At 57.1% G+C, this 57,671-nt stretch carries 49 protein-coding genes, 3 rRNA genes, 1 other RNA gene and 4 pseudogenes (2 of these 57 cut by a window edge); 23 read left to right on the plus strand and 34 right to left on the minus strand.

All coding sequences use genetic code 11. The features are described from left to right. Both HWX44_RS11025 and HWX44_RS11030 read right to left on the minus strand, forming a co-directional pair. On the minus strand, window positions 1–889 hold the 5' portion of the coding sequence (locus HWX44_RS11025) for an NCS2 family permease (RefSeq protein WP_175974654.1). The gene continues 515 nt to the left of window position 1, outside the view; only the first 889 of its 1,404 coding nucleotides appear in the window; its start codon is at window positions 887–889; the stop codon falls past the left edge of the window. 126 nt (window positions 890–1,015) lie between these two features. Next, window positions 1,016–1,645 carry a DUF3027 domain-containing protein gene (locus tag HWX44_RS11030; protein ID WP_175974729.1) on the minus strand — a complete coding sequence of 210 codons (630 nt, stop codon included), beginning with the start codon at window positions 1,643–1,645 and terminating at the stop codon, window positions 1,016–1,018. A gap of 56 nt (window positions 1,646–1,701) precedes the next feature. Between HWX44_RS11030 and HWX44_RS11035 the strand changes: the two genes are divergently transcribed. Then, window positions 1,702–2,574, plus strand: a complete 873-nt coding sequence (locus tag HWX44_RS11035; RefSeq protein ID WP_175974657.1) for a glutaminyl-peptide cyclotransferase — start codon at window positions 1,702–1,704, stop codon at window positions 2,572–2,574. Between the two features lie 11 nt (window positions 2,575–2,585). Then, window positions 2,586–3,173, plus strand: a complete 588-nt coding sequence (locus tag HWX44_RS11040) for a DUF2771 domain-containing protein (protein ID WP_175974659.1) — start codon at window positions 2,586–2,588, stop codon at window positions 3,171–3,173. Window positions 3,174–3,299: 126 nt separating this feature from the next. On the opposite strand, the gene HWX44_RS11045 is transcribed toward HWX44_RS11040, so the two are convergent. After that, window positions 3,300–3,680, minus strand: a complete 381-nt coding sequence (locus HWX44_RS11045) for a cold-shock protein (protein ID WP_158382014.1) — start codon at window positions 3,678–3,680, stop codon at window positions 3,300–3,302. Between the two features lie 526 nt (window positions 3,681–4,206). Between HWX44_RS11045 and HWX44_RS11050 the strand changes: the two genes are divergently transcribed. Then, window positions 4,207–4,869, plus strand: coding sequence for a resuscitation-promoting factor Rpf1 domain-containing protein (locus HWX44_RS11050; RefSeq protein ID WP_175974661.1), 663 nt, complete (start codon window positions 4,207–4,209; stop codon window positions 4,867–4,869). Window positions 4,870–5,262: 393 nt separating this feature from the next. Here the strand turns inward: HWX44_RS11050 and HWX44_RS11055 are convergent, their stop codons facing one another. The 3 genes from HWX44_RS11055 to HWX44_RS11065 all read right to left on the minus strand — a co-directional run bounded on the left by HWX44_RS11055 (window position 5,263) and on the right by HWX44_RS11065 (window position 8,793). Further along, the gene (locus HWX44_RS11055) at window positions 5,263–6,213 is read right to left on the minus strand and encodes a LysR family transcriptional regulator (protein ID WP_175974663.1); all 951 of its coding nucleotides are present in this window, start codon (window positions 6,211–6,213) and stop codon (window positions 5,263–5,265) included. 72 nt (window positions 6,214–6,285) lie between these two features. Next, on the minus strand, window positions 6,286–7,641 hold the full coding sequence (locus HWX44_RS11060) for an MFS transporter (protein ID WP_175974665.1): 1,356 nt from the start codon (window positions 7,639–7,641) through the stop codon (window positions 6,286–6,288). Between the two features lie 333 nt (window positions 7,642–7,974). After that, window positions 7,975–8,793, minus strand: coding sequence for a LysR family transcriptional regulator (locus tag HWX44_RS11065; RefSeq protein WP_175974666.1), 819 nt, complete (start codon window positions 8,791–8,793; stop codon window positions 7,975–7,977). A gap of 230 nt (window positions 8,794–9,023) precedes the next feature. Here HWX44_RS11065 and HWX44_RS11070 point away from each other — a divergent pair, with 230 nt between their 5' ends. The 4 genes from HWX44_RS11070 (at window position 9,024) to HWX44_RS11085 (ending at window position 12,628) form a co-directional block, all read left to right on the plus strand. After that, window positions 9,024–10,277, plus strand: coding sequence for a flavin-containing monooxygenase (locus HWX44_RS11070; RefSeq protein ID WP_175974668.1), 1,254 nt, complete (start codon window positions 9,024–9,026; stop codon window positions 10,275–10,277). Between the two features lie 41 nt (window positions 10,278–10,318). Beyond that, window positions 10,319–10,732 (plus strand): RidA family protein, encoded by a 414-nt coding sequence (locus HWX44_RS11075; RefSeq protein ID WP_070679525.1) that lies wholly within the window; start codon window positions 10,319–10,321, stop codon window positions 10,730–10,732. A gap of 86 nt (window positions 10,733–10,818) precedes the next feature. Beyond that, on the plus strand, window positions 10,819–11,487 hold the full coding sequence (locus HWX44_RS11080; protein ID WP_175974670.1) for a DUF1028 domain-containing protein: 669 nt from the start codon (window positions 10,819–10,821) through the stop codon (window positions 11,485–11,487). Next, window positions 11,480–12,628, plus strand: a complete 1,149-nt coding sequence (locus HWX44_RS11085) for a M20 family metallopeptidase (RefSeq protein WP_175974672.1) — start codon at window positions 11,480–11,482, stop codon at window positions 12,626–12,628. Before HWX44_RS11080 ends, HWX44_RS11085 begins: the two co-directional genes overlap by 8 nt. A 60-nt stretch (window positions 12,629–12,688) precedes the next feature. On the opposite strand, the gene HWX44_RS13395 is transcribed toward HWX44_RS11085, so the two are convergent. The 4 genes from HWX44_RS13395 to HWX44_RS11095 form a co-directional block, all read right to left on the minus strand. Beyond that, window positions 12,689–12,979, minus strand: a complete 291-nt coding sequence (locus HWX44_RS13395) for a hypothetical protein (protein ID WP_254868188.1) — start codon at window positions 12,977–12,979, stop codon at window positions 12,689–12,691. Beyond that, window positions 12,958–13,278 (minus strand): hypothetical protein, encoded by a 321-nt coding sequence (locus HWX44_RS13400; protein ID WP_254868189.1) that lies wholly within the window; start codon window positions 13,276–13,278, stop codon window positions 12,958–12,960. The genes HWX44_RS13395 and HWX44_RS13400 overlap by 22 nt, the downstream gene beginning before the upstream one ends. 60 nt (window positions 13,279–13,338) lie before the next feature. Next, complete coding sequence (locus tag HWX44_RS13405; RefSeq protein ID WP_254868190.1) at window positions 13,339–13,605, minus strand: hypothetical protein; 267 nt, start codon at window positions 13,603–13,605, stop codon at window positions 13,339–13,341. Between the two features lie 105 nt (window positions 13,606–13,710). Then, window positions 13,711–13,896, minus strand: coding sequence for a hypothetical protein (locus HWX44_RS11095; protein WP_175974674.1), 186 nt, complete (start codon window positions 13,894–13,896; stop codon window positions 13,711–13,713). Between the two features lie 100 nt (window positions 13,897–13,996). Between HWX44_RS11095 and HWX44_RS11100 the strand changes: the two genes are divergently transcribed. The 5 genes and pseudogenes from HWX44_RS11100 to HWX44_RS13525 all read left to right on the plus strand — a co-directional run. Continuing rightward, complete coding sequence (locus HWX44_RS11100) at window positions 13,997–16,099, plus strand: helicase-associated domain-containing protein (protein ID WP_175974676.1); 2,103 nt, start codon at window positions 13,997–13,999, stop codon at window positions 16,097–16,099. A gap of 37 nt (window positions 16,100–16,136) precedes the next feature. Next, window positions 16,137–17,774, plus strand: coding sequence for a DNA repair helicase XPB (locus tag HWX44_RS11105; RefSeq protein ID WP_175974678.1), 1,638 nt, complete (start codon window positions 16,137–16,139; stop codon window positions 17,772–17,774). 4 nt (window positions 17,775–17,778) lie between these two features. Then, window positions 17,779–18,417, plus strand: coding sequence for a DUF3239 domain-containing protein (locus HWX44_RS11110; RefSeq protein ID WP_175974680.1), 639 nt, complete (start codon window positions 17,779–17,781; stop codon window positions 18,415–18,417). Beyond that, window positions 18,418–19,548 (plus strand): aminotransferase class I/II-fold pyridoxal phosphate-dependent enzyme, encoded by a 1,131-nt coding sequence (locus tag HWX44_RS11115; protein ID WP_175974682.1) that lies wholly within the window; start codon window positions 18,418–18,420, stop codon window positions 19,546–19,548. A 93-nt stretch (window positions 19,549–19,641) separates the two neighbouring features. Beyond that, window positions 19,642–19,965, plus strand: a pseudogene (locus HWX44_RS13525) (mycothiol transferase); the annotation flags it as partial. Between the two features lie 189 nt (window positions 19,966–20,154). On the opposite strand, the gene HWX44_RS11125 reads toward HWX44_RS13525, so the two are convergent. Further along, window positions 20,155–20,766, minus strand: a complete 612-nt coding sequence (locus HWX44_RS11125; protein ID WP_175974686.1) for a TetR/AcrR family transcriptional regulator — start codon at window positions 20,764–20,766, stop codon at window positions 20,155–20,157. 92 nt (window positions 20,767–20,858) lie between these two features. Here HWX44_RS11125 and HWX44_RS11130 point away from each other — a divergent pair, with 92 nt between their 5' ends. Next, a complete protein-coding gene (locus HWX44_RS11130; RefSeq protein WP_254868195.1) occupies window positions 20,859–21,659 on the plus strand; it encodes a GAP family protein in 801 nt (266 codons plus the stop codon). 106 nt (window positions 21,660–21,765) lie between these two features. Here HWX44_RS11130 and HWX44_RS11135 read toward each other — a convergent pair. Both HWX44_RS11135 and HWX44_RS11140 read right to left on the minus strand, forming a co-directional pair. Then, window positions 21,766–22,275: pseudogene (locus HWX44_RS11135) on the minus strand (SLC13 family permease); the annotation flags it as partial. Between the two features lie 1,096 nt (window positions 22,276–23,371). After that, window positions 23,372–23,926: pseudogene (locus HWX44_RS11140) on the minus strand (IS3 family transposase); the annotation flags it as partial. A gap of 75 nt (window positions 23,927–24,001) precedes the next feature. Here HWX44_RS11140 and HWX44_RS11145 point away from each other — a divergent pair. Then, window positions 24,002–25,194, plus strand: a protein-coding gene (locus HWX44_RS11145; RefSeq protein WP_175974688.1) for an IS3 family transposase whose coding sequence is annotated in 2 segments (ribosomal slippage) — window positions 24,002–24,284 and window positions 24,284–25,194 — 1,194 coding nt in all. Because the reading frame shifts where the segments join, the coding sequence is not laid out codon by codon here. Here the strand turns inward: HWX44_RS11145 and HWX44_RS11150 are convergent. From HWX44_RS11150 to HWX44_RS11210, 13 genes are all read right to left on the minus strand, one after another. Beyond that, window positions 25,182–25,577 carry an IS3 family transposase gene (locus HWX44_RS11150; protein WP_175974690.1) on the minus strand — a complete coding sequence of 132 codons (396 nt, stop codon included), beginning with the start codon at window positions 25,575–25,577 and terminating at the stop codon, window positions 25,182–25,184. The genes HWX44_RS11145 and HWX44_RS11150 overlap by 13 nt on opposite strands. Beyond that, complete coding sequence (locus tag HWX44_RS11155; protein WP_010188437.1) at window positions 25,577–25,885, minus strand: IS3 family transposase; 309 nt, start codon at window positions 25,883–25,885, stop codon at window positions 25,577–25,579. The genes HWX44_RS11150 and HWX44_RS11155 overlap by 1 nt, the downstream gene beginning before the upstream one ends. Window positions 25,886–25,988: 103 nt before the next feature. Continuing rightward, window positions 25,989–26,106 (minus strand): 5S ribosomal RNA (gene rrf / locus HWX44_RS11160). Between the two features lie 120 nt (window positions 26,107–26,226). Continuing rightward, window positions 26,227–29,298 (minus strand): 23S ribosomal RNA (locus HWX44_RS11165). Window positions 29,299–29,743: 445 nt separating this feature from the next. After that, window positions 29,744–31,261: ribosomal RNA gene (locus tag HWX44_RS11170) — 16S ribosomal RNA — on the minus strand. The 16S, 23S and 5S rRNA genes sit together here, the layout of an rRNA operon. Before the next feature lie 608 nt (window positions 31,262–31,869). Next, the gene (locus tag HWX44_RS11175) at window positions 31,870–32,625 is read right to left on the minus strand and encodes an iron ABC transporter ATP-binding protein (protein ID WP_046647511.1); all 756 of its coding nucleotides are present in this window, start codon (window positions 32,623–32,625) and stop codon (window positions 31,870–31,872) included. After that, window positions 32,622–33,641 carry an iron chelate uptake ABC transporter family permease subunit gene (locus tag HWX44_RS11180; protein WP_144014144.1) on the minus strand — a complete coding sequence of 340 codons (1,020 nt, stop codon included), beginning with the start codon at window positions 33,639–33,641 and terminating at the stop codon, window positions 32,622–32,624. Before HWX44_RS11180 ends, HWX44_RS11175 begins: the two co-directional genes overlap by 4 nt. A 35-nt stretch (window positions 33,642–33,676) precedes the next feature. Then, window positions 33,677–34,678 (minus strand): ABC transporter permease, encoded by a 1,002-nt coding sequence (locus tag HWX44_RS11185; protein ID WP_046647508.1) that lies wholly within the window; start codon window positions 34,676–34,678, stop codon window positions 33,677–33,679. Between the two features lie 33 nt (window positions 34,679–34,711). Next, window positions 34,712–35,743 (minus strand): siderophore ABC transporter substrate-binding protein, encoded by a 1,032-nt coding sequence (locus tag HWX44_RS11190; RefSeq protein WP_175974692.1) that lies wholly within the window; start codon window positions 35,741–35,743, stop codon window positions 34,712–34,714. 174 nt (window positions 35,744–35,917) lie between these two features. Then, window positions 35,918–37,273, minus strand: coding sequence for an amidohydrolase (locus HWX44_RS11195; protein ID WP_175974694.1), 1,356 nt, complete (start codon window positions 37,271–37,273; stop codon window positions 35,918–35,920). A gap of 4 nt (window positions 37,274–37,277) precedes the next feature. After that, the gene (locus HWX44_RS11200) at window positions 37,278–38,948 is read right to left on the minus strand and encodes an AbgT family transporter (protein WP_175974696.1); all 1,671 of its coding nucleotides are present in this window, start codon (window positions 38,946–38,948) and stop codon (window positions 37,278–37,280) included. A 164-nt stretch (window positions 38,949–39,112) separates the two neighbouring features. Further along, window positions 39,113–39,733, minus strand: a complete 621-nt coding sequence (locus HWX44_RS11205; protein ID WP_175974698.1) for a DJ-1/PfpI family protein — start codon at window positions 39,731–39,733, stop codon at window positions 39,113–39,115. An 847-nt stretch (window positions 39,734–40,580) separates the two neighbouring features. Next, a protein-coding gene (locus HWX44_RS11210) for an IS3 family transposase (RefSeq protein WP_175972892.1) occupies window positions 40,581–41,773 on the minus strand; the annotation gives its coding sequence in 2 pieces (ribosomal slippage) (window positions 40,581–41,491 and window positions 41,491–41,773; 1,194 coding nt in all). A 271-nt stretch (window positions 41,774–42,044) separates the two neighbouring features. Between HWX44_RS11210 and HWX44_RS11215 the strand changes: the two genes are divergently transcribed. The 4 genes and pseudogenes from HWX44_RS11215 (at window position 42,045) to HWX44_RS11230 (ending at window position 45,085) form a co-directional block, all read left to right on the plus strand. After that, window positions 42,045–42,203 carry a hypothetical protein gene (locus tag HWX44_RS11215; RefSeq protein WP_158010535.1) on the plus strand — a complete coding sequence of 53 codons (159 nt, stop codon included), beginning with the start codon at window positions 42,045–42,047 and terminating at the stop codon, window positions 42,201–42,203. Continuing rightward, a pseudogene (locus HWX44_RS11220) lies at window positions 42,194–42,823 on the plus strand (MFS transporter); the annotation flags it as partial. The gene HWX44_RS11215 and the pseudogene HWX44_RS11220, both read left to right, overlap by 10 nt. A gap of 30 nt (window positions 42,824–42,853) precedes the next feature. Further along, window positions 42,854–43,501, plus strand: coding sequence for a deoxyribose-phosphate aldolase (deoC, locus tag HWX44_RS11225; RefSeq protein WP_070512024.1), 648 nt, complete (start codon window positions 42,854–42,856; stop codon window positions 43,499–43,501). A gap of 3 nt (window positions 43,502–43,504) precedes the next feature. Then, window positions 43,505–45,085, plus strand: coding sequence for a phospho-sugar mutase (locus HWX44_RS11230; RefSeq protein WP_175974700.1), 1,581 nt, complete (start codon window positions 43,505–43,507; stop codon window positions 45,083–45,085). 171 nt (window positions 45,086–45,256) lie between these two features. On the opposite strand, the gene HWX44_RS11235 is transcribed toward HWX44_RS11230, so the two are convergent. After that, window positions 45,257–47,113: a siderophore-interacting protein gene (locus HWX44_RS11235; protein WP_175974702.1), complete on the minus strand. Its 1,857-nt coding sequence runs from the start codon at window positions 47,111–47,113 to the stop codon at window positions 45,257–45,259. 188 nt (window positions 47,114–47,301) lie between these two features. Continuing rightward, window positions 47,302–48,288, minus strand: coding sequence for an ABC transporter substrate-binding protein (locus tag HWX44_RS11240; RefSeq protein WP_071409417.1), 987 nt, complete (start codon window positions 48,286–48,288; stop codon window positions 47,302–47,304). A gap of 629 nt (window positions 48,289–48,917) precedes the next feature. Here HWX44_RS11240 and HWX44_RS11245 point away from each other — a divergent pair. Genes HWX44_RS11245 through HWX44_RS11260 form a run of 4 tightly spaced genes read left to right on the plus strand, consistent with a single transcriptional unit; the run spans window position 48,918 to window position 52,166 of the window. Beyond that, window positions 48,918–49,187, plus strand: a complete 270-nt coding sequence (locus HWX44_RS11245) for a hypothetical protein (protein ID WP_175974703.1) — start codon at window positions 48,918–48,920, stop codon at window positions 49,185–49,187. Beyond that, complete coding sequence (locus HWX44_RS11250; RefSeq protein WP_175974705.1) at window positions 49,184–50,209, plus strand: FecCD family ABC transporter permease; 1,026 nt, start codon at window positions 49,184–49,186, stop codon at window positions 50,207–50,209. Before HWX44_RS11245 ends, HWX44_RS11250 begins: the two co-directional genes overlap by 4 nt. A 47-nt stretch (window positions 50,210–50,256) precedes the next feature. Next, complete coding sequence (locus HWX44_RS11255) at window positions 50,257–51,315, plus strand: FecCD family ABC transporter permease (RefSeq protein ID WP_070512353.1); 1,059 nt, start codon at window positions 50,257–50,259, stop codon at window positions 51,313–51,315. Continuing rightward, complete coding sequence (locus tag HWX44_RS11260; protein WP_042406185.1) at window positions 51,312–52,166, plus strand: ABC transporter ATP-binding protein; 855 nt, start codon at window positions 51,312–51,314, stop codon at window positions 52,164–52,166. Before HWX44_RS11255 ends, HWX44_RS11260 begins: the two co-directional genes overlap by 4 nt. Before the next feature lie 356 nt (window positions 52,167–52,522). Here HWX44_RS11260 and ssrA read toward each other — a convergent pair. Then, window positions 52,523–52,902: a transfer-messenger RNA gene (gene ssrA / locus HWX44_RS11265) on the minus strand. Between the two features lie 211 nt (window positions 52,903–53,113). Between ssrA and HWX44_RS11270 the strand changes: the two genes are divergently transcribed. Further along, window positions 53,114–54,385 carry a septum formation initiator gene (locus HWX44_RS11270; protein WP_175974706.1) on the plus strand — a complete coding sequence of 424 codons (1,272 nt, stop codon included), beginning with the start codon at window positions 53,114–53,116 and terminating at the stop codon, window positions 54,383–54,385. On the opposite strand, the gene HWX44_RS11275 is transcribed toward HWX44_RS11270, so the two are convergent. The 5 genes in view from HWX44_RS11275 to prfB are tightly spaced (at most 54 nt apart) and all read right to left on the minus strand, a layout consistent with a single transcriptional unit that may run on beyond the window. Further along, on the minus strand, window positions 54,382–54,738 hold the full coding sequence (locus tag HWX44_RS11275; protein WP_175974708.1) for a DUF488 domain-containing protein: 357 nt from the start codon (window positions 54,736–54,738) through the stop codon (window positions 54,382–54,384). The genes HWX44_RS11270 and HWX44_RS11275 overlap by 4 nt on opposite strands. Before the next feature lie 10 nt (window positions 54,739–54,748). Continuing rightward, on the minus strand, window positions 54,749–55,252 hold the full coding sequence (smpB, locus tag HWX44_RS11280) for an SsrA-binding protein SmpB (protein WP_175974710.1): 504 nt from the start codon (window positions 55,250–55,252) through the stop codon (window positions 54,749–54,751). A gap of 54 nt (window positions 55,253–55,306) precedes the next feature. Next, window positions 55,307–56,209 (minus strand): permease-like cell division protein FtsX, encoded by a 903-nt coding sequence (ftsX, locus tag HWX44_RS11285; RefSeq protein ID WP_175974712.1) that lies wholly within the window; start codon window positions 56,207–56,209, stop codon window positions 55,307–55,309. Further along, the gene (ftsE, locus tag HWX44_RS11290) at window positions 56,210–56,899 is read right to left on the minus strand and encodes a cell division ATP-binding protein FtsE (RefSeq protein ID WP_175974714.1); all 690 of its coding nucleotides are present in this window, start codon (window positions 56,897–56,899) and stop codon (window positions 56,210–56,212) included. Between the two features lie 33 nt (window positions 56,900–56,932). Continuing rightward, window positions 56,933–57,671: the 3' portion of a peptide chain release factor 2 gene (gene prfB / locus HWX44_RS11295; protein WP_175974716.1), read on the minus strand. 368 nt of this gene lie beyond the right edge of the window; 739 of the gene's 1,107 nt are visible here — the last part of the coding sequence; its start codon lies beyond the right edge, outside the window; it ends in the stop codon at window positions 56,933–56,935.

Raw genomic sequence — 57,671 nt, forward strand, 5'->3', positions numbered from 1 at the left:
CCTGCTTGCCCAGGCCGTTCATGGTGCCCATGGCGTCGAAGAAGTTGGTGAGCAGCAGCGTGAAAATCAGCAGCACGGTGGAGACCACACCCAGCTTGGTGAAGGCGCTAATCGGATCCACCTGGCCCACAATCGACAGGTCCGGCAGACCGCCCAGGGAGCTAGGCACTTCCGGGGTGGCCATACCCCAATCCTCGGAGTCGGTAAAGGCCTGAATGATCATGGCGATGATGGTGGTGATGACGATGCCGATGAACAGGCCACCGCGAACCTGGCGGATGACGAAGAAGGCGGAGAGGATAAGCCCCACAACAAAGACGAAGGCCGGCCACGTAGCAATAGAGCCGTTCACACCCAGACTCACCGGGACGGTGGTCATCGCGGCATCCGGGACGCGGGTGACGAAGTGCCCGTCCACGAAACCAATGAGGGCAATGAACATACCGATACCCACGCCCATCGCGGCCTTCATGGAGGCGGGGATGGCGTCGAAGACGGCCTGGCGGAAACCGGAGATGGCCAGCAGGACGATGATGAAACCTTCAATGACAACCAGGCCCATGGCCTCGCGCCATTCCAGGCCGTTGAGGGAGACCATGGTCACGGCCACGAAGGTGTTCATGCCCAGGCCCGCGGCCATGGCGAACGGGTAGCGGGCGATCACGCCGAAGGCGATGGTCATGACACCGGCCACCAAGGCGGTTGCGGCGGCGACTTGTGGGATTCCGAGGGTGGTTCCGGCCGAGTCAGCGGAGGTACCCAGGATGAGAGGGTTGAGGAGAATGATGTAGGCCATCGCGAAGAACGAGACCACGCCGGCGCGGACTTCGGTTCCAATGGTGGATCCGCGTTCGGTGATTTTGAAATAGCGATCGATAGCTGCGTTCATCGTAAGAGAGCGCCCCTTCTATCTAGAGAAATGAAGTTTTACCTGCTAAGGGTGCTCCATTGGGGCACTAAAACGCAAAACCCGCACGCGGCATCGCTGCTGCGCGCGGGAAGAAAACCACACTCTTTAATAGATAGGCCTCTCATCGTCGAAGGGCCTTTCCTGCTCCGATCCCTCTTCACGGACGGTCGTGCCGGAATGCGCGCCGCACCCGTAGGTGGCGTGCACCACTTTTCCATCCGCCGAGTATTCATTGGCACAGACGCCGAAATTGGGCAGCAGTTCGAGGTAGAACGCACAGGTTTTGCACTGCAGTTGGGCCTGCGCCGCCATCTCCGTATTCGGCCCGTACTTCGTGCGCCAGCGCTCCTTGGCCTCCTTGAGGCCAGCCTCGGAGAGTTTCCCATCATCCAGCCTGTCATCGTCAGGCGCCGGCGGCATGAGGTCACCCGGACCCAAGTCCCCCGGGCGCAGGCGCTCGGAATAGGGCACCCACTCCGGGGCTTGGAGAGCTTGGCCGCCGGGGACGAGTGCAACCTCGTTCACGGTCGGCGTGCGCGATCCTTCGGCGCAGGCGACGACGGCATGCCACTCCCATCCCGGATATCCCGGAACGTGGGCCTCAAAACGGTGGGTGGCCACGTTGCGGCCCACACCGGCAACGCCGCGGTGCTTACCGACGTCCCCCTCACCTACCTCCTCCACGGCTCGGCGCGCCAGGTCGACAGCCGTCGAATCGAGAAGCGGGGAATGCATCTTTTTCTTGCGAGTCACCCTCCCATTATTAATCACACGCCCGAGTATCATGCACAATGACAGTCATGGCTTTCCCGCACTTCCCCCGCGCCTCCCGCGCGCTCGCCACAGCTTTATCCGCCGCCGTGCTGCTCGCACCGCTGGCCTCCTGTTCCTCCCAAGCTGCAGACGAGCACGCATCCTCATCTACGACGACAGCGGCGGGCAGCGATGGGACGTCGCCAAGCGCACGCTCCCCAGAGCGCCTCGGCGTCACCGTCCTGGACACCGCGCCCCTGCCACCGGACACCTTTACCCAAGGCCTCGAGGTCGACCGTGACGGTCACCTGCTCATCGGCACTGGGCTCAACGGCAAGTCCCGATTGATGCGCCTAACCCCGGGCGCAGCGACCCCGTCGGAGGAAGTCGCTCTCGAGGACTCCTTCTTCGGCGAGGGCATCACGCAGACCGATGTCGGTATCTGGCAGCTGACGTGGAAAGCCGGCACTGCCTTCCTGCGGGACTCCACCACCTTTAAAGAACTACAGCGCGCTCATTACGACGGCGAGGGCTGGGGCCTGTGCAACGCGGGTTCCGAACTCATCATGTCCGATGGCTCCGCGATGCTGCGACACCTGGACCCACAGACTTTTGAGGAGCGCGGCCCGCGCACCGAGGTCACCCTCGACGGCTCGCCGGTGGATAACCTCAACGAACTCGAGTGCGTCGATGGTGTGGTCTATGCCAATGTCTGGATGAGCGAGGATATCCTGCGCATCGACCCCGCGTCCGGCGTGGTCACCGCGGTGATTGACACCGCGAACCTCAATCATGTCCCTTCTGCGGATCCCAATGCCGTACTCAACGGAATCGCCCATATCCCGGGCACCGACGAGTTCTGGATCACCGGCAAGCTCTGGGATGAGCTGTACAGGGTGCGCTTCGAGTAGGATTTTCAGCCATGGCTACCGTGAAGCAAGCAAGGAAGAAATCACTGCTGCAGTTTCTGGCGCTCATTATCGCCGTGGCAGTCATCGTCGTTGCGGTGGTGATGTTTCAGAAGTGGTGGAATGATCGCCCGGGCCCCGACCCGCAGGACGTCACCATCACGGCTACGGTGGGCGGTGAAACGATTGAGGTCGCGCCCTATAGCGTCTGCGAGCCGGGCGCCGACTGCGAAGAGGGCGAGGTTCCCAACCTCACGGTGGGCCCCGATGACACCCTGAAGCTGGAGATCCCCGACGCCATCTATAACCACGAGTGGTCGGTGCTCTCCATTTACGATGACCCGGCCGCCAACGACAGCACTGCGCACGGCGCCAACGAAACCACCTCGCTGGAGATCCCCGGCTCTGTCCCGCCGATTGAGGCTTCCACCGGCGAGCGCCCACAGCTAATGGTGGTGGAAATCTCCACCCTCATGATTGGCCACGATGCCAATGGTGAGGAGACACCGATGCACACGGTGTGGTCGCTATCCACCATGACCGACGAAGAGCTCAAGGAATCCAAGGCCACGGGCGACGCCGAGGCCCCCGCGGACAAGTAGCCGCGCCCCCTGCCCCACGATCGCAAAAGTGCCCTAGCTGCCAAACTTACGGCTGATCATTGAAAAATCAGCCTAACTTTCGTCAGCTAGGGCACTTTCGAGCCATCGGCCTAAAAACTTTAGGCCCTAGCTATCCAAGTCCTTTGCAATAGCACGCAGAATCTCCGCCACCTGGCGGCCAGTCTTGCGCTCCGGGTAGCGGCCCTGGCTGAGCACCGGCTGCACTTGGGTTTCGAGGAGCGTCATGACGTCGGAAAGCATGCTCGATAGCTCCTCCGGCTTGCGGGCCGGGGTGCGGCGGCGCGGAGCATCAAGGACCTTCACGCGCAGCGCCTGTGGGCCACGGCGACCAGCGGCGAAATCGAACTCGATGCGCTGGCCTGGGTACAGCTCATCGACGCCCTTGGGCAGCACGTTTCGGCCAACATAGACGTCTTCATCGCCGGGGTTGCTGACAAAGCCGAAGCCCTTGTCCGCGTCATACCACTTCACTTTGCCGATAGGCATGGTTCTTCACTCACTTTCTTTCCGTCTCTCCTCTCCCAAAGCTTAGGCCGTATCACGTGCCTGCCGATAGGCTCCGGTCTTCTGGGGTAAGGAGGCGCGGCGAAGCGTGGTTGAGACTTAAGCTGCCGCGCGGAGGAACTATCCGTGGAACTTATAAAGAGATACATCTTAACCTCCACGCACCCCACCAAAGAAACCAGAAATAAGCATCGCCCCAACCACCACACCCGTTACAAGTGTGACATAGCTAACATTCACGTCGCGAACAGGGGAAACGTAGGGGAATCCCCGCTTCCGTTACCGTTTTGAGCCATTTAACGTGACTGATTCGTTATAAACCGCTACTCTTTCCCACAGGCACTTCGGCCGCCGGCCGTGGAAGTCTCGCCCCAGACACAGTCCGGGCTTCCACACGGCGGCCATACATGATGTGCATGAACGTGAACATCAATTGCAAAACTACATGCCGGACTGGGCATCATCTGGGCGCGAGAAAGCAAGAACAACCTAGAGAAGGAATACTTTAATGGGACGCCACTCCGCTAAGAACAAGTCCATCGCCACCAAGTTTGCCGCTTCCACCGTTGCCGTCGGCGCCGCCGCAGCCATCATGGCTCCGAACGCTGCCGCCGCACCGGATTCCGATTGGGACCGCCTCGCTCAGTGCGAGTCCGGCGGCAACTGGGCCATCAACACCGGCAACGGCTACCACGGCGGTCTGCAGTTTAGCGCACAGACCTGGCAGGCCTTCGGTGGCGGCGAGTTCGCCCCGACCGCTAACCTGGCCACCCGCGAGCAGCAGATCGCTGTTGCTGAGCGCACCCTGGCACAGCAGGGCTGGGGCGCATGGCCGGCTTGCTCCGCTAGCCTGGGCCTAAACTCCGCACCGACCCCGCGCAACGTGAACGCTGCCCCGGCGCCGGCCGCTACTCAGGTAAAGGAAGAGACCGCACCGCAGGCACCGGCTGAGGCACCGAAGGTTGTCCAGGAAGCTGCCGAGGAGCCCACCGACGAGCTGGCTGTTGACGCTCTCTACACCCTCATCGAGGACACCGCTACCCAGTACGGCCTGACCATCCCGGCCTCCTTCACCGAGCAGTACAAGGCTAACCGCCACGACTTCAACGCCTTCTACTCCGCTAACCGCCACGTCATCGACCCGCTGGCACAGGTTCTGGCTGCGCGCTAATTAGCGCGCTGTGCTTGTACGGCACACAAATGGAGGGGTCGCCTCAACAGGAAGTAAACAGGCCCCTTCCGTTTACTCGTTCCAGAGACGGAAACGCCCCCTACAAGGGGGTCAGTTTTTTGAAGCGGGCGCCATTTGGCGCCCGCTTCTTGCATCACCCCGTTTGGAAAAGGGCCCAGCTAATCTCGTCGAGCAAAGTTACCTAGCTAAGGCATATCAATTCGGCGAAGATTCTTAGCCTCCGGATACAGAATGAGAAGCTACTTTGGTGGCCAACTTTCTATATTTTCCAGCGTTTTCGACCGCACTTTTGGAGTCGCACCTAGTCCGTTCATGCACGGCAAAATTGGCAAACAATGAAAGCCGCAACCCCATATTACTGGGATTGAATCCTCAATAGAGATCCTTAAGCAACGAAAGAAATACATCGACTTTTGCCCGCTGTTCTCCCCCTTTCAAAGTGACCGCTACGATAGGCAGCGCCTCAAAATCATTCGAAAGCTGCTTTTGAACATAAGCATTCCCGTCATGCGAAAAACTGTGTTCCGAATATTGAGTCAATAAGGAATATCCCAGGCCGCGGGCCACCATACCTCGAATAACTTCATTGCTTCCGGTCCGAAACCAAACTTTTGGCTTTAACTTGGCTTTCTCGAACAAGGACAGAAAATACTGTGCTGCTGGCTTCAATTCGAAAAGGATAAATCGGTCCTCGACCAACTGCTCCAACCAAACAGAAGGGGAACCTGCCAGAGGGTGTTCAGAAGGCAGTAAGGCATACGGTTTAACCGCCGTTAGCTGAGTAATCGTTCCAACTTCGTTCAGCCCCTGCTCAAAACTGTAATCGTAAATCACGATGACATCGAAGTTTCCGCGCCGCAGGCCATCGATAAGCTTGGAACGATCTCCTGTTTCAAAAGATAACCGCAATTCTGGATACTTTGATTCCAAAAGTTCTACAAGAGGAGGAACTAGACGCGGCGCGATTGTTGAATAGCAGCCGAGACGAATAGACCCCGAAATCTCCTGTCCCAAGTGGCGTGCAACATTTTGGATTTCACTGACAACACCGAGTGCGGCCTTTGCATGTCTCAGAATTACGAGACCATCCGCACTTAGAGACAACCCACGAGGATGACGTATAAACAAAGAGACATTAAGGCTTGACTCTAGCTCACCGATTGCGCTCGAAATCGCCGACTGCGAGACAAATAGTTTTGAAGCAGCCGCAGTCACACTGCCAGTTTCAGCGACGGCGTCAAAGTACTCGAGCTGTCGAAAGGAAATACCCAACGAATACCTTTCTTCCAACGCCAAAATTGCAGGGTGCGTAAATGCTGTCACCTTGCAATCGTGGCAATCTTCTACCAGAAGTATAATCACACCCGCTTAGGGGCGAGATGTATCATTAAAAGCTCATTCTCCTAGAAGAGCCTCTTTTTTATTCCTCTTTGCGCCAGCCAGGTCCGATTCGTGCAAGAGAGCAATACCTTTCGTCTCAGGAATTGTAAGCAGAGTAATCACGCCGATTATCGCGACCACAATTAACGTGTATGCCGGAATCATGTCGTTACCAGTGGCATCGATGAGCCACGTATTCAGGTACGGAAGGGTGCCGGCAAAGAAAGCTCCAGCAATTGAGTAAGCCATCGATAAGCCTGATTGTCGGGTACGTGTCGGGAAAAGCTCGGATACAGTTGCCGAATGGGTACCAAGAATAAGAGCAAGAGATGCCGCAAGCCCAAAGGTAGCGATAAACCCTGCCAGCGCAGTCCCCTGCTTCATAAGCAAAAACATTGGGAACGCCAATACGCTAAGCAATCCTGCAGCGGTAAACATTACGGGTTTTCGTCCGATTTTGTCGGACCAAATTCCAGCTAGTGGAATCATAGCCGCGGCAACAATCGAAGCGACCGCAGACAATATGGAAGCCACACCAGGTTCAATGCCTGCAACTGCCTCTTGGTAAGTGATGAGATAAACCATGACCACATAGAACGTACAATTCATGAAAATCTCAATACCAATTGTTTGAAAAAACTGCTTGGAGTTTTTCTGAAATACCTCTTTCAGAGGAGCCTCAGGAACAATATCCTCCTCTTGCAGTGTTTGAAATTCTGGCGTGTCTTCAATTTTCAGTCTGATCCAAAGGCCTACTGCTGCCAGAGGGACAGTCAGCAAGAATGGAACTCGCCATCCCCAAGCCATAATTGCTTCATCGGAAAGCGTCAAGTGCATTCCGGCCACCACGATAGAAGCCAAAAGGAATCCCATAACAGAGCCAAATTCAATCCACGAGGTTCCAAAACCACGTTTTTCGCGCGGCGAGTATTCAGAAAGGAACGATGCGGCAGAACCGAATTCTCCTCCAGCCGCGATACCTTGAATCACCCGGGCGACAATCAACAAGATCGGAGCCCAGATACCGATAGTTTCATGGGATGGAATTAGTCCGATCATGAGGGTTCCCACAGCCATCGTAATGATGACAAATGAGAGGGTTTTCTTTCGCCCGACTGTGTCGCCAATATGACCAAATATCACGGAGCCAAGAGGCCGAACGAAGAAAGCAACCGCGAAGACCGCAAATACAGAGAGAAGGCTGGCCGTTTCATCGTCGGAGGGAAAAAATACGTGGGAAATCGTAGTCGCCAGATAGGCATAAACTGCCCAGTCGAACCAGTGGACGAGGACACCGATTGCACCGGCAATGGTGTTGCGCCGTAGTTCTTGAGGTGACGCAGCCTTTCTTTGATCTATTGAGTTCGTCATTATCCAATCCTTTGTGTGAGCATACCGCCAGATACATGTTGGACACCACAATTGAATTTCTGAGTGACACGACGCCATTTATATTTTCAACGTGATGCAACTTACACTGGCGCGTATTGCGGATCACAGTATGACAACTCCGACGCTTAGTCTATCGGTATTTTTTGATACCCCCTTCACTTTTCTTAATACCATTTCGCCAAATAGCCTAGAGGCCCACCGGGGCACTTAGCCCTCCGAGCACTTCGTAGTGCAACTATCGACGCTCTTGCAGCAACAATCGCACGGTGTCAACAAATAATTCCGCCCTTAGCACAGATTCTCCTCGCTTAATTACTGCCGCCTTCCCGCCCCAACTATCGGCACACGATTCAAATGCAGTCCTTCGTTAGTCAGGTCATGCACCGGCGACTGATTAAGCACGGAATACCCATAACCCCTTGCAACCATAGATCTAACAATCTCAAAGCTCTCGAATCTATAACTCACCAGCGGTTCAACCCCTGCTTCACGAAACGCAGACAAGAAATAGTTTGAGGATTTCCCCAAGTCCAATAGCACTAGGGGATCAGACGCCAACGAGCGCAATTCCACCTTTTCCGCATGAGCGAACCGGTGACCATCTCCAAAAACTGCATAAAGAGGTGCTGTGCCCATTGGGACAAATTCAATCTCTCGGCCATAATCGAAGTCATATGCAAGCGCAGCCTCAATTTTCCGCTGTGACAATGCTTCCTCCAACTGGTCCGCATCACATTCCCGAATATCGACGTCCACCCCTGGGTGGCTCGCATGAATTCCTTCTACGATATCTGGGATCCAAAACTGCGCAAGAGTCGTAAAGCATCCAGCCGTCAACCGTCCTCCCAGAGCGCCCGTCCGCACACTATCAACCGCGTCCTTAACCCCCGTTAGAATCCTTAGGCAATGCGGATAGAAAATTCGCCCCTGATCCGTAAGGGCAACCCCCTTTGAACGACGTCGCATCAGAAGCTGACATCCAACAGCCTGCTCAAGCTGCGAGATAGCCATTGACACAGCGGACGGAGCTACAAAAAGCTCATCTGCAGCTGCGCTCATCGAGCTCAGCTCAGCCACCCGCACAAAGTAACGCATTTGCGTCAGTGTTATCGCCGATTCAGTCTTTGCCACTGTCTGCTCCTTTACCCATCAAATACCCAAAACAGCACTCTCCACCGCAAAAATACAGGTCATGCCCATTATCAGAATAATTGATGATCTTTGTACGTAGAAGGTACTTGCTTTAACTCGCACCCCCACAACAGACTGTTGATATCTGGATCACACTTTCCGGACAGTGTGCCGTACTTTACCTTTACGACCGTGATTCAGCCTCAGTTTTCCTACATTTGGAGTTTTGTATGCCTCACATCAAAAAGGAAGTCGTCATTATCGGCGCTGGACAAGCTGGTATTGCAACTAGCGAACATCTTCGCTCCCACGGGATCGACCACATCGTCCTTGAGCGAGACAGAATCGCATCTCGCTGGCGCTCGGAACGGTGGGACTCTCTCGTTGCAAATGGCCCCGCTTGGCACGATCGTTTCCCAGGGTTGAAGTTCGAGGGAGACCAAGAACGCTTCGTCCCTAAAGAAGAAGTCGCTGACTACATGGTGAAATACACCAAGCTTTTCGATCTACCGGTTAAGGAGGGAATAACCGTCAGTAAAGTGACTCGCAAGGATGGCGGTCACGGATTCAGTGTGGAAACTTCCGAGGACACGTATGACTGTGACTTTGTCGTTGCCGCCACTGGAGCATTTCAGGTCCCCGTAATCCCTGCCGTAGTCCCACAAGAAGAAATCTTCCAAATCCACTCATCCGACTACCACAACCCAGGGGATCTTCCCGAAGGCGGGGTACTCGTTGTTGGTGCGGGGTCTTCCGGTGTTCAGATTGCAGACGAGCTCCGCGACGCGGGCCGGGAGGTCTACCTTGCCGTAGGTCCTCACGATCGTCCTCCTCGTCGGTATCGAAACCGCGATTTTGTCTACTGGCTCGGAGTCTTAGATAAGTGGGATATGGCAACACCAGCAGAAGGCGCTGAACATGTCACTATCTCAGTTACCGGCGCCAAGGGCGGTCACACCGTGGATTTCCGAGACCTCGCAGCTAAAGGAATCACGCTCGTAGGACGCGCCGGACCGTATGAAAACGGTCGCATGAAATTTGCTGCAGACCTCGCACGCAATATCCATGAGGGAGACGAAAACTATCTCTCACTCCTTCGAGAGGCAGACGCATTCATTGAACAGAATGGGCTAGATCTCCCCGAAGAACCCGAGGCCCACACTTTGGGACCTGATCCTGAATGCGTAGTAAATCCGCTACAAGAGCTCGAACTGAAGGCCAATGGTGTAAATAGCATCCTTTGGGCCACCGGATATGGGAGAGATTACAACTGGCTTGACGTAGAAAACGCTGTCGATAGCCAAGGTACTCCGATTCACAACCGTGGAGTCTCTACTGCGCACGGTGTTTACTTCGTCGGACTGCCGTGGCAGTCACGTCGTGGCTCGTCGTTTATTTGGGGCTGCTGGCACGACGCCAAGTTTGTCGCAGATCAAATCAACATTCAGCGCAACTACCGCGATTACCGTCACCCCGAAGACTGAGTCCCTCACGTTCATCATTCCAACTACCGAAAGGACTCACCATGAAGTTCACTCGTATCCGTCCCTTCAACACGAAGGACACATATCCAGAACAAAATCTCTCCAATGATCTTTGCCAAGCAGTGGTCGCTAATAACATTGTCTTCCTCCGTGGCCAGATTGGCCAAGATCTAGACACTCGCGAATCTGTCGGCATCGGTGACGTCGAGGCACAGGCCGAAAAGGCAATGGCAAACATCGACATGCTTATGAAAGAAGCAGGCGGAAGCCTCGAGAACATCGTAAAGGTCACCGTCTATCTGACAGACATTCGCTACCGCGAAGCTGTTTACAACGTAATGGGTAGGTGGCTTAAGGGCGTGTACCCCGTTTCTACAGGACTTGTAGTTGATGCATTGGCTCGCCCGGAATGGCTCGTCGAAATTGATGCGACGGCCGTTCTAGATAACAACTAGATTTCGATAACCATTCTGAGCCCTACAGCGGTGTCGACACTTCTCACTGTCCATCCGTATAAGGCTCCCCAAGCATTGGAAGGCTTATGACTTTTTCAATCATTGCTCGCGACAGCTCAGGTGCCATTGGCCAAGCTGTTTCGTCTTCTTCACCCGCAGTCGCTGCTCGCTGCCTTAACCTTCGTAGCGGAATCGGTGCGGTGTCATCCCAAAACATCACCGATCCACGGTTCGGTCCGGCGATTTTGGGGCGACTCGAAAATGGCAGTACAGCTCAAGAGGCGTTTGACTGGCTCAAGGAGAATGACTCCACGCTGGATTACCGACAAATTACGATTCTTCCAGCGAAGGGTCCAGGTTTCTCTCACTCTGGAGTCCACACGCTCGGTACGCACAACCAGGTTGTCGGCGATAACTGTGTAATTGCTGGAAATATGCTCGCATCGCAAAAGGTTATCGACGCGATGCTTCGCCGATTTGAAAGCACTAGCGGTGAACTTGAGCACCGTTTGCTTGAAACGATGGTCGCTGGCCTGGAAGCCGGTGGTGAAGCTGGCCCAGTTCAGTCTGCTGGTTTAGGCGTCGTTCGTGACGCTGGGTGGATAGAAACTGACCTGCGGGTGGACTGGTCTGATTCGCCGATTGCTGAACTTGAGAAGCTACTTGAAATTTGGATGCCCCAACGCGATGACTACGTGACGCGCGGAAAATCACCGCACACCGCTCCCTCCTATGGGGTGCCTGGCGATGAATAAGTATAAAGAGAAGGCGCGCAAAGCTGTCCACAAGGAGTTGAGTTCTCTCATCGAGCTTTCTGAATGGCTCCATGAAAATCCCGAGATCGCCTGGGAGGAGGTTGAGTCATCTAAACGATGTGCAAACTTCTTACGTTCACGCGGCTTTGATGTTGAAGAGAATTACGTAGGAATACCTACGGCATTTCATGCAGTGAAAGGGGCCGGTTCTAAGCGAATTGGGATCATGGCGGAATACGATGCACTGCCAGGTATTGGGCACGCCTGCGGCCATAATCTGATTGCCGCAATGTCTCTCGGTGCTGGTATTGCTCTTTCCAAGGTTGCGGAAGAACTGGATCTCTCAGTGGAGATTTTTGGAACTCCAGCAGAAGAAGGAAAGGGCGGGAAGGTTGAGATGCTAGATCGCGGTGCTTTCGATGGGCTGCGCTTTGCGATGATGTCACATCCCGCCCCTGTTGATGTAGTAAGGGCTAAGCCGTTCGCCGTTCTGCATTGGGAAGTAAACTTTACTGGCCATGCTTCACATGCGGCTTCCTACCCCACCCAAGGCGTAAACGCTGCGGATGCTTTCACAATCTCAGAAGTTGCCATCGGTTTACTACGACAGCAGCTCCCTCCAACTGTGCGTGTACACGGGATTGTCACTAAAGGTGGTGATGCTCCAAACGCTATTCCTCACCGCACACAAGGGCGCTGGTACGTACGAGCGTCAACGATGGAGGAACTGGACGCTACATCTCAAAAGGTTATTAACTGTTTCAAAGCAGGGGCTCTTGCTACCGGCTGCGAAGTCTCTATCATCGATGAGTCGAAACCATATTCCGACTTCGTTACTGATGAGGCTGGTCTCGGATACTACGAGAAAAATGCCCTTCTCCTTGGCCGTGACTTGCGTACAGATGGGCCTGAAACATTAATGAGTCAAGCCTCAACTGATTTTGCAAACGTTTCCCATATAACTAGGGCAATACACCCTTATATCGGTGTGGGTTCGTATCCTGTGTTAAACCACCAAGAGGCTTTCGCCGATGCATGCGTAGGCGAAGTCGCTAATCAAACGCTTTCAGATGGCGCCACTGCTCTTGCTTGGACGGGAATTGACGTCGCCTTGGATTGGCTGGAAGAGCATTCCGACTGATTGTATTTCCAAAGCGAGCGCTAAAGAGAAGAACCTCATTCTCAATCTCAATTGGGTTCTTCACTTAGTACGCGACCTGTCGAAAGCCAGCAACGCTAGGCCGACAACAATCCACAGACTCAGGGCCCACCATGCCCTCCCAGCGCCTTGACCATCAAAGAAGGTTAACGAATGGACTAGGTAGCCCGTCGCACCGATGGGCATCCACTGCCCCAGCGTCGACCATCCGGCCAGCAGTAGCCACGGTCCGGTCGCCAAGCCCGACAACGGATTCGCCAGGAAGATGGTCAGTACTCCGCCAATGCCGATACCCACACCACCCATCAACCCTATGAGGCCAGCGGTAAGCATAGCACCGCGATTCCGCTGTCCTGCGGGTCTTCCGTGGTCGTCGGCGCCAGCTCCTGCTTCTCCACGGTCATTCCTCGTGCCTCGAGCTGGCCACCAGCGAGGCCATCAATCATCGTCACGTCGGCGCGATTTCCCGCCGCAGTGAACGCACGTACGCCCTGCGGGGAGATAACCAGCCCGCTAACAGCTTCGCGCTGCAGCACCGCATCACGCACTTCTTCCCCATTCTGCTTCACGACGATCTCCGGGACCTCATCTCCGGCCGCACCTTCAGTCTTCTGCGCGATGCCTTCCACCATGGGCTCCGGCGCCGAAATGACAACCGGAACACCAGCCGGACCCGATGCACAGGTGGGCGCTCAAAAGGCCCACAGCGTGAGGCCGATGACGACGAGAATCCCCACAATAGCAATGAAGGATTTAATGAGAATCCGGAGACTACTTGGCGCGATATTATGCACCGCATCGCCAGCATCGGCATCGGGCTTCTCACCCGCCCACTGCCCAGCGCGCCAATAGAAACCGAATTCCTTTCGGAGTTGCGGACCGGGCTCATCGATACGCTGCTCGACGGTTTTAAGGCCCAAGCCCGTGCCGACTAACGTCGGCACAACAGAATTCGGCACAAACACGTATAGCCCCACCGAGGAGAACATTCTCGGAGGGGCTGGGCGAGCCGCGCACAGCGCGGCCCCACCACTAAGAGCATGCGCGGTTATCCGCGCAGCCGATTAGTGGTTAATGCGGGTGTACGGGTGAACGTAGTTGAGCTTTTCTGCCGGCATCGGCAGAATCAGGTCGTCACCGTACGGGCTGGAAGCGCCAGCAAAAGGTGCAGTAAGTTCAGTAATAGCGTGCTCGCGGGGGCTGTTCTTCGGCCAAGCCGGGGATACGAAGCCTTTGTTCTCGTTCGACATGCTCCTTATTATTCCAAACCCCGCGGCAAAAAGTAACTTATTGACCCAACGAGGGCCCCATCTCTCCCCCACCTACTAAGTACTAAGCTTGATCGCCATTATGACCACCCCCTCCAACCGCGCCCGCGTCACTGAGAGCTACCGCGACTGGCTCAGCCGCTTACCCGGTGAGGACTTGCGCGCCTTACTGAGCAACCGCAGCGATGTCCTCTCGCCAGCACCAAAGGATTTCGACGCGCTGGCCACGCGCCTGACACTTCCGATGCACGTTGCGGATGCCTTGGCAGCCAGCAACGCCGAACAACTGGCTGTCTTAGAAGACATCGCCCACCGCGGCGGCGAGGTCGGCATGGTGGAGGACACCAACCCGACAATCACGAAGCAGCTCAAGGAGCGCGGCTTAGTCTTCGGCGATGCCCCGCAGGTGCGCATCGTCACCGCCGTCATGGGCTCGCTTCCCACCGGATGGTCGCTGCGCAACCAAGTCGAGTTCGATGAGAAGGACCTAGCCACGCTTGCTCCCGAAGAGCGCCGAGTCCTCGATGCCTTAAGCACTAGCGACGGCATGGGCTACACCACCGACACCGAGCCGGACATCAATTCCGAGGATCCCGCCAAGCGCCTGCTGGCCAAAGGTTTTCTGGAGCGTATCAGCGCGCACTCGGTGCGCCTTCCGCACTCACTGGCCCGCCTGTTGGCTGGTGACAACACCCCGCCCATTCCCACCACCCCTTCGGGGCGCGCCGGCACACCGGATCCGGATACCAAGGCGGATGACGCCGGCGCGGCGGCAGGCCTGGAAGCCGTGCGCGGCATGGAAAGGCTTATCGAGTTACTCGGAAGCCATCCGGTAGCACTACTGAAGGACTCTTCGGTGGGCGTTCGTCCCCTCAACCAACTGGCCAAGGACCTCGACATGGATAAGGAAGAGGTCGCGCGACTTATCTGCTTGGGCCACCACGCTAGGCTTCTCCACCGCGGCGAACCGGATGGCTTGGAGGGGCATTTCCTCGCAGCTACCACTGGCTCCCAGGACTGGCTCGAGGCTAATCTCGGGGAGAAGTGGCGCATTCTTCTCGACGCCTGGCGCACCTCCACCTGGGCCAGTTGGAGCGACTCCCGAGTGCTCGCGGAGGACAGCCTCGTGCGCCGTCTGCCGCGCTTTCGAGCCTTCGTCCTCGGCGTCTATGCACACTCCGCAGTCGCGCTGAACGACGAAGAGTTCTGGGAAGACCTGCGGTTTCGCTCCCCACTTTTTGCCAGCCACACGCGCACGGTGACCATTGAGAAGCTGCGCGCCGAAGCCGAATGGATCGGTGCCATAGCACTGGGCAAGGCCACGCGCGTGCTGGGTGATTCTGCCGCGGCCACCAGCCTCGTTCCCGAAACGGTCAGCGAATTTATCATCCAGCAAGACCTCACCGTCCTCGTGCCCGGTCCCCTCGAGCCAACCACGCACCGCCCCCTGGCATCCCTGGCGGACCTCGAATCCCCAGGCCTGGCCAGCGTGTACCGCATCAGCGAGGCCACCATCCGCCGCGGCATGGACCAGGGGCTCACCGCGCAGGAAATGACCGACTTCTTGGAAGCGCACTCCCCGACGGGCGTGCCACAGGCGTTGGGGTTTGCCATCGGGGACGTCGCCAAGCGCCATGGAACCCTCCGCAGTGGACCTGCACTGTCCTATTTGCGCAGTGAGGATCCCGCACTCTTAGAGCTCGCCGCTGCCTCAGTCCCCGGCCTGCGCCTGCTCGCGCCCACCGTGGCGGTATCGCAGCTGCGCGTGGGCGAGCTTCTGGAAAAGCTGCGCGCTAAGGGCCTCTCCCCCACTGCGGAGGATGAATCCGGCGCCCCCCTGGCCGTCGCCCCCGAGCCTTACCTTTTGCCCACGCCCCGCACGAAGCTCCGCAAGCGCGAGCCGGCCTCGGTGGATGACGCCGTGCAGGTCCTGCGGCAATCAGCACAGAATCCCAGCGCGCAGAAGGAAGAGGAGCCGGATCCCCTCACGCTCGCCCGCGCCGCCGCGCGCTTCCACGCCGATATCGTGATTTCTTATGCCGATAAAAGCGGCGAAATCCGCACCGTGACTGTAAAACCACTGTCGGTCGAAGGCGGCTACATTGATGCCCTGGGGACAGCGGGCAAACCCGTGCGCTTTCCGGTTCACCGCATTTCCTCCGTCCGCTTCGCCGACAGAGATTAAGTCCTTCCCTGACGCACAGAGTAGAAAGGCCCCAGATATGCCCGGACCGCTCATCGTCCAATCGGACAAGACCGTCCTTTTGGAAGTCGATCACCCGCAAGCCGACGAGGCCCGCGCAGCGCTCGCGCCTTTTGCTGAGCTGGAGCGCGCGCCCGAGCACATCCACACCTACCGAATCACCCCACTGGCCCTGTGGAATGCGCGCGCCGCCGGGCACGATGCCGAGCAGGTCGTGGACGTTCTGGAGAACTACTCCCGCTTCCCGGTGCCCCAGGCGCTGCTGATCGACGTCGCCGAAACCATGTCGCGCTACGGCCGCGTGCGCCTGCTGGCACATCCGGCCCACGGCCTCATCCTCGAATCGGACGAGCCTGTCGTCCTGGAGGAACTCACGCGCACCAAGAAGGTCAGCGAACTTCTGGGCCCGCGCATTGATGACAACACCATCGCCGTGCCGCCTTCCGCGCGCGGGCGGCTCAAGCAGGAGCTGCTAAAGGCCAGCTGGCCCGCCGATGACCGCGCCGGCTACGTCGATGGTGAATCCCACCCCATCGCGCTGAGCACAAAGGAAGTGGACTGGAGCTTACGCGATTATCAGCAGTATGCCGCCGATTCTTTTTGGTCCGGTGGCTCCGGCATTGTGGTCCTGCCCTGTGGCGCGGGCAAAACCATCGTGGGTGCTGCCGCCATGGCCAAAGCACAGGCCACCACGCTTATCCTCGTGACCAACACCGTGGCCGGGCGCCAGTGGCGCGATGAACTACTGCGCCGCACCAGCCTCACGCCGGAGGAAATTGGTGAGTACTCGGGTGAGAAGAAGGAAATCAAGCCGATTACCATCGCCACCTACCAGGTGGTCACCCGCAAGACCAAAGGTGAATACCGGGCACTCGAGCTCTTCGATTCCCACGACTGGGGCCTTATCATCTACGACGAAGTCCACCTCTTGCCCGCCCCGGTCTTCCGCATGACCTCCGACCTCCAATCACGCCGCCGCCTAGGGCTGACCGCCACGTTGATCCGCGAGGACGGCCGCGAGGGCGATGTCTTCTCGCTCATCGGGCCCAAGCGCTACGACGCGCCGTGGAAGGAGCTGGAATCCGCCGGCTATATCGCCACCGCGGACTGCGTCGAGGTGCGCGTCGACATGACGCAGGAGGAACGCCTGCTCTATGCCACGGCACAGGCGCGGGAGAGGTACAGGATTGCGGCTTCGGCAAGCGCGAAGCTGCGGGCCGTCGACAAGCTGCTGAAGAAACATGAAGGTCAGCAGGCGCTCATCATCGGCGCCTACGTGGACCAGCTGGAGGAGCTCGGTGAGCACCTAGACGCACCGGTTATCGACGGCAAGACCTCCACCTCCAAACGTGAGAAGCTTTTCCAGCAATTCCGCGAAGGGGAGCTCGCCACGCTCGTGGTGTCCAAGGTGGCGAACTTTTCTATCGACCTTCCCGAGGCTGCCTTGGCCATCCAGGTCTCCGGTACCTTCGGCTCCCGTCAGGAGGAGGCCCAGCGTTTGGGCCGCCTGCTGCGTCCTAAGAAGGATGGCCAGGAAGCAACCTTTTACACGTTGGTGGCGCGCGAATCGATCGACGCGGAATACGCCATGCACCGCCAGCGCTTTTTGGCCGAGCAAGGTTATGCCTACCGGCTGGTGGACGAAGTAGACTTGTGAGCTGATGAAGATTTTCAAGTTTGCAGTCAACGAAGACTTTGCCAAGAAGAACAACGAGCTCCTCCGTGATTCCTCGCGCCTGCGCAACTCCGGCCTCGTCATGGGCCTCGTGCTTATAATCGCTGCGATTGCCGTCTACTTCGGCATGGAGGCCGTCTGGCGCATCACGCTGGCGGTAGGCATGGCACTCTTTGGCATCTTTTGCGCCGTCATCGGTGTCTTGGCTTCGCGCAAGGTTGGCTCGGCCCAGGAGCTCTACGACTCCTATCCGCTTGCCCCCGCGGTCGTCGCGGAGGTCAATGAGCGCGACATAGTCCTCATGGCCTTGGTGAACACCAATGTTGACCCGAAGGCACCGCCGCGGTGGGGCGCGTGCTTGCGCACAGTCACCAATATCCCGGGCATTAAGCGCACCGTGGGAACCAAGGTTCCGGTGGCCGCGGTCTCCGGCCAGCGCAGCAGCAGCGATAAAGAACACTGGCAACAGATCACCCCGATGCCGATTGCCTGGGGCACCCCGGACGCGGAGACAGTGACGATTGCCCGCAAGTCCATTCCAGAGGATCAGTGGCAGCGCCTCGAGCGCGCCCGTAAGCGTCTAACCGATGTGAAAGCTACGAAATACGATCTGCTGGTGCTCTAAATGACTGTTCACAGGCTTGAAGAATTCGGCGAGACCATCTTCGCCACCATGACCGCGCTTGCCGTGGAGAATGACGCGGTGAATCTGGGACAGGGTTTTCCTGATAGCGATGGCCCGCAGCGCATGCTGGAGATTGCCCAGGAAAACATCGCCGGCGGTAACAACCAGTACGCTCCCCTGCGCGGCGTTCCGGAGCTGCTCAGCGCCATCGCCGAAACCCACTCCGTCCCTCAGGACCACGTCGTGGTCACCGCGGGTGCTACCGAAGCGATTACAGCCACGGTGCTCGGTCTGGTGGAGCCCGGCCACGAGGTCATTGTCCTTGAGCCCTACTACGATGCCTACGCCGCTGCCATCGCGCTTGCCGACGCCACCCGCATCCCCGTCCCCTTGAAGGAATCCGGCAACAGTTGGGACATCGACGTTGCTGCGGTACGCGCGGCCGTGACGCACAAGACCGCCATGGTCATCGTCAATACCCCGCACAACCCGACCGGCTCGGTCTTTTCCCGTGGGACACTCACCGAGCTCGCCGAACTCTGCGCGGAGAAGAACCTCCTCGTGTTGGCTGACGAGGTCTACGAGAACCTCACCTTCGGCACCGCCGAGCACGTCTCCATCGCCTCCCTGCCGGGGATGGCCTCCCGCACCGTTACGGTGACTTCAGCCGCCAAGTCCTTCAACTGCACCGGGTGGAAGACCGGTTGGGCTATCGCAGAACCCACGCTTCTCGACGGCGTCATCAAAGCGAAGCAATTCACCACCTTTGTCTCCACCACGCCCTTCCAGCCGGCCGTGGCCCATGCCCTGCGCTATGAACAGGAATGGCTGGACAGCATGGTGGATGAGCTTGCAGAGTGCCGCAGCATCCTCGTGGAAGGTCTTGAACAGTTAGGGTTCCACGTCCATGACACCGGCGGCACCTACTTCGTGGTTGCCGATATTTCCTCCACCGGCATGACCGGCGTGGACTTCTGCATGCAGCTGCCCGAAACGAAGGGCGTGGCTGCCATCCCGCTGGCGGCCTTCACGGACAATCCCGAGCCGTGGAAGTACAAGGTGCGCTTCGCCTTTTGCAAGCGCCCCGAGGTGATACGGGAAGCCGTACGCCGCCTAACTGCAGAGTCCTAAGAATGCAGGCTCCTGCACATGCCTGCTCAGCCCCTACATTGCACCACCCTGCGTTTTCCTCCAAGTTCTTGCGAAAGGCAACCCTGAAAAGACATGGCCGTTCAGGTAGATTGCTCAGGCGTGACACATGTTCCCCTTCGTAGTCACTGGACCGTTGCGGGGCTTCTGAACCATCAGCGGTACGCCATCCGGTTTTGGATCGCAAATGTCGTGGTAGGCGCTGATCTTCCGGTCCCGTGGACTGATGACTCTCCACATGAAGACTGGAACGCGGATCCCGATGTCACGGTCGAGCTCTTCGTCGATGCCCTTCAACAGGAGTGGAAGGATGCCTTGTCTTTGCTTGCAACGTATCCACCGGGAGAGCCTGCATCCCAAGCTGACGAGGACGGCAGGCACCCCACTGTCGACTGGGTGTTGTCCCATCTACTGGCCGAAGTATCCAGGCACGCCGGACACATGGATGCCGTTTGCGAGATACTCGTACTCCCACCCGTCGATTGACATCCACTCGCCGGGGACTGGCACAGTGCCTCCGCACTGACATGGGTTGGAGGACTTCCTGAGCATGAAGGGGCATGCTGTACCTCCAGCCCTAGTACCGTCCTAGTCTTTAGGAGAACCTGGTTCCACAATCAGCGCGAGTCCCGAAGCAAGGTCTGCCAACAACTGCTTCGCCGAGTCCACAGGAGCATTGAGGTAGTCGATCGTCAGCCCGTTGACCAGTGCAGTGACAAGACGAGCACCTTGCTCAGGCGACAGCCCTCGGGCCAGCTTTCCGAAGCGTTGCGCTGCTTCGAGACCTTCAGACACCCGCGCCCGAAACTTCGTCACCTCGGCGTCGTATAAGTCAGCCAACCATTCGCGCGTCGAGGCAGCAGCTCCCACTATGACCCACACAGCGGAATCTTCGCGCTGGACAGGTCCAACTGGCAAAAGTTCAGCAAGGCGACCCTGGAAGGCCGCGTGAAAATCCGTCGCATCGGTTTGTGTAAGGGCCCGCGACTCCTGGCGCTGCAACGACCTGACAAAAGCTTTCGCGATGATGTCGTCCCGTTTACCCATCTGGTACTGGACAGTCCCAGGTGCGACGCCAGCCTCAGTGGCGACATTGCGCACGCTCAGGGCATCGAGGCCCTGGCTGACCATCACTCGAATGGCAGCATCAGCGATTACTGCGGCGGTGCCGGTGATGGGTGTGTTGCGATCAACGGACATGGAGCTCCAATCTTGCGTAGCTCATTTGCGATGAGCCATTCATGAGTGTAGTTGCACTCGCGCAATGCGCCTCATACAATCGTACCAACCGCATGATTAATACGAACGTATTAATCGGGATTAAGGCCTTTCGCGAAGCTAAGGTCAACCTCCCCTCGAACACCCGACTACTGGAGAATTCCATGTCAGACTTCCTTCCCCTTGCCGGCCTTGCACTCGTAGATAGTTTGAGTGCAGGTACCCTTGTCATTCCTATCGCCCTGATTGTTATCTGGCAACGAGTACGTTTAGGCCTATTGGGCACCTATCTCGCTACGATCGCCACGGCCTACTGCGGCCTTGGCATTGCGCTTCTATTAGGGTTCGATGCTGCAGTATCGAGACTTTCTGGCGTAAGCGAGACTGATTGGTTCCGGTGGGTGACGCTTGTTCTAGGCGCGGGGCTTTTCATCTTCGGTGCATTCTCGCCAAACCCCAAAAAGCCCGCGGCCACGCAGACCGCCAACGGCGAGGTGTCGAAGAGTCGGGCTTCTCGCCTTGCACGGGGCGCGTCACTGAGTGCGACCGGCATGGTGGGGCTTGCGCTAGGTGCTGCCGTCGTCGAGGCTGCGACTATGTTGCCTTACCTGGGCGCAATGGGAATTATCCAGTCTATGTCTTTCGGGTTTAGCGGCAAGGTCGCGCTTATTGCGGGTTACTGCATCATCATGGTCCTACCGGCAACTCTTATGGCTGCCATTGCAGGCGCAGCGGGGCCGGCTATTTTTCCTCGTCTGGAGCGCGCCATCCGTCGGCTGGAGTATGAGGCGAAAGTGACGTTGCTGTGGATCGCGGCAATTGTGGGAGTCTACATGGCGGCATCGAGTGCACAAGGGCTCGGATTGATCGGTTGAGTGCCAAGTTGAACGTTGAGCGATAGCGCCGATTGAAGACCCCTTCCTGCAGCGCTAGCCCCCGGCCCGTCATAACGGCGGCCGAGGGCTACGTCTTTTTCATCCCCTATCCGATGCCTACCAAGGCGGCAACAGTTGGGAGAAAGAAGATAATCAGCGCGCCGCCGATTATGTCGAAGCTGATGCCTGTGCGGATCATACGCGCGATGGAAACGCAGCCGGAGCCGTAAACGATGGCATTATGCGGCGTGAAAATTGGAAGCATGAAGCCAAAGGATGCGCCGAAGGTAGCGGCCATCGCCGGGATAACAGGGTCTACTCCCGCAGTCATGGCGAGTGGAACAACAACGGGCATAGTGACAGCCGCTGCCGCGGTATTACTTGTGGTCTCAGAGATGAGGATGGCCAGCAACACCGCCATGGCAGTGATGACCAGGGCACTAGATACGCCCAACATATTGTTGAGTCCGGAACCGATAGTTTCTGCTAGACCGGAGCTGCCCAGCATGGCGCCGAAGGTCATGCCGCAGCCAAACAATATGATGGTGTCCCAGTCAATCTTGGCCGCATCTGACCAGTCCAGGGTGTACTGCAGCTTCTTGGATTCAACGGGCAGCGAGCCCATATGACTACTTGTTCAAGCCGGTTAGAATCCAAGCACTACCCGGACTATCCAGAGAAAAACTGAGAGCAACTGACGTTGACTCCATGATTAAAGAAGACGGACTTGATGGAGAACACAGATCGAGAGCCTCTCGAGAGAACCTCACCCATTGTTCGCTGTCGCCTTTTCCTCTAAGAAAGAGGAAGTTTTCGTGATCGGAGAAGCCGTGTTCTGGAACAGGGGGATCATCAGCCATAAGTGTTTCTTTGACTGTTTGATACGGAGTGTATGGGCACACGAGCGAAAACTCAGTCCACTCTGGTCCGTAGAGTTCCTCCAGTGTGATGGACTCAGTAACGGGGATCGCATGTCCCGATCGTCCTAGGGACGCGAGATGAGAAGCCAATGGGTCATCAAAACTACAAGAGGAGAGTAATAGGGAGACAATACTAGTGAACCCTATCCGCGCCATCATGCGTCTCATTAACATAACTCCCTTCTCGTGCCTATCCTAGGAAAGTGTAGGTAGCAGTCCAATGCTAGCCCAGAGGGCGCACTGGTTCAGAGCAGAAGCTTCGTCGCCACTACTTGCGAAAGCAGATCCAAGAAATCGACCTTGGGCATTGTTATACAGGTCCATGCTGGTCTCATCCGCTAGCCCCTGAAAGCATCACCCTTTCCATTGTGGAGTGATGTGGCGCCAGGAAACCGGTTCTCCGCTTCCATACTCGCGGTTGTGGCTGCCTGATTGGCGATGCCGCATGATACTACATCGACCAGCGCGATGCAGGACAGCATTTCAAGGCCCTGCATATATATCCGGTAGGGGTCCGACTGGGCGGTCGCAAAAGGCGCTACCTAAGGATTGATGTCAGTGACCCTGGACGCTTCACCTGGGACAAATAGCGCGTATGAACGGTGCGGGGATCCGTTGCGGTCTATAAGCGCAGACGTGGATGTGCAGCACGCAGGTCTGTGTTTTCAGGTTTGCACTTTTAGGTAGAGTGCGAAAACGATGAAGAAGCCCGTCACCGTTGAGCAACCACTCAACGGTGACGGGCTTGGGGTTGCCCGCAAATCGTGGACACGTAGTGGAGCTACCTAGGGGTTAGGCAGCTATTTCTTTTCTGCTGTTGATTGCGCCGGCGTGGTTCTCGAAGTCGACGGGGCTGACCATTCCGAGTGCAGAGTGCCGGCGCCGACGGTTGTAGACGACTTCAATCCAGTAGGCAACAGCCTTGCGTGCAGCATCACGGGTAGGCCATCGCTTACGGTCGTAGAATTCAGTCTTTAGCGTCGACCAGAACGACTCGGCCATCGCGTTATCGAAGCACACACCAGTACGCCCCACAGACTGGGCAATGCCTAGTCTGCGGCAGACCTCCCAGAGCTTCTCGCTAGTGAATTGCGTTCCACGGTCAGCGTGAAACACCAGCCCATCAGGAACGTCACCGCGCAGCGTATGCGCCATCCGCAGGGCCCGTTCAACCAGGTGTGTGTCTTGAACACTATCCATAGCCCAACCCAGCACCCTGCGGGAATGACCATCGCGGACCGCGCACAAATACAACCAGCCCTCACCGGTGCGCAAGTAGGTAATATCCGACATCCACACCCGATTCAGCTCACCAGTATCAAACATGCGCTTGACCAGGTCAGGAAGAGTGGACCTGACCCCTGTTTGGTAGACACCTGATATCCAGCCCGGTTGGGCTGGGAAGAAAGGTAATCTACCACCATGCCTAGGTACTCCGAACAGTTCAAACGTGATGCTGTGGCCCTCTACGAAAACAATGAGGACCTCTCACTTCACGCGGCTTCAGCAGAGCTTGGAGTCAATCGATCCTCACTTTATTCCTGGCTTAAGCAGTACGGCACCGGCAAACGCGCCCGCACGAAGACCCTGCGTGACAACGCCCAGGCGACGACTGATTCTGAACGGATCCGCCAGCTAGAAAAAGAAGTCTCTAAGCTTCGTGAAGAACGTGACATCCTGCGTAAGGCCGCGAAGTATTTTGCCGAAGAGACACGCTGGTAATCCGCTTCCAGTTTGTCTATGACTACCGAACCGAGTACTCGGTCAAGCGGATGTGCCACGTGTTAAAGCTCAATCGCTCCTCGTTCTACAAATGGGTCAACACCCGCGAAAAACGCAGGTTAAAGACGTGTTCCGATGCCCTTCTTGGTGCGAGAATCAAGACTATCTTCGATGATGAGCACGGGCTTTATGGTGCTAAACGCATCGCTGCAAGCCTCAACGACGATACGGACTTTCCTCCGATCAATCACAAGAAGGTCGCACGCATCATGAAATCCATGGGGCTGAAAGGCTTTAGTAAACGGCGTCGGTGCATCACCACCAGGCGCAAGCCTGGACGTCGAGTCATGCCAGATTTAGTAGGCCGCAAATTCACAGCTGACAGGCCGAACCACGTCTATGTAGGCGACATTACGTACCTGCCGTGTAAGGGCGGCAAGAACATGTACCTGGCCACGGTCATCGACGTCTACTCGCGCAAACTCGTCGGCCATGCACTAGCCGATCACATGCGGGTATCGCTGGTTATCGAAGCTTTATCTCATGCCAGAAAAGTCCGCGGAAGCCTTAAAGGGGCAATTTTCCATTCCGATCATGGCAGTGTGTACACCTCACAAGCATTTAGAGAGCACTGCGCTGTACTTGGTGTTCGCCAATCCATGGGAGCAGTGGGTACAAGTGCCGATAATGCCCTGGCAGAATCGTTTAACGCCAGTCTCAAGCGTGAAGTTCTGCGTGATCGGAAAGTCTTTGACAATCCCATCATCTGCCGCCAAGAAGTCTTCCGATGGTGCATGCGCTACAACACGCGCAGACGGCACTCCTGGTGCAATCTTCTAGCCCCCGATGCCTTCGAAGCACTCACATCAGCTACACTGACTCAAGCAGCATAGCTAACCCCCGACGTGTCTACTTTCCGGGGGTCAGGCCCAGTTGACTTACGCTTGGATTGAATCGTTGTCACCGGAACAAACGCACGCGGTGAAATCCCTTCAATGCCCATCATGCGCATCCGCTTCGCCACAGTCTTACGGTTAAGCGAAATGCGGTAGCGCTCGGCAAGCTCTGCGGTGATCCGCGGAGCACCATAAACCTCATCAGAGTCTTTCCAAATCTGATGAATCTTTCGGTCAACATCATCGTAAAATGCAACACGATCATCCTTTCCGGATAGTCGTTTCTGCTGCACATGGGCCCATTTGTAGTATCCAGACCGAGACACTTTTAATAGCCGTGCCATGCGCTTGATGCTGTAGTTCGCCTTCTCCTGCCGCATCAATTCGAACTTTTCTGCTCGCGTTGCTTCGCAGCGAAGAAGGCCGTCGCTTTTGACAAAAACTCATTATCCATCTTTGCTTCAGCCAGCTCTCGGCGCAGACGAGCATTCTCAGCTCGGAGGTCAGCCTCGCTCATCCCATCTGAGGCTCCTCGGCGTTCACGCTCGAGTTTGACCCACCGGCCTAAAAGCCCGGCGGAAACACCAATCTCTTTAGCCACATGGGCAATCGGGCGCTCTGACTCGATTACCAGGTTCGCGGCCTCACGCCGGTACTCAGGCGTGTACTTCTTGCGCTGTTGACTCACAATGAACATCCTCTCTTACGGACACAAGATCCGTACAAATAGGGTGTCCACTAAACGAGGGTAACCTCAGGCTTGGTGTATTGAGTTATGGTTTGTTGTTTGGTGTCGGCGGTTTCTTACTCTCCCACAACCTCCCGGTTGCAGTACCATCAGCGTTAGCAGGCTTAGCTTCCGGGTTCGGAATGGGACCGGGCGTTTCCCTGCTGCTATAGGCCACCGACAAACACACGGAGCAACGGCTGGTTGCTGGTGTTGTGTCAGATACTGTGTAGTGGACGCAAGCGACAGTGTGATTAATTAACTGTTGTGTTTGTTGTCAACACACTCCACAAAGGGGGTGTGTGTGTTTGTTTTGGTCTATTAGTACCAGTAGCCTCCACACTTTACAGTGCTTCCAGGTCTGGCCTATCAACCCCATCGTCTTTGGGGGACCTTAAATGAAACCTCATCTTAAAACAGGCTTCCCGCTTAGATGCTTTCAGCGGTTATCCCTTCCGTACGTAGCCAACCAGCCATGCTCCTGGCGGAACAACTGGCACACTAGAGGTACGTCCGTCCCGGTCCTCTCGTCCTAGGGACAGCCTTCTTCAAGTTTCAACGCGCGGGGCGGATAGAGACCGAACTGTCTCACGACGTTCTGACCCCAGCCCGCGTGCCGCTTTAATGGGCGAACACCCCAACCCTTGGGACCTACTCCAGCCCCAGGATGCGACGAGCCGACATCGAGGTGCCAAACCATCCCGTCGATATGGACTCTTGGGGAAGATCAGCCTGTTATCCCCGGGGTACCTTTTATCCGTTGAGCGACACCACATCCACAAGTAGGTGCCGGATCACTAGTCCCGACTTTCGTCCCTGTTCGACATGTCTGTCTCACAGTCAAGCTCCCTTGTGCACTTACACTCACCACCTGATTGCCAACCAGGCTGAGGGAACCTTTGGGCGCCTCCGTTACATTTTGGGAGGCAACCGCCCCAGTTAAACTACCCACCAGGCACTGTCCCCAACCCAGATCATGGGCCAAGGTTAGACATCCAATCCGATCAGAGTGGTATTTCAACAACGACTCCACAACCACTAGCGTGGCCGCTTCATAGTCTCCCACCTATCCTACACAAACCGAACCGAACACCAATACCAAGCTATAGTGAAGGTCCCGGGGTCTTTTCGTCCTGCCGCGCGTAACGAGCATCTTTACTCGTAGTGCAATTTCACCGGGCCTGTGGTTGAGACAGCAGAGAAGTCGTTACGCCATTCGTGCAGGTCGGAACTTACCCGACAAGGAATTTCGCTACCTTAGGATGGTTATAGTTACCACCGCCGTTTACTGGGGCTTAAATTCTCAGCTTCGCCACCAAAGGTGACTAACCGGTCCTCTTAACCTTCCAGCACCGGGCAGGCGTCAGTCCATATACATCAACTTAACGTCTTCGCATGGACCTGTGTTTTTGATAAACAGTCGCTTCCCTCTATTCTCTGCGACCCCACAACCCACCACACTCGCAAGGAGTGTTTAAGTCGTGTGGTTCCCCTTCTCCCGAAGTTACGGGGGCATTTTGCCGAGTTCCTTAACCACAGTTCACCCGAACGCCTTAGTATTTTCAACCTGACCACCTGTGTCGGTTTAGGGTACGGGCCATACATCCACATCGCTAGAGGCTTTTCTCGACAGTACTAGATCACCAACTTCACCCCAACAAGGGCTACGCATCACGCCTCAGGCTTACACGGTGTGCGGATTTGCCTACACACCACCTCACACGCTTACACCAACAATCCACTAAGCGGCATGGCTACTACACTGTGTCACCCCATCACTTGAACCACACATCAGGCCCCACGACATCAACAAACCACACACTCAAAGAGTGCACAATTCGTATCCGCGGTGGTTAGTATCAGTGCTTTATCATGGGCGCGGATATACGGGTACCAGAATATCAACTGGTTGTCCATCGACTACGCCTGTCGGCCTCGCCTTAGGTCCCGACTCACCCTGGGAAGACGAACTTGACCCAGGAACCCTTAGTCATCCGGCGGGAAGGATTCTCACCTTCCAATTCGTTACTCATGCCTGCATTCTCACTCGCACACACTCCACGCCTCCTTACGGTAACGCTTCAACACATGCACGACGCTCCCCTACCCAAACAAAAAGTTTGCCGCGGCTTCGGCGGTGTGCTTGAGCCCCACTACATTGTCGGCGCAGGACCACTCGACCAGTGAGCTATTACGCACTCTTTCAAGGATGGCTGCTTCTAAGCCAACCTCCTGGCTGTCTTCGCGATCCCACATCCTTTTCCACTTAGCACACCCTTAGGGGCCTTAACCGGCGATCTGGGCTGTTTCCCTCTCGACTATGAAGCTTATCCCCCACAGTCTCACTGCCGCACAACACAATTGATGGCATTCGGAGTTTGGCTGACATTGCTAAGATTGTAGTCCCGCTCAACCAACCAGTAGCTCTACCTCCACCAAGCTAATGCGACGCTGCACCTAAATGCATTTCGGGGAGAACCAGCTATCACGGAGTTTGATTGGCCTTTCACCCCTACCCACAACTCATCCCCGCAGTTTTCAACCTACGTGGGTTCGCGCCTCCACAGCATCTTACTACTGCTTCACACTGGCCATGGGTAGATCACCCCGCTTCGGGTCCAGGACATGCCACTAAAACACCCCATTAGGATTCGGTTTCCCTACGGCTACCCCACACGGGTTAACCTCGCGACATGCCGCTGACTCGCAGGCTCATTCTTCAAAAGGCACGCCATCACACAATAAAAAGTGCTCTGACGGATTGTAAGCACATGGTTTCAGGAACTATTTCACTCCCCTCCCGGGGTACTTTTCACCATTCCCTCACGGTACTAATACACTATCGGTCACACTGAGTATTTAGGCTTACCGGGTGGTCCCGGCAGATTCACAGCAGATTCCACGAGCCCGCTGCTACTCGGGCAACCCAACAACTTGCACATTGAAGCCTTCAACTACGGGACTATCACCCTCTACGGTAGGCGTTTCCACACCACTTCACCTAACAACAACACACAAGCACGATGATGGTAGTCACCGCACGCTGGGGCCCACAACACCGCACACACAACCCCTACCAAGTATCACATGCACACGGTTTAGCCTCATCCACGTTCGTTCGCCACTACTAGCAGAATCATTATTTATTTTCTTCTCCTACGGGTACTGAGATGTTTCACTTCCCCGCGTAAACCCCCACAACAGCTATGAATTCACTGAAGGGTAACACCCCATAACAGGTGCCAGGTTTCCCCATTCGGACATCCTCGGATCAACGCTTTATTGACAACTCCCCGAGGCTTAACGCAGCCTTACACGTCCTTCATCGGCTCAGCATGCCAAGGCATCCACCATGCGCCCTAAATAACGAACACACAACCAACACAACAACCACCACCACAAACATGGCAGCAGCAAAATCATGCTGGTGTGAACACACAAAACACAAAAAGAACAAAGAAATCACACAAACCACACACATTGCCACCACACAAAAAGTGACAGTAACAAGCACATGGTTTAATGCTCGCGTCCACTATACAGTTCTCACACAACACCCCACACAACTTAAACAACCAAGAAGTCATCCAACCTGACTGCTGAAACTCGTGCGGGTTACAACCAGGGAACAATGCCCCAGACACCCAACAATGCACCAAGTACTCTTCAACGCGTTAGCTAATCCATCATCCCAGTTAAGATGTATCTCCACCCGATTATTATGCGGTGGCAGTAAAACGTTTGTTCACTCAACCACCAGCCACACAACAAAAGTGCGGCTAAAAGACACCAACTGGTGCCAAAAAATATGCTCCTTAGAAAGGAGGTGATCCACCCGCACCTTCCGGTACGGGTACCTTGTTACGACTTCGTCCCAATCGCCGATCCCACCTTCGACAGCTCCCTAACAAGTTTAGGCCACTGGCTTCGGGTGTTACCAACTTTCATGACGTGACGGGCGGTGTGTACAAGGCCCGGGAACGTATTCACCGCAGCGTTGCTGATCTGCGATTACTAGCGACTCCGACTTCATGGGGTCGAGTTGCAGACCCCAATCCGAACTAAGGCCGGCTTTCAGCGATTCGCTCCACCTCACAGTGTCGCTGCGCGTTGTACCGACCATTGTAGCATGTGTGAAGCCCTGGACATAAGGGGCATGATGATTTGACGTCATCCCCACCTTCCTCCGAGTTAACCCCGGCAGTCTCTCATGAGTCCCCAACCAAATGCTGGCAACATAAGACAAGGGTTGCGCTCGTTGCGGGACTTAACCCAACATCTCACGACACGAGCTGACGACAACCATGCACCACCTGTACACCAGCCACAAGGGACACTACATCTCTGCAGCAATCTAGTGTATGTCAAGCCCAGGTAAGGTTCTTCGCGTTGCATCGAATTAATCCACATGCTCCGCCGCTTGTGCGGGCCCCCGTCAATTCCTTTGAGTTTTAGCCTTGCGGCCGTACTCCCCAGGCGGGGCGCTTAATGCGTTAGCTACGGCACAGAAGACGTGGAAGCCCCCTACACCTAGCGCCCACCGTTTACGGCATGGACTACCAGGGTATCTAATCCTGTTTGCTACCCATGCTTTCGCTCCTCAGCGTCAGTAACTGCCCAGAGACCTGCCTTCGCCATCGGTGTTCCTCCTGATATCTGCGCATTTCACCGCTACACCAGGAATTCCAGTCTCCCCTACAGCACTCAAGTTATGCCCGTATCGCCTGCACGCCCGAAGTTAAGCCCCGGAATTTCACAGACGACGCGACAAACCACCTACGAGCTCTTTACGCCCAGTAATTCCGGACAACGCTCGCACCCTACGTATTACCGCGGCTGCTGGCACGTAGTTAGCCGGTGCTTCTTATACAGGTACCGTCACAAAAAGCTTCGTCCCTGTCGAAAGGAGTTTACAACCCGAAGGCCGTCATCCCCCACGCGGCGTCGCTGCATCAGGCTTCCGCCCATTGTGCAATATTCCCCACTGCTGCCTCCCGTAGGAGTCTGGGCCGTATCTCAGTCCCAATGTGGCCGTACACCCTCTCAGGCCGGCTACCCGTCGACGCCTTGGTAGGCCATTACCCCACCAACAAGCTGATAGGCCGCGAGCTCATCTTGCACCGAAAAAACTTTCCAACCACCACACTAAAGACGGTTCATATCCGGTATTAGACCCAGTTTCCCAAGCTTATCCCAGAGTGCAAGGCAGATCACCCACGTGTTACTCACCCGTTCGCCACTCGAGTACCAGTGCAAGCACTGGCCTTTCCGTTCGACTTGCATGTGTTAAGCACGCCGCCAGCGTTCGTCCTGAGCCAGGATCAAACTCTCCACAAAAAAGGCCGTGAAAAGCCCAAACCTAACAAACAGACAAACCACACCGCATGATGCGCACACATCACGCACACACCACACGGACTGGCTATCCAAAAATTACATAAAGAAAAAATCCAACCAACCCCCAACCCGACGGGGCAAAAAAGGGAGCTGGCCTAGTTAGAAGATTTAAATCAATATGCCCAAACAACTTAATATTATTTACAATGACGCCGCTTAAAGGAAAAGCGCCATCCGGCATACACCAACCGCAACACACATACAACGCATCACGGCCAGAACAATAAAAATCAACCAACACAAAAAGTACATTGGCACACTATTGAGTTCTCAAACATCATCCGCACACCACAACAAAAATTAACCAAACGTTAACCCTCTTGCGGCGGCCCGAACAACCCTACCCAACAAGCTCAACCAAAGTCAAACCCGCCGAACAAACATTGCCCGAACATCTACCACCAGTTAACCTCCCGGCTACCTCGCGGCGACCTCGATAAATATACGCACACCCCCAACAAACAACAAATCCCCAGGAAGACGCATCTTTTGATGCTCGTCCTGGGGCAGTTTTCTGGCTATCGGGCAGTCCACCTGACTGCTAATAGCTAGTGGTAACAGGCCAACAGCCCGTCCGGGCCATCGATAACAGTGATGGGGGTTTCGAAGATGGGCGTGAGAATCTCATCGCGCATGATCTCCTCCGGACTGCCGAAAGAAACGATGCTTCCATCCTTGGCCGCACAAATATGGTCGGCATAACGAGCAGCGAAGTTGATGTCATGGAGAACGATGATGATCGTCCGGCCAAATTCCTTAGCGGCCTTTCGCAGGTGCTTCATCATCTCCACGGAGTGTGAGATGTCGAGGTTGTTGAGGGGCTCGTCGAGAAGCACGTAGTCCGTCTCCTGGCAGAGCACCATCGCCACGTAGGCGCGCTGGCGCTGGCCGCCGGAGAGCTCGTCAAGGTAACGGCTCTCCAATTCACCCAAGTGGAAGAAGTCAATGTAGCGCGAGACTATCTCTTCATCCTCCGCAGTCAGACGCCCCTTCGAGTAAGGGAAACGGCCGAAGCTCACCAGCTGGCGCACGGTCAGCTTGGTAATGAAGTGGTTCTCCTGGCGCAGGATAGAGAGGATCTTCGCCAAGTCCTGCGATTTCGTGGAGGACACGTCGTAACCGGCGACCTCGATGGTGCCCTCGTCGACGTCGAGAAGCCGGCCAATCATCGTCAGCATCGTGGACTTGCCTGCGCCATTCGGCCCAATCAGCGCGGTAATACCGCCGGAGGGGATCTCCAAATCGATTGGACCGATGTTGGTCTCGCCGGAGTAGGACTTCGAAACATTGGAAAGCTTGATCACAGCTTGCCCTTTCGCAGAATGACCAGAAGGAAGACGCTGCCGCCTACTAGCTCAATAATGATGGAGACCACGCCCTGCGCGTAGAAGACGTGCTGCATGAGGAAGTAGGCGCCGGTGAGCACAGCAAAGGCCGTGGCAACCGCCATTGGGAATAAAAAGCGGTGGTCATACGTCTCCGCCGCCTGGTAAGCCAAGGTGGCCACGAGGAAGCCAAGGAAGGTCATAGGCCCTACAAGCGCGGTGCTCGTCGCCATCAGAATGGAGACCAAAATCAACGTGTAGATTGCATTGACCTTGTGGTTAACGCCAAGGTTCGTTGCGGCATCGCGCCCGAGCGCTAGCACGTTGAGCTGGCGGGAGTTCAGGAATATCAGCAGTGTCACCGCGAGGACCAACGGTACTGCGATGGGATAGTACTCACTCTCCGCGTTGTTAACGGAACCAAAGAGCCGCGCAGTGAGCACGTCGAATTCACTGGGCGTGAGCATGCGCTGCATAAACGTCGAGAGCGAGCCCAGGCCTCCACCGATAATGATGCCAACGAGCAACATCGCATGCATGTTGTTGCGGCGGCTGGTCAGCAGCCAGGAGTACAGCACGAGGGATAGGCCCACCATGAGAACAAGCTGTACAAGGAAGGTTCCCATGTTGCGGGCCTGAGTTAGGCCGGAGGCACCAAGGAAAAAGATGGTGGCTGTATTAATCGCGACGTACAGGGATTCAAACCCCATGATGGAGGGGGTGAGAATCCGGTTATTCGTCACCGTATGGAAAGCCACCGTGGCCACGGCCTGGCATACGGCGACGATCGCCATGGCGGTCACCGCATCCGCGCGGCGACGCGCAATGAGCCACCACTTGCGGGTGCCAAAATCCATGGGGTTGTCGTAGGCCAAAAGCCCGAAGGCGAAGGCCAAACCGGCAACAATCAAGGCGGCGAGGATGATCCAGTACTTTCGTGCCGCAGCAGCAGACTGGAAGCTGCCCACGTTTCGCCGGGCACGTGACGTTTGCACAGGTTCCTTCGTCTTAGGGATAGAGATACTTACACTCACTTGGTCGACCTCACGATCAAGACGACGAATACGATAGCACCGACAACACCCAGAATGACTGATACGGGCATCTCAAACGGGGAGATAATGGTGCGGCCAATGAGGTCACACAAGGTCACCGTGGCGATGCCGAGCAGGCAGACCCACGGGAGGTTAGAGCGCAGGTCATCGCCGCGCAACATGCTCACTACGTTGGGAACGATGAGCCCAAGGAACGGCAGGGAGCCAACGACGACGGTGACTACACCCGTCGCCACCGCGATAAGCCCGGTTCCCAACAGAATCATCCGCTTGTAGTTCAGGCCAATATTGGTGGCAATGTCCTCCCCTAGCCCAGCGACGGTGAGTTTGTCAGCATAGAAATACACAGCCAGCAAAACCAGCAGGACGATCCATAGGACCTCGTATTGCCCCTCATAGACAGAGGTAAAGGATCCCATGAACCAGATTCCGAGCTGCTGCAAGGTATCCGTGGCCAGCGCCACGTAGGAAGATACTGCGCTAACGACAGCGCCCAGCATAATGCCGATAATCGGCACGATGAGTGAGGAGCGCAGCGCCACACGGCGCAGGAACGCGAAAAACACCATGGTTCCCACGAACGCAAAAACCACCGAGATAACCATCTTCACCAGCACGGATGAGTGCGGGAAAAGGATTAGAGAAAAGAGCAGGCCCAGTCCGGCCCACTCGGTGGTTCCCGTCGTCGTGGGTTCCACGAAGCGGTTTTGGGTCAGCAGCTGCATGACCAAACCGCTCATTGCCATCGCGGCGCCCGCCAAGACGAGCGCCACGGTACGCGGTATGCGGGTGGTGAAGAACATCGACCAGCCGTCCTCATTATCGAGGATGCTGTATTCCCCCACCATGAGGGAAAGGAGGAGCAACGCGATGACACCGAGCACGCCGAGGCCTAGCTTCCAGGTCAGCACAGGTCCGCGGGAATTGCGCGAACCGACAGCTGGGCGCTCGGCCGCAGTGTTGCTCTTCACCGTCACGGTTTAGCCTCCTCCTTCACTGCCGAGGGTTGTTTAGGCGTTGGCCTTCTCGAAGGCGTCGGCAAGCGCGTTCAAGATCTCGGTGTAGGTAATGATGGACTCATCAACGTAGGTGTCATTCGGCGCCACGTAAACGTTGCCTTCCTTTACAGCGGTTACGTTCTTGAGCGCCGCGTTGTCCTTGACCAGCTTCTCGCCCGGCGTGACATCCTGGCCTTCCTTGGAGATAGCGGAGTCACGGTCCATAACGAGGATCCAATCCGGGTTGGACTCGGCAATGGCCTCAACGGAGATGTCGTCACCCTCGTGGTCATCGGAGGCGTTGGACACCTCCAGGGCCGGGGTCAGGCCAAGCAGCTCAAAGACCGGGCCATACACGCGCCCGATACCGGGAGCGATGTAGCCGATTTCGCCGCCAGAGGTGTTCACAGCCATGACCTTCTGCTCTGGGTTGTAGGCCTTCTTAGCACGCTCAGCAGCGGCGTCGAAATCCTCGATGAGCTTAGCGGCATCCTCTTCGTGGCCGAAAACCTGGCCCAGGGCCTCAGTGTGGCGCTTGAGCTCGTCGAAGAAATCTTCGTCATCACGCGGCTCGAAATCAAGCACCGGGACGTCCTCGAGCAGCTTCTCGATGTCCTCTTGGTACTGCTCGAAGCGCTGGCCATTCCACACGACGTCCGGCTCTGCAGCTACCAGACCTTCAAGGTCCGGCTCCTTGTGGGATCCCAGGTCAACCTCGACGGTGTCCTTGTTGTAGGTATCACGCAGGGACTTCGGGACCAGCGGCAGCGGCGCGGCAGCAAGGTCGATATCCCACTGCGCCAGGACAGAAAAAGCGCGGTTATCCGTCACCGCAGGGTTCTCCACCGGCAGGGTGACTTCCTTTGAACCGAAATTATCTTCCACGGTGATGGTGGACGCGCCTGCCGCCGCGGATTCGGTCGGCTCAGCGGTCTCCTCAGACTGACTGGAAGAGCAGCCAGTGAGGGCAAGCGCTGCCACCGAGAGAGTAGCGGCAAATTTAGCGGCGGTCGTGCCCGCGGCACGGCGAGAAAGGTTAAACATAGCTTCCTTGCATATTAGGTGTGGCTAACCACAGTTGGCAAATAAGGGCAGCGTCTAACCTAACTCAAGTAAAGCTTACCTTTCAAGCATGCTGATGTTTCCTAATTCATGATGGGGGTAGCAGACCACCACCTGCCACCCCGTGACATGCCTTTTAGAACAAAATATTTACGCTTAGCCTTCCCCCTTCTCCGCGATGAGATCACTCACCGACACTGGCCCTTCCCTATCAAAATCCTCCCGCACCGCGCGGCGGAAATTCGGATCCGCCAAGAAGTCGAGGGCAACCTGTGCCAAACCCGCCGCCGAATCAACGGCCGCATCTACCGCCTGCGGCGTGGCAGCCCAGCGCGCAAAGTCCTCCGTGTGCAGGGCCACGTCAGTTGGCGATACCTTCACCATCGGATGCAGACCGGGCACGAGGTGAGAGACATTGCCAAAGTCAGTCGAGGCAGCCACCGTATCCGGCACCGTCCCAGCGGGCAGCGCGGTGCGTCCGCGGCGCGCCTGCGTGGCCGACCACCGCTCCACCAGCGCCGCGTTGTTGCGCACGGGCAGAGTCATCGGATGCTCATCCCAATCAAGCTCCACCTCAACACCGGCCATGAGTGCAGCGCCCCGGACGATGTCTTCCACCCTGGCGGACAGATCCATGAGTGTGCGCGTCCCCAACGAGCGCACGTAAATAGTCATTTCCGCCGCGCTCGGGATAATGGAAGGCCGATCGCCACCGCCCATGATGGCGTGCACGCGATCCGAGGGCGGCATTTGCTGGCGCATAAGCCCAATCCCCTGGTAAGCCAGGCTCGCAGCGTCGAGCGCGTTGCGCCCCATAAAGGGCTGGGAGCTCGCATGCGCGGCGACGCCGCGAAAAGTAACGTGCAGAATGCGGCGGCCCACCCAGGCGTGCGCGCCGATGTCATAACCAAAGCCATGGATCATCACCGCGGCATCGACTCCTTCGAGGCTGCCGCCGCGGATCATGTATTCCTTGCCGGAATGCCCCTCCTCCGCTGGGGTCCCTTGGAGGAGGATGCGGCCGGACACGGGAGGGGCGTCGTCCAACACGGCAGTAGCCGCCAAGAATCCAGTAACGCCCGCTGCGGCGATGACGTTATGCCCGCACGCGTGCCCAATCTGAGGCAGGGCATCGTATTCCGCCAGGATGGCCACAGTGGGATGCCGTTCAGGGTCAAAATCTGCACTCTGCCAGGAAGCTTCGAAGGCGGTCTCCACGCCGTAGACCCCGCGACACGTGGAGAAGCCGTGCTCTTCAACGATGTCCGCGAGTACCGCCATGGAACGATGTTCTTCGAAGGCCGTTTCAGGGTGAGCGTGCAGGTCCGCGACGATGTGCGCGGCCTTCTCCCGCAAGGCCTCAGCCCGCGCGGCCGCCGCGTCCCAGAGCTTCGCTTGGCCTGGGTAGTCCTCTCCCTGTTTTTCCGGTGGTGCTGCAGACGCCACGCGCTTGGCGACGCCCTCCTCCATCGCTTCCAAATACGCTGTCGATGGATTGTTGCGTTGGTTCATGCGCTTAACCAATCATGACGTTGTTGCCCGGTCCCAGCGGAAGGTCCACATAGAACCAGATGGCCAGCAAGATCGCCCAAGCCGTAAAGAATGGGACCACGAAGGGCACGAGGCGCGACATCAGGGTTCCCAGGCCCGCCTCGCGTTCATAACGCTGGAGGAAGCCAAGCATGACAATCATGTACGGGTTCAGCGGGGTGATGATCTGGGTTGCGGAATCGCCGACGCGGAATGCGCCTTGGATGAAGGCCGGCTCATAGCCCAGCAGAGCAAACATCGGAACGAAAACTGCCGCCATGAGCGTCCACATGGAGGAACCGGAAATAATCAACAGGTTCAGGCAGGACGCGAGTGCGATGAAGGCGAAAATAGCTGGGAAACCGGTAAGCCCGATGGATTCAAGGAAGGCCGCGCCCTTCACTGCGGTGAAGGTGCCGATACCGGTCCAGGCAAAGAGTGCCACGAACTGGCCCAGGATAAAGGCCAGAATAAGGAAGCTCATCATGTCTTTGAGAGCACCGATCATCATGTTCACAACGTCGGTGATCCCCTTGACCGTGCCGACTACCTTGCCGTAGACAACGCCGAGCACCAAGAAGTAGGCGAACACGATAAAGACGATGGAATTCAGCAGCGGGGACTTGGGCAAGAAGCCACCCTCTTCATTGCGCCACGGCGATTCTGGCAGAAGGACTGCAAAGAGAATGATGGCGGTGAGGATGACCGTGGCCACACCGGACCAGATGAGGCCCTTGGACTCGGCTGGGCGCAGCTCAGCGGTGAGCTCCTCGCCGTTTTCATCGCGGTCGCCGCGCTCGGCGGCATCCTCGGGATCAATGTCTTCTTCGGTGGGAACCTCCTGCTTCCACATGCGCGGCTCGATGACCTTATCGATGATGAAGCCGGCCAGCACACCCAGCACGATGGAAGAGGCCACATTGAAGTAGTAGTTCGACATGGCGTTAACCGGAGCGAACTCGGTATTCGGCAGGGTCTCCATGACCGCGGTGGTAATACCGGCGAAAAGTGCATCCAGCGAGGTGGGCACCAAGGAAGTGGAATAACCAGCACCCACGGCGGCGAAGCCGCCGATCAGACCCGCCACCGGATGACGGCCCGCAGCCTTGAAGACCATCGCGGCCAGCGGCGGGACGATAACGAAGGCGGCATCCGCCATGACGGAGGCGGTCACGCCGATAACGCCGACTGCATAGGGCAGTAGCCACGGCTTCGCCGAACCGAAGAGCTTACGGATGAGTGCCGAGAGCATTCCGGAGCGCTCCGCCACACCCACCGCCAGCATGATAGGCAGCACCGTTACCAGCGGCGGGAAGTTGATGTAGTTCTCACCCATTGTCGTGGTGAACCACGTCAGCCCCTCACCGGTGAACAAACCTTTGACCGGCTGGATCTCATCCGATCCGGGCACCTTAATCTCGACGCCCATCTTCGCCATGATGGTGGAGAGAACACCGGTAATGAGGAAAAGAATCAGGAAGATGGTGAAGGGTTCTGGCAGCTTGTTGCCAATGTATTCGACACCATTGAGGAACTTATCCAGCATCCCCCCGCTGGACTGTTGGCTCGATTTTTGCTCAGCCTTGGCGGGATTTACTTTCGACTTCTCCGTGGTACCAGCGCCGCCTTGTGGCACTGCATTGGATGGGCTGTTCATGGGTACTCCTGTCGTAGGGGTCAGTCCCAGTGCTCCACGTCACACTGTTGGGGAAAGGCTACCATGCGTTTGTAACTTGAGTAACACCAAGCGTCGCTCCGCGTCACACTTTTCGTGCAGCGGTACTACGTCCACCCCACCAGCTACCCCCATCTACCAGGGCTTTAAGACACCAGTCCATTTAGCCGCGCGAAAGGATCCCACTCGCTGTCGCGGTGCGCATCATATTCCGCAAAGTTGGCAGCATTGATGGCAGCACTGTCTGATACGAGGTGCGCAATAAGCGCGACAGTCATATCCATCCCCGCCGCCACGCCTGAGGAGGTCCATCGATTGCGGTCGTGCACCCACCGCGCCTCCGGCCGCCAGGACACATCGCCCCCGAAGGACGTGGCCCAGCTATAGGCACGCTTATTGCTTGTTGCGGCGTAGCCCTCCAAGAGCCCGGCCGCCGCCAGGACCGCAGAACCCGTACACACGGAGGCAACCACCGGCGCTTGCGCACCCACCTCACGAAGCCACGTCAGAAAAGATTCGTCTTCCACGAGCTTCCGGGTCCCCTTTCCTCCCGGGACGAGGAGAACGTCGGCCGGCTCAATCTGCCCATAAGAGATTGTCGGCACTACTTCCACGCCCTGCGAGCTAGCAACTGGCCCACTATCCGACCCTGCGAAAACAACGGCGACATCAGGCACCGCTTGAAGCAGCTGGACGGGCCCGAAGACGTCGAGAAGCTCAAAGCCCTCAAACAAGACGACCGTGATGCGGAGAGTTTCGGTATCCATGCGGCCATCCTAAAGCAGGCTGCAACGACACCGATATTGAACCTCCCCCGAGCATCCGTGAGCACACGTAATTGAAGCAAAACCGGATACAGATGGCCCACAACCCCGACAACAAGAAGAACTGTAGCCGCTAACAATCCGTCTGCCGCAGCGCACCATCCAGCGCTACATATATGGAGCAACAATCCCCACGCATGACCGGCTGCCGACGCTCGCATGGGACGAAGAGGGGTCGCCCCTTCACGCTTGGCAGACTCTTCTCTGCGCATCGCCAAAATCATGCCGTTCCATCCGCTTCGCGTGAGCACAGCATTGAATAGCTCGACACCCCACCGACGGCTAGCAACGCGAGAGAATGACATCCGCCGCCACAGCGAAACCGGAATGTGGCGCTCCAGAGAATCCCCAACAAAGGGAGCGAGCCCGAATCCCAAGAGAATAGCTGTAATTACGAACCCCACGGCATTCGCACCAGTTTCATTCGCCACAACATTCAGCCCTAGCACGGCTGTGATAGTCCCAGCGAAAGCAATCACTTCTACCCCCTTTAAAGGAACTCAAGAAAGCCTGCTAGCGGTTTCACGCTTCTTTCTCTATTCAGAACCCCCTGACGCTTCCCGCCAGACAGCTGTTACCCAAGCTTAGCCACCAAAACGGTCTCGATACAGCATTCCCCTCGGTGAACACTCATGCTATTTGTGGAGCCGTCGGGGCTTGATTGGGGGGCTTTTGTGGGACTGGTGTGGGACTAGTGGGGTGTTTTGTGGGACTAATGCGGGACACGGGTGGCCCTACCTGCACGCACCGGAGGGCCTGACCCCCGGAAAGTAGACACGTCGGGGGTTAGCTATGCTGCTTGAGTCAGTGTAGCTGATGTGAGTGCTTCGAAGGCATCGGGGGCTAGAAGATTGCACCAGGAGTGCCGTCTGCGCGTGTTGTAGCGCATGCACCATCGGAAGACTTCTTGGCGGCAGATGATGGGATTGTCAAACACTTTCCGATCACGCAGAACTTCACGCTTGAGACTGGCGTTAAACGATTCTGCCAGGGCATTATCGGCACTTGTACCCACTGCTCCCATGGATTGGCGAACACCAAGTACAGCGCAGTGCTCTCTAAATGCTTGTGAGGTGTACACACTGCCATGATCGGAATGGAAAATTGCCCCTTTAAGGCTTCCGCGGACTTTTCTGGCATGAGATAAAGCTTCGATAACCAGCGATACCCGCATGTGATCGGCTAGTGCATGGCCGACGAGTTTGCGCGAGTAGACGTCGATGACCGTGGCCAGGTACATGTTCTTGCCGCCCTTACACGGCAGGTACGTTATGTCGCCTACATAGACGTGGTTCGGCCTGTCAGCTGTGAATTTGCGGCCTACTAAATCTGGCATGACTCGATGGCCAGGCTTGCGCCTGGTGGTGATGCACCGACGCCGTTTACTAAAGCCTTTCAGCCCCATGGATTTCATGATGCGTGCGACCTTCTTGTGATTGATCGGAGGAAAGTCCGTATCGTCGTTGAGGCTTGCAGCGATGCGTTTAGCACCATAAAGCCCGTGCTCATCATCGAAGATGGTCTTGATTCTCGCACCAAGAAGGGCATCGGAACACGTCTTTAACCTGCGTTTTTCGCGGGTGTTGACCCATTTGTAGAACGAGGAGCGATTGAGCTTTAACACGTGGCACATCCGCTTGACCGAGTATTCGGTTCGGTGGTCATAGACAAACTGGAAGCGGATTACCAGCGTGTCTCTTCGGCAAAATACTTCGCGGCCTTACGCAGGATGTCGCGTTCTTCGCGCAGCTTTGCGTTTTCTTTTTCTAGCTGGCGGATCCGTTCAGAATCAGTCGTCGCCTGGGCGTTGTCACGCAGGGTCTTCGTGCGGGCGCGTTTGCCGGTGCCGTACTGCTTAAGCCAGGAATAAAGTGAGGATCGATTGACACCAAGCTCTGCTGAAGCCGCGTGAAGTGAGAGGTCCTCATTGTTTTCGTAGAGGGCCACAGCATCACGTTTGAACTGTTCGGAGTACCTAGGCATGGTGGTAGATTACCTTTCTTCCCAACCCAACCGGGCTGGATATCAGGTGTCTACCAAACAGGGGTCAGGTCCGGACATGCGCCATTACTGCAGGCCAGGGATACAAAACGAGAAGAAGCCCCAGCTAGAACGTTATCTAGCTGGGGCTTTCCGGTGGAGCCGCCGGGGACTGAACCCCCACACCACAACACAGCAGGTCACAGGCGCAATTCAAGAAACAAGGACGGGAAAATTCCCTAATCCTTCCCTAATAGCACCAGGAAAGGCAACCATGACCACCCCACAAACCACCACCAACCCGGCACGCCGGAGTACCGGCACGCCACGCTTGCGGCACCTCATTCACCACATCGAACCACACGGAGTAATCCACACTCTATGCGGCCAACGCCTCTACAAGAATAAGGGTGCCACCACCGGGGCGTCGTAGGCTTCATCATCCACATCGGCCACGCCAAGCACCCCGTGGTCACCCCGGAGTTCTTTACTAACGGCCGCTATGTGTGGACCATCCTCATGGTCTTCTTCGTCTACTCCACCCAGATGGGCTTCATTTTCCTGCTGCCATTTGCCGCACATGACCTGCACGGCATGAACATCGATAAGGCCTCCCTGCTGATGATCCCGGGCTATATTTGCGCCATCCTCATTGGTATTTTCTCCGGCAAGATCGGTGGCGTTTTGTCCTCTCGCGCCACCATCTACACCGCTTTCGCCCTTGTCGCCGGCGCGCTGGTGGCGGCCGCGCTCTTCGTGCAGCTTCACGTCGCCGTACTCATCCTGGCCATCGTGGCCTTTGCCTCCGGCTTTGCGCTGATGTACGCCCCGCTGGTCAATACCGCACTGCGCAATATCACCGCCACCAAGTCCGGCATCGCGATTGGCTTTTATAACCTGACCATCAATATCGCCATCCCACTGGGCATTGCCTATACGGCAAAGCTGCAGGACCTCACCAGCTATAACACCGTGCTGTGGATCCTCGCGGCAGTCGCCGCCATCGGTATTGCCCTGTACGTCGTCTCTGACCTCAAGATGGCCCGTTCCGAATCCCCGCCTAACCCGCTCAGGAGAACAATTATGACTTCCCGCACCGACGTTGCTTCCATCATCGACCATACCCTGCTCAAGCCGGAGGCCACCCCGGAGCAGTTCCGCGCCTTGGTCAATGAGGCGGCCGAGCTGGGCACCTACTCCGTCTGCGTTTCCCCGTCCGCCCTGCCCATCGAGGTTCCAGAATCCATGCACATCGCCACCGTCGTGGGCTTTCCCTCCGGTGCCGTAAAGCCGGAGATTAAGGCCGCTGAGGCAGCCCGCGCGGTTGCTGATGGCGCCGAAGAGGTGGACATGGTCATCAATATCCCCCTGGCCATCGAGGGCCGCGCCGAGGATCTGCAGGCCGAAATCCAGGCCGTGCGCGATGCCATCCCTGGCAAGGTGCTCAAGGTCATCATCGAGTCTGCCGCGCTTTCCGACGACGCCATTGTCCTCGCCTGCAAGGCCGCCGCAGCCGCCCAGGCGGACTTTGTCAAGACTTCCACCGGTTTCCACCCCGCCGGCGGTGCGTCCACCCACGCGGTCACGCTCATGCGCGAGACCGTAGGCGACGCTCTCGGCGTTAAGGCATCCGGCGGCATCCGCAGCGGCAAGGATGCACTGGCAATGATCGAAGCCGGCGCTACCCGCCTGGGGCTGTCTTCCTCCGCCAAGATCCTCGAGGAGCTTTAAGCGATGCCCGCACACACGAACTTCGATGTCGACTACGCCCGCACCTGGGCCGAACACGATCCGGATGCGGACACCGCCCGCCAGGTACTGACGTGGATCGAGGAAGGCAATTCCGAAGAACTCGCCGCGGCCTTCGCTGGCCCCTTGAACTTCGGTACCGCGGGCCTGCGCGCCGCCGTGGGGGCGGGCGAATCCCGTATGAACCGCGCCGTGGTCATCCGCACCACCTACGGGCTTATCACCTGGCTCAACCAGCAGGTCGATGCCCCGGTCGTCGTCATTGGCTGCGATGCCCGCCACGGTTCCGCGCAGTTCCAGCGCGATGCCGCCCAGGTCATCTCCGCCGCCGGCGGTAAGGCCCTGGTTCTGCCTGCACAGAACCCGACCCCACTGACGGCTTTTACGGTTCGCTCCTTGGGCGCAGATGCCGGCATTATGGTCACCGCCTCCCACAACCCTCCAGCCGATAACGGCTACAAGGTGTACTTGGGCGGCCGCATCGCCACCGGCCCAGGCGAGGGCGTGCAGCTTATTTCTCCGGCAGACTCCGGAATTGCCGCCGCTATCGCTGCGGCTCCCTATGCCGACGAGGTTGCGCTTTCTTCTGAGCGCATCGAGGACGTCGATACCCGCGAGGACTATCTCGACCGCGCCGCCCAGCTAGTCGGTGACAGTACCGATATCACCATCGCGCTGACCGCCATGCACGGCGTGGGGGCCGAGCTCGGCAAGGAACTGCTTTCCCGCTGTGGCTTCCGCGTCTCGCTGGTGCCCGAGCAGGCCGAACCCGACCCTGACTTCCCTACGGTGTCCTTCCCCAACCCGGAAGAACCCGGCGCCTTAGACCTTGGAATCAAGCACGCTGAGGAGATCGATGCCGATATCCTTATCGCTTATGACCCAGATGCCGATCGCTGCGCCGCCGCCGTCCCCACGGCGGAAAACTCTTGGAGCCAACTAAGCGGCGACGAAACCGGTGCCCTCCTGGGCGATTACCTTGCTCGCCGCGGCGCTACCGGTAACTTCGCCAATTCCCTGGTCTCCTCCCGCCTGCTCGGGCGCATCGCCGCGCACTACGGTCTCGGCCATAAGGAAACGCTTACCGGTTTCAAATGGATCGCCCGCACCCCAGAGCTATCCTTCGGCTATGAAGAGGCCATTGGCTTTTGCCCCGATCCCGCCGCGGTCAGCGACAAAGACGGCATTTCTACTTCCGTCGTACTTGCCAGCCTTGCCGCTGAATGCAAGGCCGCTGGAACTAGCTTGCTAGGCCGCTTGGAAGAAATCTACGCCACGGTTGGCGCACTGCACACGCAGCCGTTGACCTTCCGCGTAGAAGACTTGAGCCTCATTGCTCAAGCAATGGAGAAGGTCTCCGCGAACCCACCGACCGAGCTTGCTGGCTCCCCTATAACCAAGGTGGAAAAGTTCGCCCAAGGCTCGAAGTTCTTCACCGACAACGATGACCGCGTCATCGTCCGCCCCTCCGGCACTGAGCCCAAGCTCAAGTGCTACCTCGAGTCCCCCGACGCCGATCGCCTCGATGCCATCGCCGCCGATCTGCGCGAGTACTTCGGGCTCTAAGCCGCCACGCTCTACGCTTTAGCCGCTGCTGCCCTCGGTTTCTCTTTCACAGGGACAGCAGCGGCTTTTATCCGGCATGAACCGCAGCATAGACACCGTGGTTCCTTCGGCATTTTTCTTTGACCTCAGCCAGGGTGTCGACTACACGAGGGGAACCTCAGCAGTTCCTCTTTAGGATTTCGCCTCTGCCTCAAGAACGAAAAGGCGTTTACCCCAGCCAACAGCCGTGGTGGAGGCAATAAAAGCGCCGTTGTCAGCGACAGCAGCGTTGATGTCTTCCTGAGTCGGTATCTTGGTGCCGAACATGGAAAGCCTCACCATGTCCTCTTCATAGGAATGCTCATCTCCGCCTACCGTATCGATAACCTCGGTAAAGATATAAACCCGCCGGAACGTATCCTTACTTATTGCACGGTTTAATTGGTGAGCTACTTCCTCGCTACCAAAGACACCCCAGGGATCGATGAAAACTACATCAGTTGCCCACACATAGTCCACTTCAGTGGGATAAAAACCGCTTCCCTCGCCATTCGTCTCGCATCGTGCACGAGAGGTTACTGCGATTTCCTGTAGCACCGCTTCCGAGGAAGCATCACTGATAATACGGCTCTGGGCATGCTCCCATCGTCGGAGTATTTCATCTGCATATACCGCGCCTCCCTGGCCAATGATGAGAACGCGAGCGGTTTCATCTAAATACTGCTGTAGTGCCTTAGCTGCCGAAGGAGCAGTCCACCCAGCGCTCACATTCTTTTGCTCAAAGCGTTCGGCCACGAGTTGTGGGTCACGGCTAACATACTCTGACCACGGCAATCCCTTTTCCCCTTGAGGTGCTGACTCACCGGTACGAAGACTGTGCTCAAGTCGCATCAGCGCCATCGCCTCAAGATGCGCAGGCCCGCTTAACCAGCGCACCGCATTTGAATCTGGGTCCGCCAGTTCCATTCCCATTGCAGTCAACGTGAGGGCGTCCCCGCTGATTTCGACGAGTTGAAGAGCGGCCAAGTAACGGACAAATCTTCCCAAAGCCTCCTCGTGAAGTTCTGCCGCAACAGCAAGGGCAGGGACTGTGTTGGCACCCGCATCGATTTCTTGAAATAGTCCTAAACGTACTGCAGTGCGAAGCGCAAAGGCCGAGTTCAACTCAGCTAAATCATGGATATTATGCAAAACACTATTACTACTGCTCGATGCGTTTCCTTTGCCGTGTTTCGGGTTAGTACGCCGCCAGTAGCCCGTGACTTCTTGATGCTCAGGGGTAATTCCGGAAGCTTTAAACAAACGGCGCAGCGGTTTTAGCCGAGAAGCTTCCCCTGCCGCCCATACGTATCCTTCGCCATCAGGCAATAATGAAGGAGAAGTAGCTTCAAAAAGCGCCCTAGTCTTTTCCACGAAGTCCTCACCCCGTTCGCGTACCGCCCAGTGGACCTGTACTGAATCGGAAATGTCTAAGCTCTGAATATCAGCGCTCGTAGGAACCTCTATCACCGCAATCGCAGGGTGCCCGCACGGGAGTGATTCTACGCAGCGGCCAATTGCCGGGAGCGCAGTCTCATCTCCTGCCAAAAATAGCCAATCGGTATGCGTAGGTAACTGTGCACAAGACTTCGGACCTGCCACAAAAATGGCGTCACCTATTCGAGCGTTCTGTGACCAGTTTTCTGCTAGGCCCTCACCGTGGCGCGCGAAATCTATTGCTAACCGCTGGTTAGCAGCGTCAAAGTGGCGGACCGTGTATGTCCGGAATAGATTTTTGACAGCTTCTGGCCACAGTAGGTTGCCATCTTTTTGGGCGATTGGGTGCGGCCTTTCTCCAGTTTCCGGATCCGGGAAGATCAGCCGAACGTCGTCATCAAAACCATTGCTTAATAATGCAGGAACGGAAAAACCATCGTGTTTGTGCTCCTGGAGTTGCTCTCCGCTGAGCGTAATGCGCCGCATGCATGGCGATATATCTTCGACATTTTGCACATATAATTCCCGGTAAGAGATTGGATAAATTTCTCTACCTCGACTGTTTCTGGGCATAGTTTTAACCATTCCTTTTGGTCAAGTTGATTTTTATTTCGTTGCCGGAGAGGCAAGAACGAACTCACCACTTCCTTGGACTTCATCACCTAAAACAACGCCTTCCGATAAATCGGAAGGCGTTCATGACTACCTGCTGCAACGAAGTGAGCCCCTTCTAGCAGGTATCAGGGTTGTGCGGGCCTTGACTACTTTCCAACCTTTTCCAGCGTCGGCATCGTCTTATCCAATACCCAAGCTCGACTCAAGCTCGTCGGGTTGTTAAGTCCGGCGACGACGGCTGAATCACCAGCGAGAGTCGCATCGGCTTTCACCTGTGGCAAATCTTTGTATCCCGGAATATTTTCAACCTCTTCGATTGAGCCGTCGCGGTTATAAATAACCATGAAATCAGCGGCTAGGTAGGAAACATTTTCCGGGGAAAGCGTGACGCGGCCACTATTATTAGCTGGGACGGATCCGTCCGTCAGCTTGTCCGGGAACTTCATGCCCAGATCGTAGATGAAGGAAGCACCCGGATCCTCAGGGTCAGCAACGGCGCCAAAGGAGCCTTGGGCGAACTGGGAAACAACGCCGGTTTTACCGGAGAGGTTAGGCAATTTTTCCTTTGCGTCGGAGAAACGCTTCTGATCCTCTTCAATAGCTTTCTTCGCTTCGGATTCCTTATTGAAGATCTTGCCCAAAGCTTCTAGCTGAGATTCCCAGCCAATTCCCTCACCCTTATCGGAGATTCCGCCGAGAGTCGGTGCGATTGCAGACAATTCCTTGTAATGAGCCTCGGAAATTGTCCAGTAGTCGCCAACGATGAAGTCGGGTTCGATTGCCGCGATTTGTTCCTGGGGCAGAGTCTTGAAGTCTGTCTGATCGATCACCTTGACGCCATCGAGCTTGGCCTCGCGCCAAGGCGAGTTCTTGTCTATTCTATGCTGCACAACGGCAGCTGGTTTAATTCCAAGTTCCAGCAGGTTATCAACGGCCGTTCCTACGGCAACCACGTTTTGCGGGTTGACCGGATACGTGTCCGTTCCCCGTGCGTGCTCAATGGTCACGTATTCTGCAACCTCGGAGGTTGTTGCCGCTTCATCGATTGAATCGTTCGACGAGCAGCCCGACAGAACTAATCCGGCACAGATAGCGGCAGCAATGAATGACCGCGCACCTCTTTTTACTGACATCCTTTATCCTTAAAGTCGGTTTCCTCAAGCTACCTTTCAGCTCTTTTCATCAGAATTTTCGGTAGACCCGAAGGTAACTTTTAAGTTAGGTTAGCATTACCTATGCCACGTTGCAATAGTTTATTCTAGTTATTGATCTATAGTTATTACCTACCTAAAGGAGTATACCTTCACCCTTTCGCACAACGACAGGGGCGATATCAGACAGCTACTTGCATGCATTTTCATCAATGTCCGAGGACACGGTCACGATAAGTTCTGGATCGTCTTTTCGATACGCGGAGTATCGCCCTCGATTCTGTCGTTATGCCGAATGCCGACGCCAGCGGCGTAGCCGCATTTACGCCAATCCCTAATCTCCAGCAACTTATTTTGAACGCCCCTTAAGTAAATGAAGGCTTACCTTACTTTAAGTGGTAATATGTTTTCCCATGATTGACAACCACCCCCAGCAAAAGTCTGAGCCACAACTCGGCCGAAGCTCCCCTCCCCTTCCAGAGGTGGCAAGTACCCGATCGCGGAGGAACGATCCTGTGGGCACGTCGGGATATATGGAATTTTGTCAACCGCACTGGGACGAATTCACCGTTACGCACCTCTCCCGCCCCCACAACTTAGGATTTCCCATCGTGATCGATATGGCAGAGATGACCGGTCATGAGCGTCTCTCGTCCTTCTTGGGCCATCGGGTCACAGCACCCTTGGACCTGGACTCGGAGCTCCTCATGGTTTTGTCCGGGCCAGACTACCGAAGCTCCAGCGCCTACTGGGCACTCTTTAGGGCCTACTTCACGGACATCGGAAAGCAGCAGTGGGCAGGCCAACAGGCTCGGTTATGTGGTCGCCTGCAGCTAGGTGCGGGCTGGCAGCCACTGCAGGGATTGGAGGCCACGCTATGAGTGTGCGCACTACCCGCCTACTGGGCCTAGGGGTACTGTTCCTACTGGTCCTCGGCGGCACGATCTGCAGTTTGCTGTACGGTGCCCGTTCCATTCCTGCGGAGGATGTGTGGGCCGCGCTGCGGGATCTCCCAGGGGCGAGCGGCTCCCAAGACGAAGTTCCAACCAATCAACGCGTAGTAGCCGAGCTGCGGCTACCGCGCACCCTGCTGGCCATTATGGTGGGGGCGGCACTGGGAGTGGCCGGTGCTCTCATTCAGGGCCATACCCGCAATCCCCTGGCAGATCCGGGAATCCTAGGTGTCAGCTCCGGCGCGGCCCTGAGCGTTGTGGTCAGCTTCGCTCTGTTTGGCATCACCGCCCCGTGGGCCACCGCAGTAGTAGCCTTCCTCGGCGCGATCGCAGCCACTGCACTAGTCTTCGGCCTAGCCTCCGCAGGCAAAGCAGCAGTGGACCCTTTGACCTTAGTACTGGGCGGAGCCGCACTGTCGGCGGTATTAAGCGCCATTACCAGCGCATTCGTTCTCACCAATGACAATAACCTGGATCGAATGCGCTTTTGGACCGTCGGTTCCCTTGCCGGTCGGGATATGAACATTGCACTAGGCATCCTGCCGTTTATAGTGCTGGGACTGATCCTGGCGTTTGCCACCGGCCCACAGTTGAACATCTTGAACTTAGGCGACGACGTGGCCGCAGGACTCGGCATCAACACCGCGGCCGCAAGACTTGGCGGCATGGGCATCATCGCACTGCTGGCCGGGGCGGCCACGGCTGCAGCGGGCCCGCTGGGCTTCATTGGTCTGGTAGTGCCCCACATTGTCCGGGCTCTCACAGGCCCAGATTACAAGTGGATTTTGCCTTACTCTGCACTGGCCGGCGCGGCACTGTTGCTGTGTGCGGACGTAGTGGGCCGCCTCATCGCCCGCCCCGGGGAGCTCCAAGTGGGCATCGTATTGGCCTTCGTTGGCGCGCCGTTCTTCCTCGCCTTAATCTCTCGGAAAAAGGTGATGACGCTGTGATACGACATAACAAGGCTGTACAGGATAAACAAAGCACTTCGTGGCAGATGCCGGGCAGGGTGCCATTCCGAGCTGGGCCAATCTCCTTTCTCTGGCGCCCGCGGGTGGTGCTGGTGTGTCTTATCGCCACAGCGCTCATTGTCTTTTTAGGAGCACTCTCCATCGGACTGGGCGACTACCCTATTTCCGTCCCCCGAGTACTACAGGTGATCTTTCATGGGGAAGGATCCCGCGTGGAAAAACTCGTGGTCCTCGAGTGGCGCATGCCTCGAGTAGCCACAGCCATCGCGGTCGGCTGCGCACTGGGACTTTCTGGAGCGCTAACCCAGACGGTCACCCGGAACGCGTTGGCCAGCCCCGATATCCTCGGCATCACCACGGGCGCCTCTGCCATGGCCGTAACGGTCATCGTGCTCGGCGGTGGCGGCAGCGGCTTCGCCGGCTGGCTCGCTGGAATTGGGATTCCCTTGGCCGCGTTTCTGGGCGCGATACTGAGCACCACGGCTATCTGGGCGTTGGCTTGGCGGCGCCACGCGGATTCCTACCGCCTCGTACTCGTGGGCATCATCATTACCGCGCTGCTAAGTTCCTACATCAATTTCCTCATGGTCCGCGCGGAACTGCGGGATGCCAGCCAGGCACAGTTCTGGCTCACCGGGTCCCTGGCCAAGTCGGAGTGGAATACCACCATCCCCATGGTCGCCCTTGTGATTGTATGCGCCCCGTTGCTGGCTTGGATCTCCCACCAAACGCTGGCCACCACTCTGGGACCCGATCTAGCCCGAGCGCTGGGCCAGCGAGTCAACGGCGTGCAGGTGGCAATGCTGGCGTTGGCCGTAGCGCTAGCTGCGGTAGCTGTTTCCGCTGCCGGCCCCATCGGATTCATCGCCTTTGTAGCGCCTCAAGTAGCCCTTCGGATGTGCGGCGTACCCAGTCCCCCGCTTGCGGCGTCGGCTCTTACCGGCGCAGTACTGTTACTAGGTGCGGACATCGTGACCCAAACTATTCTGCCGGTGGAACTTCCGGTGGGTATTGTCACCTCCGCGCTGGGCGGTATCTTCCTCATTTACCTACTCGTTCAACGCACTAGGAGCACAGACGCATGACCTCCCCCATACCTCAGTCAAGCGCAGACCAACCGAATACCACCAGTAGCGTGGTCGCTTCCTCGGTCACGGTAGGCTACGGCCAGCGCACCATCATCCGCGATCTCAACGCCACGTTCCCAGCGGGAAAAATCACCACTATCGTGGGGCCCAACGGGTGCGGTAAATCGACCTTGCTGCGTGCCATGTCCGGACTGCTCGACCTCGATACAGGGACCGTATATGTAAATGGACAAGATATCTCGGCCATCAAGCGCAAGGACGTCGCCCGAAAACTGGCAGTGTTGCCCCAATCACCCGTAGCACCTGAAGGCCTGTTGGTCTCCGATCTGGTAGCCCGCGGTCGGCACCCGCACCAAGCATGGTTCCGGCAGTGGTCCTCTACCGACGAGGAAGCAGTCTTCGCGGCTCTAAGCCAGACCGGTTCTGCAGATCTTGCGAGCCGTACGTTGGATGAGCTTTCCGGAGGCCAGCGCCAGCGGGCGTGGATCTCCATGGTGCTAGCGCAAAACACCGACATCCTCTTCCTAGACGAGCCGACCACTTACCTTGACCTGGCTACCTCCGTGGACATCCTCGAACTTGTCGATAGCCTGCGTCAGAAACTAGGAAGAACCGTAGTAATGGTGCTGCACGATCTAAACCTGGCGGTGCGCTACTCCGATTACCTTGTGGTTATGAAGGAAGGCCAGGTAATAGCTTCCGGCGCACCCGCCGATATCATCACCGCAGAGCTGCTGCAGCAGGCTTTTGATCTGCGGGCACGGGTGATCGAGGATCCGGAGACTGGAGATCCGCTCATCGTTCCACTCAGAATGAAGCGCCCTGGGTTTAGTTCCTCCCTCAGCTAAGGATTCCTCCGCTAGCCAACCTTCCGCATCAATCTTTGAGGGGAAGGAATGCCCAGGGCGGTGAAACGCACCATCCGGCCCGGTGTATTCCGCATAGACGCGCTTGCCCTTAACCGACACCTTGCCGAATGCCCGGCGCGTGCGCTCAGCCTTCCTCCGTGCCATTGCCACACCTTCCACAACGAGGGACTAGGGACTAGGGACTAGGGAAACGTTCCCTATTCATTCCCTAATCTTTCCCTAATCAGAGTCATTTAGTGGCAACTCGTGGCCACCTGTGGCAACACAGTATCATGCCAATGACCTGCACAGATACAGCAAATCCCCCAGTGAACGCTCACCAGGGGAAATGCTATCTGTGGAGCCGCCGGGAATTGAACCCGGGTCCTTCGTCACCTCGCCAGGGCTTCTCCGTGCGCAGTCTGCACAGGATCTCTACTCGGCCCTCCGGCTCGGGCAAACTCGCTCCGGATGATGGGCCCAGTTGCTCTAGAAGTCCCCAACCGGCCGAACAACAAACCGGTCAGGCAAGTTCCCTAGTCGATGCCAGGATCTAGGTCAGGAACCAAACCTAGGCTGACAGACACGCGTCGCTGGAATTAGGCAGCGAGGGCGTAGTCACGCTGAGAGTTCTTCTCTGCGTTTATTGGTTGCTACGACGCTTAACGGTGGTCTCTAGCCTGCACCGGCACGCTTCCCCTGGCTCAATGTACGAAGTCGAAACCAAGTCGACCCCTCGATTACACATTGCTGTGAAAGCTAGGCAGAACGCGCCTTGACGCGCCCTACGGTTTGTTCAACGCTACTGCACCCGCCCCTATTCCCGCAAGCTCCACCGCAGGCCACGTGAGGTATAGCTTTCATAAGCACCCCCTTGTGATTAGCGTCATCTTAATCGCTGTTAAGGTGTGTGAGTCCGATACTCCTACTTTGTTAAAGGCTGCAAAGTGAGCACACATACCGAAACCACCAGTTCCCCGGAAGACGCTAAACGCCCAGCAAGCAACACCGAGTGGGCCATCTCGCTCTTCGGCACCGCCGTAGGCGCCGGCATTCTTTTCCTCCCCATCAACGCCGGCAGCTTCGGCTTCTGGCCCCTCCTCGTGGCTACGCTTTTGATTGGCCCGATGACGTACTTCTCTCACCGCGGCCTAGCCCGAATGATTTGTGCATCGCCGCGCCAGGGCGAGGACATCACAGCCGTTGTGACCGACTACTTCGGCAAACGCGCAGGCTTTATCATTTCGGTGGTTTATTTCTGCGCGATTTTCCCCATCGTCCTGATTTATGGCGTGTCGATCACCAACACGGTCAACAGCTTCATCGTCAACCAACTGAACGGACCGACATTTCCACGCCCACTGTTGGCATTCCTTCTCGTTGGCATCATGACCATCGTCTTCGCCTTTGGCCAACGCATCGTGCTCGCCGTGACGCAGTTCTTGGTCTACCCGCTGATCTTCTGCCTAGGCGCGCTATCCATCTACCTCATCCCGCGCTGGGACGTCGCTTCCTTCATGGAGGTGGGCAACAGTGATTGGCGCATCGTCGGCGCTGTCGCCCTCATCACCCCCGTGCTGGTCTTCTCTTTTAACCATTCACCGGCGATTTCCCAGTTCTCCTTGGCTATGGTCGCCGCGCACGGCCGCGAGAAGAGCTCCGAGAACGCCTCGCGCGCGCTGGCACTGACCGCGATTCTGCTCACTGTGTTCACCATGTTTTTCGTATGGTCCTGCACTCTCACGCTTGGTGCAGACGGCCTAGCAGAAGCCCGCGAACAGAATTTGCCGGTCCTGTCCTACCTGGCCAACGTCACCGGCGTTCCGGTCTTGGCTTTCCTCTCCCCCATCATCGCGATGATTGCCATCATCTCCTCCTACTTCGGGCACGTGCTGGGCGCTACCGAGGGCGGTAACTTCCTGCTGCGCAGCGCCGCCCCGCGCGCCACGGCGAAGCTATCGGAAAAGCAGCTCAACTCCGTCATGCACGGCATCATCTTTGTCTGTGCATGGATCGTGGCCATTATCGATCCGTCGATCCTGGGCCTCATTGAGGCCATCGGCGGCCCCTTCATCGCCTCGATCCTCTACCTGTTGCCGATGTATGCCATCCACCACATCGACGCTCTCAAGCAATTCCGAGGCCGCCCCAGCAACGTCTTCGTCGTCTTCACGGGCCTTATCGCCGTGGGAGCAACCGTGTGGAGCCTTTTGGCCTAACTCTCCTCCAACCACGCCTTCAACACAGTCGCGTGGTTAACCTCGCGGTCCTTGGCGGCGAAGAGCAGGGTGACGTCGCCGTCCTCCGCTAGTTGGTGCAAGCGCGCCAACTCCTCACTGTCGTTCTCGTCGAGCTCCGCACGGTAGCGCCGGGCAAACTCTTCGAAGGCGTCGGCATCATGCCCCCACCACTTCCGCAGCTCCGCGCTGGGCGCCACGTCCTTGAACCAGTGGTCATAGGATAGACGCTCCTTGGCCACGCCACGGGGCCAGAGCTTATCGACGAGCACCGCTTCCCCACGCAGCTCCTCGTCACCGTGAATAACGTCATGAACCTTGGCCGTATAAATCATGGCTTCCAGCTTAGGCGTTAATCCCCTTTACGCGGCGTCCAAGCTCGCGGGTAATCTCGCGGTCCTGGTCGCGGCGCTTAATCGCCTCGCGCTTGTCGTAGTCCTGCTTACCCTTGGCCAAGCCGAGCTCACACTTGGCGCGGCCATTCTTCAGGTACACCTTGAGCGGAATCAGCGTCTTATTGCCGTCGCGCACCTGGCCCATAAGCTTGTCAATCTCCCGGCGGTGCAGCAGCAGCTTGCGCGTGCGCTTCGGTGAGTGATTCGTCCACGTACCCTGGGAATACTCCGGGATATGGAGATTGCGGATATAAACCTCACCGTCGTCGATGGTGGCGAAGGCATCCGCCAGTGAGATTTTGCCTTCGCGCATCGACTTAATCTCGGTGCCCACGAGCACCATGCCGCATTCCAGGGTGTCGAGGATGGTGTAGTCGTGGCGGGCACGTCGGTTGGTGGCCAGAGTCGAGTTATTATCGACGGCCGCCTTTTTCTTCTTTGCCTTCTTCGCCATAGTTCGGACTATATTACGCTACAGCCAGGCAAAATCCACATCGTTGCTCAGAGCCTATGTCCGCACATAAGCGCGCATGGTTACCTGCGCGGTCAGCGCAGCGCACAGGATTGCCACCAACCCCACGATGGGCAGCGCCGTCCAGACGTCCCCAGAGGTCACCGGGGCCAACAGCTGGTTGTGGTACAAGTCCTTCAGCGCGGGATCGATCACAGTGTTCTTTCCCACGATGACGCCGACCCCGGCGAGGATAACGCCACCCACAGCGCCAAGGACCGCCTCCAGGATGAAGGGCGCGTGGGTAATCCACCGCGAGGCACCGACCATGCGCATAATCGCGGTTTCCCGCTGGCGCTGGTAGGCGGCAATCTGCACCATGTTCGCAATCAGCATGATGGCGGCCAGCGCCATGACAGCGGCAACGACAAACGTGGCATTCCGGATGGCGTCGAGGTTGCCGGCGGCGCTGCGTACCTCCTCCTGCTGGTCGATGATGTCGCTGACGGCAGGATCCGACGCGATGGCGTCGATGGGCGCGGTATCCGTCGGGTCCTTCAGCCGCACATGGAAGGCCGCTGGCAACGCATCTGGGGAGGTTTCTTCAACCATGACCGGATCGGTCTCCTTGAACAGCTCCACAAATCGCTGGTAAGAGTCCTCACGGTTGCGGTAGTTGACAGACTCAATATCCTCATCCGCTTCCAGCTTCTTCCTTAGCCCCGCGCAGGCAGAGTCCTTGCACTCCGGATCGTTGGCGGAAATATCTTCGTTAAGCTGGACCATGACCTCGACGCGCTCGAGGTAAATATCCTTCGTCTCATTGGTCATCTGCGTGACCAGAACACCGGCCACCACCAAGGCCACCGAAATGGCCGTGGTAATCACCATGGCGATAGTCATGGTGATGTTGCGACCGAGCCCCTTGAAGGCCTCTCTAAAAACAAAGCCCAGATTCACTTAGACCGCCTCCCCATACATCGCGTTCTTCTCATCGCGCACGAGCATGCCGTTGTGCAGCTCAATCACACGCTGGCGGGCCTCGTTGACCGCACGCGCGTTATGCGTCGACATCACCACGGTGGTTCCTCGGCGGTTGATCTTGGTGAGCAACGACATGATCTCCGCGGCAGTGGAGGGATCGAGATTGCCCGTGGGTTCGTCGGCAAGCAGCAGCTTGGGACGGTTGACAAAAGCCCTCGCGATCGCCACGCGCTGTTGCTCACCTCCGGAGAGCTCATGCGGCATGCGGTGCTGCTTGGCTCCCAGGCCGACCATGTCGAGGACCTCGGGGACCTGCTTGGCAATCCGCGTCTTGCGCTTACCAATGACCTCGAGGGCAAAAGCGACATTGTCGTAGACATTGAGCTTGGGCAGAAGGCGGAAGTCTTGGAAGACGTAGCCGATGGACTGACGCAGCCTATTGACCTCGCGCCCCTTCAACGCGTTGACGTGGAAGTCCCCGAAATAAATATCCCCCGAGCTGACATTGGTCTCGCGCACCATGAGCTGGAGGAAGGTTGACTTACCGGAGCCGGAGGGGCCGATGAGGAAGACGAATTCTCCGTCTTCGATCTCAAAGGACACCTTGTCCAGCGCGGGCCTCGTGGAGGTCGAATAGACCTTGGACACATTCTCGAAAGTGATCACTTAAGCCACATTAGCAACATTTGTTACTCGGGCCTAGGACTCCTGCTGCGCCATGCGCCACCGGATCCCGGATTCCAGGAAGCCATCGATATCCCCATCCAATACCTTCGAAGGGTCTCCCACTTCATAGTTCGTGCGCAGATCCTTGACCATCTGGTACGGGTGCAGCACATAAGAGCGCATCTGATTACCCCAGGAGGCATTGCCACCCGCGCCTAGGGCATCGAGCTCCGCGCGCTCCTCCTGGCGCTTGCGCTCCAGCAGCTTCGCCTGCAGCACGCGCATGGCAGAGGCCTTGTTCTGGATCTGGGACTTCTCGTTCTGACAGGTCACCACGATGCCCGTCGGGATGTGCGTCAGGCGCACCGCGGAGTCCGTCGTATTGACCGACTGCCCGCCCGGGCCCGAAGAACGATAGACGTCCACGCGCACCTCCGAATCTGGTACCTCGATGGAATCGGTCTGCTCCACCACCGGCAGCACCTCGACCTCCGCGAAGGAGGTCTGGCGGCGCCCCTGGTTATCAAACGGCGAGATGCGCACAAGGCGGTGCGCACCCTGCTCCACGGAAAGCTGGCCATACATGTATTCGCCGTGCACCACGAAGGTGGCGGACTTAATGCCCGCTTCTTCGGCATAGGAAATGTCGTAGACATCGACCTTGTGGCCGTTCTTCTCCGCCCAGCGCGTGTACATGCGCATGAGCATCTCCGCCCAGTCCGCGGCATCCACGCCACCGGCGCCGGAGCGGATGTTGATGACCGCCTCGCGC

It is taken from the genome of Corynebacterium sp. Marseille-Q2823, assembly GCF_903645345.1.
GTDB classification, from domain to species: domain Bacteria; phylum Actinomycetota; class Actinomycetes; order Mycobacteriales; family Mycobacteriaceae; genus Corynebacterium; species Corynebacterium hiratae.

Excerpts from the sequence above, each read along its gene's own strand:
- HWX44_RS11060 (WP_175974665.1), bottom strand. The coding sequence starts at position 7,641 with ATGACGAACTCAATAGATCAAAGAAAGGCTGCGTCACCTCAAGAACTA.
- HWX44_RS11075 (WP_070679525.1), top strand. The coding sequence starts at position 10,319 with ATGAAGTTCACTCGTATCCGTCCCTTCAACACGAAGGACACATATCCA.
- HWX44_RS11070 (WP_175974668.1), top strand. The coding sequence starts at position 9,024 with ATGCCTCACATCAAAAAGGAAGTCGTCATTATCGGCGCTGGACAAGCT.
- HWX44_RS11260 (WP_042406185.1), top strand. The coding sequence starts at position 51,312 with ATGACCTCCCCCATACCTCAGTCAAGCGCAGACCAACCGAATACCACC.
- HWX44_RS11125 (WP_175974686.1), bottom strand. The coding sequence starts at position 20,766 with ATGTCCGTTGATCGCAACACACCCATCACCGGCACCGCCGCAGTAATC.
- HWX44_RS11240 (WP_071409417.1), bottom strand. The coding sequence starts at position 48,288 with ATGTCAGTAAAAAGAGGTGCGCGGTCATTCATTGCTGCCGCTATCTGT.
- HWX44_RS11205 (WP_175974698.1), bottom strand. The coding sequence starts at position 39,733 with ATGGATACCGAAACTCTCCGCATCACGGTCGTCTTGTTTGAGGGCTTT.
- HWX44_RS11200 (WP_175974696.1), bottom strand. The coding sequence starts at position 38,948 with ATGAACAGCCCATCCAATGCAGTGCCACAAGGCGGCGCTGGTACCACG.
- HWX44_RS11080 (WP_175974670.1), top strand. The coding sequence starts at position 10,819 with ATGACTTTTTCAATCATTGCTCGCGACAGCTCAGGTGCCATTGGCCAA.
- HWX44_RS11095 (WP_175974674.1), bottom strand. The coding sequence starts at position 13,896 with ATGTCGAACGAGAACAAAGGCTTCGTATCCCCGGCTTGGCCGAAGAAC.
- HWX44_RS13400 (WP_254868189.1), bottom strand. The coding sequence starts at position 13,278 with ATGGTGGAAGGCATCGCGCAGAAGACTGAAGGTGCGGCCGGAGATGAG.
- HWX44_RS11030 (WP_175974729.1), bottom strand. The coding sequence starts at position 1,645 with ATGCATTCCCCGCTTCTCGATTCGACGGCTGTCGACCTGGCGCGCCGA.
- HWX44_RS11250 (WP_175974705.1), top strand. The coding sequence starts at position 49,184 with ATGAGTGTGCGCACTACCCGCCTACTGGGCCTAGGGGTACTGTTCCTA.
- HWX44_RS11255 (WP_070512353.1), top strand. The coding sequence starts at position 50,257 with ATGCCGGGCAGGGTGCCATTCCGAGCTGGGCCAATCTCCTTTCTCTGG.
- HWX44_RS11190 (WP_175974692.1), bottom strand. The coding sequence starts at position 35,743 with ATGTTTAACCTTTCTCGCCGTGCCGCGGGCACGACCGCCGCTAAATTT.
- HWX44_RS11235 (WP_175974702.1), bottom strand. The coding sequence starts at position 47,113 with ATGCCCAGAAACAGTCGAGGTAGAGAAATTTATCCAATCTCTTACCGG.
- HWX44_RS11150 (WP_175974690.1), bottom strand. The coding sequence starts at position 25,577 with ATGCGGCAGGAGAAGGCGAACTACAGCATCAAGCGCATGGCACGGCTA.
- HWX44_RS11045 (WP_158382014.1), bottom strand. The coding sequence starts at position 3,680 with ATGCCTATCGGCAAAGTGAAGTGGTATGACGCGGACAAGGGCTTCGGC.
- HWX44_RS11275 (WP_175974708.1), bottom strand. The coding sequence starts at position 54,738 with ATGATTTATACGGCCAAGGTTCATGACGTTATTCACGGTGACGAGGAG.
- smpB (WP_175974710.1), bottom strand. The coding sequence starts at position 55,252 with ATGGCGAAGAAGGCAAAGAAGAAAAAGGCGGCCGTCGATAATAACTCG.
- HWX44_RS11085 (WP_175974672.1), top strand. The coding sequence starts at position 11,480 with ATGAATAAGTATAAAGAGAAGGCGCGCAAAGCTGTCCACAAGGAGTTG.
- HWX44_RS11050 (WP_175974661.1), top strand. The coding sequence starts at position 4,207 with ATGGGACGCCACTCCGCTAAGAACAAGTCCATCGCCACCAAGTTTGCC.
- HWX44_RS11230 (WP_175974700.1), top strand. The coding sequence starts at position 43,505 with ATGCCCGCACACACGAACTTCGATGTCGACTACGCCCGCACCTGGGCC.
- HWX44_RS11040 (WP_175974659.1), top strand. The coding sequence starts at position 2,586 with ATGGCTACCGTGAAGCAAGCAAGGAAGAAATCACTGCTGCAGTTTCTG.
- HWX44_RS13395 (WP_254868188.1), bottom strand. The coding sequence starts at position 12,979 with ATGCTTACCGCTGGCCTCATAGGGTTGATGGGTGGTGTGGGTATCGGC.
- HWX44_RS11035 (WP_175974657.1), top strand. The coding sequence starts at position 1,702 with ATGACAGTCATGGCTTTCCCGCACTTCCCCCGCGCCTCCCGCGCGCTC.
- HWX44_RS11105 (WP_175974678.1), top strand. The coding sequence starts at position 16,137 with ATGCCCGGACCGCTCATCGTCCAATCGGACAAGACCGTCCTTTTGGAA.
- HWX44_RS11130 (WP_254868195.1), top strand. The coding sequence starts at position 20,859 with ATGATTAATACGAACGTATTAATCGGGATTAAGGCCTTTCGCGAAGCT.
- HWX44_RS11115 (WP_175974682.1), top strand. The coding sequence starts at position 18,418 with ATGACTGTTCACAGGCTTGAAGAATTCGGCGAGACCATCTTCGCCACC.
- HWX44_RS11110 (WP_175974680.1), top strand. The coding sequence starts at position 17,779 with ATGAAGATTTTCAAGTTTGCAGTCAACGAAGACTTTGCCAAGAAGAAC.
- HWX44_RS11215 (WP_158010535.1), top strand. The coding sequence starts at position 42,045 with ATGACCACCCCACAAACCACCACCAACCCGGCACGCCGGAGTACCGGC.
- HWX44_RS11100 (WP_175974676.1), top strand. The coding sequence starts at position 13,997 with ATGACCACCCCCTCCAACCGCGCCCGCGTCACTGAGAGCTACCGCGAC.
- deoC (WP_070512024.1), top strand. The coding sequence starts at position 42,854 with ATGACTTCCCGCACCGACGTTGCTTCCATCATCGACCATACCCTGCTC.
- HWX44_RS11195 (WP_175974694.1), bottom strand. The coding sequence starts at position 37,273 with ATGAACCAACGCAACAATCCATCGACAGCGTATTTGGAAGCGATGGAG.